This is a genomic window from Serratia sp. 22278, from assembly GCF_052045405.1.
Taxonomy (GTDB): Bacteria; Pseudomonadota; Gammaproteobacteria; order Enterobacterales; family Enterobacteriaceae; genus Serratia; species Serratia marcescens.
Map to the genome: position 1 here is coordinate 450793 of NZ_JBQEOW010000003.1, position 55041 is coordinate 505833.

At 61.0% G+C, this 55041-nt stretch carries 53 protein-coding genes and 1 riboswitch (1 of these 54 only partly in view); of the genes, 23 read left to right on the forward strand and 30 right to left on the reverse strand.

Annotated features, from left to right (window positions below; all coding sequences use genetic code 11):
- From ACTJJ6_RS09535 to ACTJJ6_RS09545, 3 genes are all read right to left on the reverse strand, one after another.
- On the reverse strand, positions 1 to 491 hold the 5' portion of the coding sequence (locus ACTJJ6_RS09535; protein ID WP_049299359.1) for a carbohydrate ABC transporter permease. It extends 328 nt beyond the left edge of the window; the window shows 491 of its 819 coding nt (coding positions 1–491); its start codon is at positions 489 to 491; the stop codon falls past the left edge of the window.
- Positions 492 to 501: 10 nt separating this feature from the next.
- Positions 502 to 1443: a carbohydrate ABC transporter permease gene (locus tag ACTJJ6_RS09540; protein WP_015377976.1), complete on the reverse strand. Its 942-nt coding sequence runs from the start codon at positions 1441 to 1443 to the stop codon at positions 502 to 504.
- A 78-nt stretch (positions 1444 to 1521) separates the two neighbouring features.
- On the reverse strand, positions 1522 to 2775 hold the full coding sequence (locus ACTJJ6_RS09545) for an ABC transporter substrate-binding protein (RefSeq protein WP_049191746.1): 1254 nt from the start codon (positions 2773 to 2775) through the stop codon (positions 1522 to 1524).
- 34 nt (positions 2776 to 2809) lie between these two features.
- Here ACTJJ6_RS09545 and ACTJJ6_RS09550 point away from each other — a divergent pair, with 34 nt between their 5' ends.
- From ACTJJ6_RS09550 to ACTJJ6_RS09570, 5 genes are all read left to right on the forward strand, one after another.
- Positions 2810 to 3181, forward strand: coding sequence for a hypothetical protein (locus ACTJJ6_RS09550; RefSeq protein WP_193842813.1), 372 nt, complete (start codon positions 2810 to 2812; stop codon positions 3179 to 3181).
- Positions 3182 to 3240: 59 nt separating this feature from the next.
- The gene (locus tag ACTJJ6_RS09555; protein ID WP_016927603.1) at positions 3241 to 4911 is read left to right on the forward strand and encodes a DUF4091 domain-containing protein; all 1671 of its coding nucleotides are present in this window, start codon (positions 3241 to 3243) and stop codon (positions 4909 to 4911) included.
- 155 nt (positions 4912 to 5066) lie between these two features.
- Positions 5067 to 6788: an ornithine lipid synthase OlsF gene (gene olsF, locus ACTJJ6_RS09560; RefSeq protein ID WP_016927604.1), complete on the forward strand. Its 1722-nt coding sequence runs from the start codon at positions 5067 to 5069 to the stop codon at positions 6786 to 6788.
- Positions 6789 to 6889: 101 nt separating this feature from the next.
- On the forward strand, positions 6890 to 7672 hold the full coding sequence (locus tag ACTJJ6_RS09565) for an N-formylglutamate amidohydrolase (RefSeq protein ID WP_079449766.1): 783 nt from the start codon (positions 6890 to 6892) through the stop codon (positions 7670 to 7672).
- Positions 7673 to 7748: 76 nt separating this feature from the next.
- A complete protein-coding gene (locus ACTJJ6_RS09570) occupies positions 7749 to 8462 on the forward strand; it encodes a flagellar brake protein (protein WP_004938226.1) in 714 nt (237 codons plus the stop codon).
- A 43-nt stretch (positions 8463 to 8505) separates the two neighbouring features.
- Here the strand turns inward: ACTJJ6_RS09570 and ACTJJ6_RS09575 are convergent, their stop codons facing one another.
- Genes ACTJJ6_RS09575 through ACTJJ6_RS09585 form a run of 3 tightly spaced genes read right to left on the reverse strand, consistent with a single transcriptional unit; the run spans position 8506 to position 10319 of the window.
- Positions 8506 to 9348: a PfkB family carbohydrate kinase gene (locus ACTJJ6_RS09575; protein WP_440802430.1), complete on the reverse strand. Its 843-nt coding sequence runs from the start codon at positions 9346 to 9348 to the stop codon at positions 8506 to 8508.
- 3 nt (positions 9349 to 9351) lie between these two features.
- Positions 9352 to 10068, reverse strand: coding sequence for a glutamine amidotransferase (locus ACTJJ6_RS09580; protein WP_016927607.1), 717 nt, complete (start codon positions 10066 to 10068; stop codon positions 9352 to 9354).
- A complete protein-coding gene (locus ACTJJ6_RS09585) occupies positions 10065 to 10319 on the reverse strand; it encodes a hypothetical protein (protein WP_016927608.1) in 255 nt (84 codons plus the stop codon). The genes ACTJJ6_RS09580 and ACTJJ6_RS09585 overlap by 4 nt, the downstream gene beginning before the upstream one ends.
- Positions 10320 to 10385: 66 nt before the next feature.
- Here ACTJJ6_RS09585 and ACTJJ6_RS09590 point away from each other — a divergent pair, with 66 nt between their 5' ends.
- Positions 10386 to 11690 (forward strand): aminotransferase class I/II-fold pyridoxal phosphate-dependent enzyme, encoded by a 1305-nt coding sequence (locus tag ACTJJ6_RS09590; protein WP_193842808.1) that lies wholly within the window; start codon positions 10386 to 10388, stop codon positions 11688 to 11690.
- Here the strand turns inward: ACTJJ6_RS09590 and ACTJJ6_RS09595 are convergent.
- From ACTJJ6_RS09595 to ACTJJ6_RS09615, 5 genes are all read right to left on the reverse strand, one after another.
- A complete protein-coding gene (locus ACTJJ6_RS09595; protein ID WP_016927610.1) occupies positions 11687 to 12673 on the reverse strand; it encodes an LLM class flavin-dependent oxidoreductase in 987 nt (328 codons plus the stop codon). The genes ACTJJ6_RS09590 and ACTJJ6_RS09595 overlap by 4 nt on opposite strands.
- Positions 12674 to 12811: 138 nt before the next feature.
- On the reverse strand, positions 12812 to 13648 hold the full coding sequence (gene pbpG, locus ACTJJ6_RS09600; RefSeq protein WP_176063095.1) for a D-alanyl-D-alanine endopeptidase: 837 nt from the start codon (positions 13646 to 13648) through the stop codon (positions 12812 to 12814).
- A gap of 93 nt (positions 13649 to 13741) precedes the next feature.
- Complete coding sequence (gene nudI / locus ACTJJ6_RS09605) at positions 13742 to 14167, reverse strand: nucleoside triphosphatase NudI (protein WP_004938207.1); 426 nt, start codon at positions 14165 to 14167, stop codon at positions 13742 to 13744.
- 120 nt (positions 14168 to 14287) lie between these two features.
- The gene (ppk2, locus tag ACTJJ6_RS09610) at positions 14288 to 15202 is read right to left on the reverse strand and encodes a polyphosphate kinase 2 (protein WP_016927613.1); all 915 of its coding nucleotides are present in this window, start codon (positions 15200 to 15202) and stop codon (positions 14288 to 14290) included.
- Positions 15203 to 15228: 26 nt separating this feature from the next.
- Entirely contained in the window at positions 15229 to 16839 is a 1611-nt protein-coding gene (locus tag ACTJJ6_RS09615; RefSeq protein WP_440802424.1) for an inorganic phosphate transporter, read from the reverse strand.
- A gap of 186 nt (positions 16840 to 17025) precedes the next feature.
- Here ACTJJ6_RS09615 and ACTJJ6_RS09620 point away from each other — a divergent pair, with 186 nt between their 5' ends.
- Entirely contained in the window at positions 17026 to 18054 is a 1029-nt protein-coding gene (locus ACTJJ6_RS09620) for a transporter (RefSeq protein ID WP_016927615.1), read from the forward strand.
- On the opposite strand, the gene ACTJJ6_RS09625 is transcribed toward ACTJJ6_RS09620, so the two are convergent.
- The 9 genes from ACTJJ6_RS09625 to ACTJJ6_RS09665 form a co-directional block, all read right to left on the reverse strand.
- Complete coding sequence (locus tag ACTJJ6_RS09625) at positions 18055 to 18588, reverse strand: SRPBCC family protein (protein WP_016927616.1); 534 nt, start codon at positions 18586 to 18588, stop codon at positions 18055 to 18057.
- A gap of 3 nt (positions 18589 to 18591) precedes the next feature.
- A complete protein-coding gene (locus ACTJJ6_RS09630; RefSeq protein WP_004938187.1) occupies positions 18592 to 18939 on the reverse strand; it encodes an ArsR/SmtB family transcription factor in 348 nt (115 codons plus the stop codon).
- Positions 18940 to 19021: 82 nt separating this feature from the next.
- A complete protein-coding gene (locus ACTJJ6_RS09635; protein ID WP_440802417.1) occupies positions 19022 to 20248 on the reverse strand; it encodes a Zn-dependent hydrolase in 1227 nt (408 codons plus the stop codon).
- The gene (locus ACTJJ6_RS09640; protein ID WP_016927618.1) at positions 20245 to 20736 is read right to left on the reverse strand and encodes an L-2-amino-thiazoline-4-carboxylic acid hydrolase; all 492 of its coding nucleotides are present in this window, start codon (positions 20734 to 20736) and stop codon (positions 20245 to 20247) included. Before ACTJJ6_RS09640 ends, ACTJJ6_RS09635 begins: the two co-directional genes overlap by 4 nt.
- Before the next feature lie 18 nt (positions 20737 to 20754).
- Positions 20755 to 21906 carry a branched-chain amino acid ABC transporter substrate-binding protein gene (locus ACTJJ6_RS09645; protein ID WP_049299344.1) on the reverse strand — a complete coding sequence of 384 codons (1152 nt, stop codon included), beginning with the start codon at positions 21904 to 21906 and terminating at the stop codon, positions 20755 to 20757.
- 34 nt (positions 21907 to 21940) lie between these two features.
- Entirely contained in the window at positions 21941 to 22654 is a 714-nt protein-coding gene (locus ACTJJ6_RS09650; protein WP_016927620.1) for an ABC transporter ATP-binding protein, read from the reverse strand.
- Positions 22647 to 23417 (reverse strand): ABC transporter ATP-binding protein, encoded by a 771-nt coding sequence (locus tag ACTJJ6_RS09655; RefSeq protein WP_044031171.1) that lies wholly within the window; start codon positions 23415 to 23417, stop codon positions 22647 to 22649. Before ACTJJ6_RS09655 ends, ACTJJ6_RS09650 begins: the two co-directional genes overlap by 8 nt.
- On the reverse strand, positions 23414 to 24526 hold the full coding sequence (locus ACTJJ6_RS09660; protein ID WP_049299342.1) for a branched-chain amino acid ABC transporter permease: 1113 nt from the start codon (positions 24524 to 24526) through the stop codon (positions 23414 to 23416). The genes ACTJJ6_RS09655 and ACTJJ6_RS09660 overlap by 4 nt, the downstream gene beginning before the upstream one ends.
- Positions 24527 to 24536: 10 nt before the next feature.
- Entirely contained in the window at positions 24537 to 25487 is a 951-nt protein-coding gene (locus tag ACTJJ6_RS09665; RefSeq protein WP_049299340.1) for a branched-chain amino acid ABC transporter permease, read from the reverse strand.
- Positions 25488 to 25656: 169 nt separating this feature from the next.
- Here ACTJJ6_RS09665 and ACTJJ6_RS09670 point away from each other — a divergent pair, with 169 nt between their 5' ends.
- A complete protein-coding gene (locus ACTJJ6_RS09670) occupies positions 25657 to 26589 on the forward strand; it encodes a LysR substrate-binding domain-containing protein (RefSeq protein ID WP_049188959.1) in 933 nt (310 codons plus the stop codon).
- Positions 26590 to 26667: 78 nt separating this feature from the next.
- Positions 26668 to 26970 (forward strand): cupin domain-containing protein, encoded by a 303-nt coding sequence (locus tag ACTJJ6_RS09675; RefSeq protein ID WP_028127440.1) that lies wholly within the window; start codon positions 26668 to 26670, stop codon positions 26968 to 26970.
- Here ACTJJ6_RS09675 and ACTJJ6_RS09680 read toward each other — a convergent pair.
- Complete coding sequence (locus ACTJJ6_RS09680; RefSeq protein ID WP_197817645.1) at positions 26967 to 28094, reverse strand: alpha/beta fold hydrolase; 1128 nt, start codon at positions 28092 to 28094, stop codon at positions 26967 to 26969. The genes ACTJJ6_RS09675 and ACTJJ6_RS09680 overlap by 4 nt on opposite strands.
- A gap of 106 nt (positions 28095 to 28200) precedes the next feature.
- On the opposite strand from ACTJJ6_RS09680, the gene ACTJJ6_RS09685 reads away from it, so the two are divergent.
- Entirely contained in the window at positions 28201 to 29094 is an 894-nt protein-coding gene (locus ACTJJ6_RS09685) for a LysR family transcriptional regulator (RefSeq protein WP_440802411.1), read from the forward strand.
- A 39-nt stretch (positions 29095 to 29133) separates the two neighbouring features.
- Here the strand turns inward: ACTJJ6_RS09685 and ACTJJ6_RS09690 are convergent, their stop codons facing one another.
- Positions 29134 to 29727, reverse strand: a complete 594-nt coding sequence (locus ACTJJ6_RS09690) for a TetR/AcrR family transcriptional regulator (RefSeq protein ID WP_193842806.1) — start codon at positions 29725 to 29727, stop codon at positions 29134 to 29136.
- Between the two features lie 140 nt (positions 29728 to 29867).
- On the opposite strand from ACTJJ6_RS09690, the gene ACTJJ6_RS09695 reads away from it, so the two are divergent.
- From ACTJJ6_RS09695 to ACTJJ6_RS09705, 3 genes are read left to right on the forward strand one after another with little or no spacing between them, the layout of a single operon-like run.
- Positions 29868 to 30923, forward strand: a complete 1056-nt coding sequence (locus ACTJJ6_RS09695) for a sugar phosphate isomerase/epimerase family protein (RefSeq protein WP_337060730.1) — start codon at positions 29868 to 29870, stop codon at positions 30921 to 30923.
- A 26-nt stretch (positions 30924 to 30949) separates the two neighbouring features.
- The gene (locus ACTJJ6_RS09700) at positions 30950 to 31843 is read left to right on the forward strand and encodes an alpha/beta fold hydrolase (RefSeq protein ID WP_193842804.1); all 894 of its coding nucleotides are present in this window, start codon (positions 30950 to 30952) and stop codon (positions 31841 to 31843) included.
- Positions 31833 to 32735, forward strand: a complete 903-nt coding sequence (locus ACTJJ6_RS09705; protein ID WP_193842803.1) for an alpha/beta hydrolase — start codon at positions 31833 to 31835, stop codon at positions 32733 to 32735. Before ACTJJ6_RS09700 ends, ACTJJ6_RS09705 begins: the two co-directional genes overlap by 11 nt.
- Positions 32736 to 32783: 48 nt before the next feature.
- On the opposite strand, the gene ACTJJ6_RS09710 is transcribed toward ACTJJ6_RS09705, so the two are convergent.
- Positions 32784 to 34217 carry an NAD-dependent succinate-semialdehyde dehydrogenase gene (locus ACTJJ6_RS09710; RefSeq protein WP_193842802.1) on the reverse strand — a complete coding sequence of 478 codons (1434 nt, stop codon included), beginning with the start codon at positions 34215 to 34217 and terminating at the stop codon, positions 32784 to 32786.
- 197 nt (positions 34218 to 34414) lie between these two features.
- Between ACTJJ6_RS09710 and ACTJJ6_RS09715 the strand changes: the two genes are divergently transcribed.
- Positions 34415 to 35242 (forward strand): AraC family transcriptional regulator, encoded by an 828-nt coding sequence (locus ACTJJ6_RS09715; protein WP_164052375.1) that lies wholly within the window; start codon positions 34415 to 34417, stop codon positions 35240 to 35242.
- A 98-nt stretch (positions 35243 to 35340) separates the two neighbouring features.
- Positions 35341 to 36309 carry a DMT family transporter gene (locus ACTJJ6_RS09720; protein ID WP_079449753.1) on the forward strand — a complete coding sequence of 323 codons (969 nt, stop codon included), beginning with the start codon at positions 35341 to 35343 and terminating at the stop codon, positions 36307 to 36309.
- A 27-nt stretch (positions 36310 to 36336) separates the two neighbouring features.
- On the opposite strand, the gene fusA is transcribed toward ACTJJ6_RS09720, so the two are convergent.
- Entirely contained in the window at positions 36337 to 38442 is a 2106-nt protein-coding gene (fusA, locus tag ACTJJ6_RS09725) for an elongation factor G (protein WP_016927633.1), read from the reverse strand.
- A 237-nt stretch (positions 38443 to 38679) separates the two neighbouring features.
- A complete protein-coding gene (locus ACTJJ6_RS09730) occupies positions 38680 to 38928 on the reverse strand; it encodes a CsbD family protein (protein WP_016927634.1) in 249 nt (82 codons plus the stop codon).
- Between the two features lie 221 nt (positions 38929 to 39149).
- On the opposite strand from ACTJJ6_RS09730, the gene ACTJJ6_RS09735 reads away from it, so the two are divergent.
- Positions 39150 to 40646 (forward strand): alpha/beta hydrolase, encoded by a 1497-nt coding sequence (locus tag ACTJJ6_RS09735; RefSeq protein WP_049299326.1) that lies wholly within the window; start codon positions 39150 to 39152, stop codon positions 40644 to 40646.
- Positions 40647 to 40691: 45 nt separating this feature from the next.
- Here ACTJJ6_RS09735 and ACTJJ6_RS09740 read toward each other — a convergent pair whose 3' ends face one another.
- The 4 genes from ACTJJ6_RS09740 to ACTJJ6_RS09755 form a co-directional block, all read right to left on the reverse strand.
- Positions 40692 to 41237: a cysteine hydrolase family protein gene (locus tag ACTJJ6_RS09740; protein ID WP_049299325.1), complete on the reverse strand. Its 546-nt coding sequence runs from the start codon at positions 41235 to 41237 to the stop codon at positions 40692 to 40694.
- 219 nt (positions 41238 to 41456) lie between these two features.
- A complete protein-coding gene (locus ACTJJ6_RS09745; RefSeq protein WP_049299323.1) occupies positions 41457 to 42494 on the reverse strand; it encodes an ABC transporter ATP-binding protein in 1038 nt (345 codons plus the stop codon).
- A complete protein-coding gene (locus tag ACTJJ6_RS09750) occupies positions 42491 to 44074 on the reverse strand; it encodes an ABC transporter permease (protein WP_031299659.1) in 1584 nt (527 codons plus the stop codon). Before ACTJJ6_RS09750 ends, ACTJJ6_RS09745 begins: the two co-directional genes overlap by 4 nt.
- A 33-nt stretch (positions 44075 to 44107) precedes the next feature.
- The gene (locus tag ACTJJ6_RS09755; protein WP_004938115.1) at positions 44108 to 45124 is read right to left on the reverse strand and encodes an iron ABC transporter substrate-binding protein; all 1017 of its coding nucleotides are present in this window, start codon (positions 45122 to 45124) and stop codon (positions 44108 to 44110) included.
- Positions 45125 to 45535: 411 nt separating this feature from the next.
- On the opposite strand from ACTJJ6_RS09755, the gene ACTJJ6_RS09760 reads away from it, so the two are divergent.
- The 5 genes from ACTJJ6_RS09760 to ACTJJ6_RS09780 all read left to right on the forward strand — a co-directional run bounded on the left by ACTJJ6_RS09760 (position 45536) and on the right by ACTJJ6_RS09780 (position 50481).
- Positions 45536 to 47155: an ABC transporter substrate-binding protein gene (locus ACTJJ6_RS09760; protein ID WP_206194735.1), complete on the forward strand. Its 1620-nt coding sequence runs from the start codon at positions 45536 to 45538 to the stop codon at positions 47153 to 47155.
- Positions 47156 to 47297: 142 nt separating this feature from the next.
- Positions 47298 to 47471, forward strand: a riboswitch (M-box (ykoK) riboswitch).
- Between the two features lie 75 nt (positions 47472 to 47546).
- A complete protein-coding gene (locus ACTJJ6_RS09765; protein WP_049299317.1) occupies positions 47547 to 48569 on the forward strand; it encodes a magnesium transporter in 1023 nt (340 codons plus the stop codon).
- Between the two features lie 129 nt (positions 48570 to 48698).
- Entirely contained in the window at positions 48699 to 48791 is a 93-nt protein-coding gene (mgtS, locus tag ACTJJ6_RS09770; RefSeq protein WP_004938109.1) for a protein MgtS, read from the forward strand.
- A gap of 107 nt (positions 48792 to 48898) precedes the next feature.
- Positions 48899 to 49078 carry a hypothetical protein gene (locus ACTJJ6_RS09775; RefSeq protein WP_004938106.1) on the forward strand — a complete coding sequence of 60 codons (180 nt, stop codon included), beginning with the start codon at positions 48899 to 48901 and terminating at the stop codon, positions 49076 to 49078.
- A gap of 26 nt (positions 49079 to 49104) precedes the next feature.
- On the forward strand, positions 49105 to 50481 hold the full coding sequence (locus ACTJJ6_RS09780; protein WP_049299315.1) for a cation diffusion facilitator family transporter: 1377 nt from the start codon (positions 49105 to 49107) through the stop codon (positions 50479 to 50481).
- Here ACTJJ6_RS09780 and ACTJJ6_RS09785 read toward each other — a convergent pair.
- On the reverse strand, positions 50424 to 51269 hold the full coding sequence (locus tag ACTJJ6_RS09785; RefSeq protein ID WP_440802400.1) for an inositol monophosphatase family protein: 846 nt from the start codon (positions 51267 to 51269) through the stop codon (positions 50424 to 50426). The two genes, ACTJJ6_RS09780 and ACTJJ6_RS09785, sit on opposite strands and share 58 nt — an antisense overlap.
- 179 nt (positions 51270 to 51448) lie before the next feature.
- Between ACTJJ6_RS09785 and ACTJJ6_RS09790 the strand changes: the two genes are divergently transcribed.
- Positions 51449 to 54553: an efflux RND transporter permease subunit gene (locus ACTJJ6_RS09790; RefSeq protein WP_016927644.1), complete on the forward strand. Its 3105-nt coding sequence runs from the start codon at positions 51449 to 51451 to the stop codon at positions 54551 to 54553.
- A gap of 22 nt (positions 54554 to 54575) precedes the next feature.
- On the forward strand, positions 54576 to 55041 hold a 466-nt coding region (locus ACTJJ6_RS09795; RefSeq protein WP_440827400.1), incomplete at its 3' end, for a TetR/AcrR family transcriptional regulator.

Genomic DNA, 55041 nt, shown 5'->3' on the forward strand with positions numbered 1-55041 from the left:
ATCTCCTTCGGCACCGCCAGGAAGAACTGGCGCAGCAGGAAGGTGGCGTAAACGCTGAAAATGCCCGGCAGCACCAACCCGGTGATGCTGTTGACCAGCCCCAGCTTCTGCACCACCAGGAATTGCGGGATCAGAAACGCCTGGCCGGGCACCATCAGGATCGACACGCACACCAGAAACACCGCGTCGCGGCCGCGAAAATGCAGGCGCGAGAAGCCATAGGCGGCCAGGGTGGCGATAGCCATCTGCAGGCTGACGGTGAAGAAGGTCGCCAGCAGCGAGTTGAGATAAAAACCGGCGAACGGGATTTCGTGCATCACCCGGCCGTAGGCCTGCAGGCTGGGATGCCCCGGCAGCAGCGTCAGCGGGATCTGGATGCTCTCGGCCTGGGTTTTCAGCGAGGTCACCAGCATCCAGATAAAGGGCACCACCGAGGCCAGCGCCGCCAGCCCCATAAACAGGTACACCAGCGTTTTCTTGCTTGCGTTCATGTGCAGCTCCTCAGCTGACTTTCAGGCGCTTGCCGATCGCCATTTGAATCAGGGTGATCACCAGCGTGACGGCGAACAGCACCACGGTGATGGCGGAGGCGTAACCTTTTTCCTGCAGGTAAAACGCGTACTTGTAGAACAGGTTGGTGACGGTCATCACGTCGTTTTCCACCAGCGCGCGGTCGAACATCAGGAACACCACGTCAAAGACTTGCAGGATCTCGATAAAGCTCATCACCGACACGAAGAACAGCGTCGGCACCATCATCGGCAGCGTGATGCAGAAGAAGCGCCGCAGGGTGCCGATGCCGTCGATATCCGCCGCTTCGTACAACTGGCGTGGAATGCTCTGCAGTCCGGCCAGCAAAATGATGATCTTCAGCGCCAGCGACGACCAGATGATGATGATGGATACGCTGATGCGCACCACGTCCGGATCGGACAGCCAGGCGACCGGCGCAATGTGCAGCAGGCCCAGCGCCTGGTTGATCAGGCCGAAGTCCTTGTTGAACAGCCATTGCCACACCATGGCCACCGCCGCGGGCATGGTGACCGCCGGCAGGAACAGCAGGGTGCGCAGCAGGCCTTTGCCGCGGATATTCTGGTTGAGGCCGATCGCCAGCAGCAGCGACAGGCTCAGGCTGATCGGCACGCAGACCACCACGTAGAACAGGGTGTTGGCGGCGGCGGTGTAAAAGTCGTCGTCTTCGAACAGGTTGAGATAGTTATCGACGCTGATGCTGCTCCAGCGCATGAATTGGTTGAGATCGGTAAAGCTGTAAAAGATGTTTTGCAAGAAGGGGATCAGGTAAAACACCGTCACCCCCAACAACAGCGGCAGGATCATCACCCAGCCCCAGAAGCGCTCGGCGCGTTCGAGCCGATTGAGCGCGGGACGGGCGGTGCGCCGGGGGTGTTTCAGGGTGACCGTAGCCGTTTCTGCCAGCGACATGTTGCCATTCCTCACCTATGACGTTCAGCGTGGTTCCCCCGCGGCGCGCGCTCGGGGCTGCGCGCCGCGGCGGGGTGATTACTGCTCCATGACGCGCGCGATCTTCTTGACCGATTTGTCCATTTCCTGCTTAGCGTCCGCGCCCATAAAGATCTTTTTCAGGCTGGCGATCCACATGTTTTGCCACTTCGGCGTATTGGTGCCGGCGGTGGGGTAAGCCTGGGTCACTTCAAGGGTCTGGATATAAGGCGTGACGTCAACCTTTTGGATTTGCTGCGCCCAGACCTTGGCCGCCGTCTTGTTGGCCGGGATCACCACCTTGGCCAGCTCCGCCTGCGAGGCTTCGCTGCTCATGAAGGCGATATATTTCCAGGCGGCCTGCTTGTGGGCGCTTTTCGCCGACATGGCGAAGGCCAGACTGTGCGCCACGCCGGACTGGCGTTCAATTTTGGGCATCATCACCACGCCGATGTGGTCGTTGATCAGCGGGTTATTGGCGAACGGCGCCGCCAGCCAGGAGCCGGCATAGACCATCGCGGCGCGGTTGGACTGGAAGATATTCTCGGTTTTGACTTCGCTCATTTGCTGGGCGCTTGGCATCAGGCCGTCTTTCATCATGCCCTGCAGCTGTTGGTAGACCCAGAGGGATCTGTCGTTGGCGATGTCGGTGGGCTGGCCGTCTTTCGGCACGATGTGGTTGCCGTTTTGGAACAGCAGGTTCATGTAACTGTCCTGACCGTCGATGCTGAGATCCATCACCAGCGGGAAGGCGGCGCCTTTCAGCCCGTTTTTCAGCGCGGCGGCCTTGCTCTTCAGATCGTCCCAGCTCCAGTCGTTGGTGGGGTAGCTGACGCCGGCCTGATCGAACAGCTTTTTGTTGTACCACACGGCGATGGAATCGACGTCGCGCGGGATGGCCATCTGCTGACCGTCATACTGATAGGCTTTCACCGAGCTGGCGACCACGTCGTCCAGCTTAAGGCCGCTGTCCTTAATATAGGGCGCCAACGGCTCCATAATGCCGTTTTTGGCGTACTGCACAAAATAAGGCATATTGATCCAGAATATATCTGGCGCTACGCCGCCGGCGGCGGCGGAATCTAATTTAACGAAATATTGCGCCGAGGGGGTTAATTCTATTTCTATTTTTATATCCGGATTGGCCTGTTCAAAGCGCTTGGCAATCTCCTGTTCGGCGGGTAATTGATTTCTGTCCCAAACGGCATAGCGCAAAGTTATTTTATCTGCGGCATGGAGCAGCGTGGGTAATAATAATGCGCTGGCAAGAATAGAATGCGCCAGCAAGCGGCCGGTATTTTTTATCGGTGACATTGCTTTCCCCTCGGTGAGCGACGAATAGCGTTTTTTGCAACGTAAATTCTTTCTATCCCTTAACTTTCAATGTGTCAATACACCCCCAAACGCCCAAAAATGGGGCGTCAATGTTTCGTTGTTGTTAAAATCGAAAGGCTTTCACGGTCAAGTGAAAGGTGCTCTTGTTCACATTTCATTAACCTTTATGCGGGGTTTTTCCCCGGTGGCGCGGCATTTAGCGGCCTTCGCAGGCATAGGAATAACTGATAACCCTTGCACCATAATGGGGATTAAAAATATTTTTATTGTGCAAGCTTCAGCTTCTTTCATTTTTGTGATGCAAATAAACAAAAAAATCTTGCTGAGGCTGTCCAGGGAGGGCGCGCAAACGTTTTTTATTGCCGGCTATTGTTTGTGTCGATAAAAGACGCTAGCCTGAATCTCACAACACTTATTCATCCATAATAAAGAGGGCGGAATATCATGCGCCTGTCTCTGGTATTTACGCATTGCCTGGAGAAAGTATTTCATCGCCAAAATATGCCGCCCATTGCCGTGGAAAATCGGTTGAGCGGATTAAATAACGAGGTGCTGTCCTGGCAGGCGGTGTACTGTTTGCAAACCCCGGGCAACGAGACTCGCCATGAGCTGTGTTATCAACTCGACGGGCCGCTGGCGGAGTATATCAGCGTGCGCCAGGTGCAATCGGTGCCGAGCGGTTTTCCCTGTTATCGCGAGACCGATGAGAATTACCTGACGACTGAGCCGGGCTTATTTCCCGATCCGCTGATACCGCTGCCGCAACGGCGTTTTTTTGCCGCCTGCCGCTATTATGGCAGCCTGTGGTTGACCCTGACGCCGCCGGCCGACACGCAACTGGCCGGCGACTTTCCGTTGACCCTGCGGCTGCGGGATGCCCAGAGCGGCGAGGCGCTGGCCGAGGCCACGCTGACGCTGCATCTGGTGCCGGCGGCGTTGCCGCCGCAAACGCTGTTGCACACCGAGTGGCTGCACACCGACTGCCTGGCGGATTACTACCGTCTGGCGGTGTTCAGCCCGGATTACTGGCGCGCGGTGCGCAACTTTGTGCGCTGCGCGGTGCATAGCGGGGTCAATATGCTGCTGACGCCGCTGTTTACGCCGCCGCTGGATACCGCCGTCGGCGGTGAACGCACCACAGTGCAGTTGGTGAGGGTGTCGCGTTCCGCGCAGGGGTATCGCTTCGATTTCAGCCGCTTGGCGCAGTGGGTGGCGTTGGCGCAGGAAGAGGGCATCGAGCACTTCGAAATCGCGCCGTTGTTTACCCAATGGGGCGCGGCGCATGCGCCGAAGATCGTGGTGGAGGAGCAGGGCGAGGCGCGACCGCTGTTCGGCTGGCACACCGATGCGCAGGGCGAACCGTATCAGCGTTTCCTGCAGGCGCTGCTGCCCGAATTGACCGCCTGGTTCCGCGAGCGGGGGTTGGAACGACAGGTGTGGTTCCATGTTTCCGATGAGCCGACGCTGGACAACCTGGCGGCCTACCGGCGCGCCAGCGCCGCGCTGCTGCCGCTACTGGATGGCTTTCGCACTTTCGATGCGCTGTCGGATTTCGCTTTCTATCAGCGAGGCCTGGTGGAAATCCCGGTCGCCGCCACCGATCATATTGAGCCCTTTATCGAACACCGGGTGCCTGGCCTGTGGGCCTATTACTGCTGCGTGCAGAAGACCGAGGTCGCCAACCGGTTCTTCGCCCAGCCTTCGGCGCGCAACCGCATATTGGGCGTGCAGCTCTATCTGTACCGCATCGCCGGCTTCCTGCATTGGGGATTCAACTTCTATAACAGCGCCCATTCGCTCGAACGTATCAATCCTTATGCCGTGACCGACAGCGGCCATGCGTTTCCCTCCGGCGATCCGTTCGTGGTCTATCCGGGCGATGATCTGCAGCCGGTGGAGTCGCTGCGCCTGCGGGTGCTGCATCAGGGGCTGCAGGACATGCGCGCGCTGCAACTGCTGGAGAGTCTGACCGACCGGCCGACGGTTGAGGCGCTGATCGAACGCGAGCTGGGCATGCGCATCACCTTCAAGCGTTATCCGCACCAGGCCGGGCCGCTGCTGCGCCTGCGCGACGCGGTAAACCGCCGCATCGAAGCGTTGCTGGCGCCGATGTGAAGGCAAGTGGGGGCGAAAATGCGTCTTTCGCTCCCAATTCGCCATTACTTTGCTATACCTGATAGTCGATGGATTCACTTTATTGTCATGTAACTGACACGTCAGAGTCACGGCTCTGGCTTAAGTTTGCAGCGACTACGTCAGGAGATAACGCGATGTTCAGCCTGGATTCTCTGTTGCAAGATGCATTTCCACACCGCAATACCCCTGCCTGGCAGCGCAGCCTGCTAAGAACCCTTCTCTTCGAAAAAGAATTCAAGCAGTTCGCCGCCGATTATCCCCACCTGAAAGGGCTCGATCTGATCGAGCAGGTGGTGGACTACTTTAACCTCAGCTGCGAACTGGTGGACGGCGATCTGGAAAACATCCCGAGCCAGGGGCCGGTGGTGCTCGTGGCCAATCACCCGATCGGTTCGCTCGACGGCCTGGTGCTGCTGCGCGCCGTTGCGGCGGTGCGCCCGGACGTGAAAGTGGTGGCCAGCCAACTGCTGACCTACATTGAACCGCTGCGCAGCCTGTTCGTGCCGGTGGATAACGTCGCTTATAAAACCAGCCGCAAACAGATTGAAGGCATGCAGCAACAACTGGACAATCAGGGCGCGCTAATCCTGTTCCCGGCCGGCGAAGTGTCGCGCATGAGCCCGAAAGGCATCCGCGACGGCCACTGGCATACCGGTTTTCTGCGCCTGGCCGCCAAAGCGCGCGCGCCGATCGTGCCAATCCACATCAGCGCACGCAACAGCAACCTGTTCTACTTTACCTCACTGGTCTACCGGCCGCTGTCGACGTTGCTGCTGGTGCGCGAAATGTTCCAGCAGCGGGGCGGGCGCATCAAGATCCGCGTGGGCGGCCGCGTGCCGTTCGCCAACTGGCACGACGGCCACACCAGCGCCAAGGATCTGGCGGAGCGTTTTCGCCGCCACGTCTATCGCCTGGGCCAGGGCAAGCCGGGGCTGTTCGCCAGCGAGTCGCCGATCGCGCTGCCGGAAGATCGTCTTGAGCTGAAAAAGGCGCTGGCGAACTGCGAACGGTTGGGGGTAACGCCGGACGGTAAAACCATCTATCTCTACCGTCGCCATGACGAAGCGCGTACGCCAATCCTGCGCGAGCTGGGGCGCCTGCGCGAGATCGCCTTCCGCGCGGTGGGGGAAGGATCCGGCCGCCGCCGCGATCTGGACAGCTACGACGACGATTACTACCACCTGGTGCTGTGGGATGAGGAGGAGTTGGAGATCGTCGGCGCCTATCGCTTTATCCCTACCGCCGAACAAATCGCGCGCAAAGGGCTGGAAAGCATCTACAGCAACAGCCTGTTCCATTATGACCGCGATATGGAACCGATCCTGGCGCAGGGCATTGAGCTGGGGCGCAGCTTTATTCAGCCGGCCTATTGGGGCAAGCGCGGGCTGGACTATTTGTGGCTGGGCATCGGCGCCTATCTGTCGAAATACCCGCAGTACCGCTATCTGTTCGGCCCGGTGTCGATCTCCGGCGGCATGCCGCTGGCAGCACGTGACTTGCTGATCGCCTTCTATCGGCTCTATTTCTCGCCGGATCACGCGTTCGGGCAGTCGCGGCGGCCTTATCCGGCGTCGCTGCCGCAGGTGCTGGCGCAGTTTGCCGGGGACAACTATCAGGAAGATCTGGTGCGGCTGAAGAGCCTGCTCAGCAATATCGGCTGCTCGATCCCAACGCTGTACAAGCAGTACACCGAGCTGTGCGAGCCGGGCGGGGTACAGTTTATCGATTTCGGCACCGATCCGGCGTTCAACAACTGTATCGACGGATTGGTGCTGGTGGATACCACGCGGCTCAAGCCGTCGCGGTATCAGCGTTATATCGCGGTGCACCAGCCGCAGCCGGCCGAGACGGCATGACTATAGTCTGACTCATGCCTTTTTGATCTAAGCACGACCTTGGGGCCGGCGACGGGATAGCGCTACGATAAACGTTTTGCTTTCCACCGCCGGAGCCTGTCATGCCCCATTCGTTTATCCCGCCGCTATTGTCCGACGATGAACCGCCCGCCGCTGCCGTTGAAATCCCGCGCGGCAAAGCGCCCTTTTTGCTGCTGTGCGATCACGCCGGCAAGGCGATACCGCAATCTCTTGGCGATCTCGGTTTGCCGCCGGGGGAGATTGAACGCCACATCGGCTGGGATATCGGCGCGCTGAGCGTGTCGCGCCATCTGAGCCGCCAACTGGACGCCACCCTGATCCACCAGCGTTACTCACGGCTGGTGATCGACTGCAACCGGGCGCCCGGCATCGCCAGCTCGATCCCGCATTTGTCCGAACTGACGCCGATACCCGGCAATATCGGTATCGACGCCGCGCACGCGCTGGCGCGCGAGCGTGAGGTGTTTTTGCCGTATCACCACGCCATCGACGATCATTTGGGGCAACGTCAGCTGCGCGAACTGCCGACGGCGGTGATCGCCATGCACAGCTTCACGCCGGTGTTCAAAGGGGAATCGCGCCCCTGGCAGGTGGGGCTGCTGTTTAATCGCTACCCGGAATTTGCGCTGCTGCTGGCCGAACTGCTGCGCGAAGAGGGGGATTTGCAGGTGGGGATCAACGAGCCCTATGCAATGACTGACGCCACCGACTACACGTTGCCGGTGCATGCGGAACGGCGCGGTTTGCCTTATGTCGGCATCGAAATCCGCCAGGATCTGATCGCCGATGAACGCGGGCAGCAGGCGTGGGCGAAACGTTTCGCACGCCTGCTGCCGCAGGCCTGGCAGCGCTGGCAAATTTGACTTTAGGAATATTCCCAGAGATGATAACCGTAAGGAATACGTAATACGTCATTAGAAAAAAAGTCAGGAGAGACGTGTGGAGCACAGCGATAACGGACTGTTTATCAAACGGGAGCGTTTTGAAGTTCTGGCGATTCTGCGTGAAATTTGCAAACAACGCACGCCGCTGCGCGTAGAAAATCAGCAGCACCGGTTTCAAAGTCTGTTATTGAGCGTCGGGCCGGACAATATCGTGTTTAGCGGTGAGGAAGCGGAAAACGCCATCGACGGCGCCTGCACCATCGTGATTGAAAGCCACGACGCCAAAATCGAGTTTTCCGTCGGCCAGGCGGAATTGACCGAACATCAGGGCGTCCAGGCCTGCTCGACCCGGCTGCCGCAGGAGTTGGTTTACATCCAGCGCCGCCGTCAGTTCCGCATCACCACGCCGCACTGGCGCCAATTCTTCTGTACCGGCGAATACCCGGACGGCACGCCGTACGAGCTGCGGATCCACGATCTGTCCGCCGGCGGCGTCGGTTTGCGCTTCGACGGCCCGCTGCCGGATTTCTTCCAGCCAGGCCTGCAGTTCAAGAAAGCGGAGTTGGATCTGGGCAGCTACGGCAGCTTCAAGGTCAACATGGAGCTGGTGGTGGTCAACGACGATCAGGAAACCGACGATAACGATCAGGTGGTGCACTTCTCGCGCCTGTCGTGCCGTTTCCTCAAGCTGGGGCTGGCGATGGAACGCAAAATTCAGAGCGCGGTGTTCGCCTTCGAGCTGGATTTCAACAAAAAGAAAAAACGCTGATAGGTATCAGGGGCGGCACGCTGCCCCTGACTCTCCACCGGCCTTACGGCTTTATCGCCCGCAGGCTGCCGATCTCTTCCCAACCGAAATGCGCCGCTTCGGCCAGCACGTCGCACACTTCGCCCCCGGCGGCGACCACGGCCGCGTCGAGCGCGGCGCCGCGCAGCAGATGGCTCACCAGCAGTGCGGTGAACAGATCGCCGGTGCCTTTGACCGCCGATTTAACCTTCGGATGGGTAAAGCACTGCGTTTCCTGCCGGGTGACCAGCATCAATCCCACCTCGTCTTCGCGCTGTGCCACGCCCGGCGCGCTGGTGACCAGCACCCATTCGGTGGTGTCGTTCAACAGCGCCTGCGCGGCGCGTTGCGTCTGCTCCCGACTGCTCAGAGAGCGGCCGCACAGCTGCTCCAGTTCGAAACCGTTCGGCGTCAGGCCGTTGGCCAGCCGCAGGAACGGCGAGCGATAGCAGTTGACGATGCGCTCATCCACGTAGATCCCTTCGCCGTAATCGCCCATCACCGGATCGATATAGATCCTTATCTGCGGATTGAGGGCGCGCACCCGCTGCAGCCAGTTGGCCAGAATATGGCACTGCATCACGTCGCCCAGGTAACCGACGATCACCGCCTGGGTGCGTTTCATCACGCCGCGGGCGATCAGATCGTCGAGAAAACCGCCGAACCACTCGCCGGAGATGACGCCGCCGTGCGGCTTGCCGTAATAGGGCGGGCAGCCGAACAGCACGCTGGGCACCTGCAGCGCTTCCAGCCCCTTTTTCAGCAGAGCGCGGTAGGCGATGCCGTTGCCGACGCTGCCGTAGACCACCTGAGATTGAATGCTGATCACGTCGATGGACGGTGACCGCAAGGGTGAAGCCTGTTGCATGAGTTACATCCTTGGTTCGTTATTATCCAGCCAGCGGGCGAACACCTGCCGCGCGCGCTGTTCCAGCTGCGCGCCGTGGCGCGCCGCCTGTTCGCGCAGGCTCTGGGGCGCGATGTCGGCCAGTTCCAGCTCGCAGGCATGGCCAATCAGCCAGCGTTCGATATCGCGGTGATCCGCCTCCAGATGGAACTGCAGGCCGAGCGCGAACCCCTGATAGTCGAAAGCCTGATGCGGGCAAATCGCCGTGCCGGCCAGGCAGCGGGCGCCGTCCGGGATCATGAACATATCGCCGTGCCAATGCAGCACCGGCGTATCGGCCAGCGGCGCCAGCACCGAGTCGTCTTGTGCCGCGAGCGTGGTCAGCGGGGCGAAGCCGATCTCTTTGACGCCGAGCGAGATCACGTCGGCGCCCAGCGCCTGGGCGATCACCTGCGCGCCGAGACACACCCCGAGGGTCGGTCGCCGCTGCGCCAGGCGCTGTTTGACCAACGCCAATTCATGGTCGAGAAAATCGTAGCGCTGCTCACCGGAAAAGTGCTGGGCGGCGCTGATCGGCCCGCCGAGCACCACCAACAGATCGGTCTCTTCATTATTGATAGCACGAATATCATCGCGGCCGGCATCGTAATAATCGATCTGATAGCCACGCAGCGAGAGCAGGGAACCGAGGATACCCAGGTTTTCAAAATTGACGTGTCGAATGGCGACGGCTTTTTTCATTGTTTAACCTCGCTAGCGTGGGTGAACGGCGTCAGCGCCAGCGACTCGCCCAGCACCGTGATGCCTTGCGCGCCGCTCTGGTAGACGATGCGGCGTTCGCTGACCTGGCTGAGCTGCACCTGATAACCCTGCGCGGCCGGGAACAGCGCGCACGCCTGTTCCAGCTGATCGGCTGCCCAGGGGGTGAACATCTGCAGGCGGGCAAAGGCTTTTCCTGCATACTGAATGTCGAGCACGTAATGTTTATCCATGGAACCCCTTACTTTTGGCCGCGGAAACGGGTAATCTTATTTGAACTAGTACAAAAGGATTTATGTATGACTTCATTGTATGCAAAAGGCGGCGGCGCTGTCCAGATTGCCGAGCAGATCGCCGCACGCATCAAAGACGGCGCGCTGCGGCCGGGCGAGCTGTTGCCGCCGGTACGCCAACTGGCGGCGGAGCTGGAGGTCAATCCGAATACCGTCGCCAGCGCTTACGCCCGATTGCGCGATGCCGGTCTGGTGGCGACGCGCGGGCGGGCGGGAACGGTGGTGCTGGAGCCGCCGCTGGCGGCGGTGAGTGCGGCCTATACGCCGCGTCAGGTGCCGGCGGGGATGTGCGATCTGGCCAGCGGCAATCTGGATGCCGCATTGTTGCCGGCGTTGGCGCTTGGCGCGGCGGAGGCGTTCCCGCAGCAAAATGGTTATGACATCAGCGGCGATCTGCCGGCATTGACCGATCTGGGGCGCGAGTGGCTCGGCCGCCAGGGCGTCGCGCTGGGGGAGCCGGCGGTGTTCTCCGGCGCGCTGGATGCGATGGAAAAGGCGCTGCGCTGCCATGTGCAGCCGGGCGCGGCGGTGTGGGTGGAAGATCCCTGCTGGCCGCCGCTATTGACGCTGTTGCGCCACCTGCGTCTGCGGCCGCTGCCGCTGGCGGTAGATGAACAGGGTTGTCGGTTGCCGGAAAGCGGGGCGGCCGGCGCGGTGATCCTGACGCCGCGCGCCCACAATCCGACCGGCGTCTCGCTCTCTGCGCAACGCGCGCAGCAGTGGCGGCGTTTTCTGCGCGACAATCCGCAGTGTCTGGCGATCGTCGACGATTTCTGGGGGCCGTTGTCGCAGCAGCCGCTGCATCTGCCGTTCGACGGCGATCGCGGCCTGTATGTGCTGTCGCTGAGCAAGTTTCTCAGCCCGGATCTGCGCATCGCGCTGGCCTGCGGTGACCCGACGTTGCTGCAGGCGATGCGCGCCGATCAGTACATCAGCGAACGCTGGGTCAGCCATATCTTGCAGCAGATCGCCGCCCGGCTGTGGAGACAGGCCTTGCAGGAAGGGCAACTGCAGCGGGCGCAACAGGCATATCAGGCCAGAAGGGATGAACTGGTGCAGCGGCTCAATGCATTGAATCACACGGCGCTGGCGGTGGGTGAAGGGCTGCATCTGTGGTTGCCGGTGCGGTCGGAAACCGCCGCCGCGCAGCTGATGGCGCAGCGGGGGTGGTTGGTGCAGGGCGGTGAACCTTTCCGCCTGAAGGGCGGCCCGGCGCTCCGCGTCAGCCTGGCTAACGTCACGCCGGCGCAGTTGGCGCCACTGGCGCAGGATCTGACCGACGCCATGCGGGCCGGGGCGGCGATCAACTAGGCCGGCGTCAAACTCTCCTCCGCCAGTAACTGCAGCGAAGCTAACCGGGCGGCCGGTTCGGCGATCGGCGTGTCGATGATGAACTCGTCCACGCCGTACTGCTGCTGCAGCTGCGCCAGTTGCTGATGCACCTGCGGCGCGGTGCCGAGCAGAACATGGCTTTCTCGCGGCTCGATGCGGTAGTCGGTGGCGCCGGCCTGTTGCACGAAACTCTCGGCCTGGGCCAGGCTGCCGACGGTCACGCTCTGCTCACCGGCGACGTGCACGCGGTATTGCTGAATATCCGCCGCCAGCGTCGCGGCCTGCTCCGGGCTCTGCGCCACGATCGCCGCCACCGCCAGCAGCCCCTTGCGGCCGCCGCTGTGTGCGGTGTAGTGCTCCAGCGCTTCTCTAATGTCTTGCGGATTGCCGTTCAGATGCGCGGCGAACACGAAGGCCCAGCCGGATTCAGCCGCCAGCGTCGCGCTCTCTTTACTGGCGCCGAGCAAAAAGCGCTGGGCGGCGTGAGGCGGCAACGGCGTGGCGCTCAGGCCCGGTTCGGCGTCGTCGTTCAGGTACGCGGTCAACTGCGACAGCTGCTGCGGGAAGGCCGGTTTGTTTTGCCGGTCATGGGCGGCCTGCAGCGCCTGGGTGGCGAGCGGCAGCCCGCCGGGCGCTTTGCCCACCCCGAGATCGACGCGCCCCGGCGCCAGCGCCGCCAGCAGGTTGAAGTTTTCGGCCACCTTGTAGGCGCTGTAGTGCTGCAGCATCACGCCGCCGGAGCCGATGCGAATGCGCGACGTTTGGCCGAGCAGATAACCGATCAACACCTCCGGCGACGGGCAGGCGAGCTGCGGCGTATTGTGGTGTTCCGCTAACCAGAAACGCCGATATCCCCAGCGTTCCGCCTGTTGCGCCAGATGCAGCGTGCGCGCCAGCGCCTGCGCGGCGCTTTCCCCTTCGGCGATCGGACTCTTTTCCAATATGCTCAAGGCATAAGCCATTTTCCCGCTCCTTTCCTCATCAGATATGCCAGACAAATACCATGTGGGCGGCGTGCGCCTTAATACTGATTGGCGATAGGATATTCCATTGATCCAAAACGGATTTGGATATGCGCAGAACGGTAAAGCGCCGCGGTGTTACCCCTCGAGCCAGGCCTTCAGACGAATGGCGTCACGGTAGTGGCCGTAACGCGGCTGTGCGCCGAGCAGGATCATCACCACCGGCTGCCCCTTGATGGTGGTGCGCATCACCAGGCAGTGACCGGCCTCGTCGGTAAAGCCGGTTTTCTGCAGCTGGATCTTCCAGGCGGGGTTGTTGATCAGGCCGTTGGAGCTGCGGTAGATCAACTGGCCGCGGCCGGGGCGCACGATCTGCTGCTTGTCGGTGCTGAAGCGGCGAATTGACTGATAGCGATAGGCGTGATTGACCATCTTCAGCAGATCGTTGGCGCTCGCCACGTTGCGCGGCGTCAGCCCGGTCGGATCGTAGAAGCGGGCGCGTTTCATGCCGATGGCGCGCGCTTTCTGATTCATTTTCGCCACGAAGGCCTTGCGTCCGCCGGGATAATTGCGGCTCAGCGCGGCGGCGGCGCGGTTCTCCGAAGACATCAGGGCGATGTGCAGCATGTCGCGGCGGCTGAGCACCGAACCGATGGTCAGGCGCGAATGGGTTTTCTTCAGCAGATCGCGATCGGCGGCGGTGACTTTGAGCTTGCTGGCCATCGGACGTTTGCTGTCCAGGGCGACCATGGCGGTCATCAGCTTGGTGAGCGAGGCGATCGGCAGCACGCGGTTCGGCTGCTTCTGATAGAGGGTCTTTCCGGTGCGTTGATTGACGACCAGCACCGATTTTGCATTCAGCACCAGCGGCGGCGCAGCCGCATGTGCGGGCGCCAACACAAACAGCAGGCTGAACAGGAGGGCGGCGCCGAAGCGCCGGACAGGCAGACGGAGAAAAGCGTGAGATAAAAGCATAACGGCGGCAATAGTGACCCTAAGTGATTAAAAAATATCAAAAGAGTCTGCCGGGCAAATGTGAAGGAAATAGGGCGATAATCGCTCAAACTGTTACAACAATCCCTTTTGCCGCAGAGTGAAGCGGGTGGCCTCGTTCAAATCGTAGTCCGCGAGACGCTCGCGCGGCACCCAGGCGTAGTCGTCGAACTCGTCGTTGATCGTCACGTCGCGGTTGGCGGCATGGCAGTCGAAAATCAGGTAAATCATGTAGATTTGCTCCCGGCTGCCGTCGGCGTAAGTTTTGATGCGCACGTCATCGCGGAAAGTCCAGGGCGTGATGTTGTCGAGGATCAGCGCGGCGCCCAACTCTTCGCGCACTTCGCGTCGCAGCGCCTGTTCTATTTGTTCACCCGGCTCGACGCCGCCGCCGGACAGCGCCCACTGGCCGGGAAATACGCCCTTGTGCGCCGCCATTTTGCACAGCAGGAAGGCGTTATCGTTTTCAATCAGCGGGCAGACAATGATGCGTTGGCGCATGGAGGACTCCTGTCAAAATGGAAAGCAACCACTTTAACATGGGGTCTGGCCCCTTAGCGTGAGAGAAATCAAAGCGTTGTATTTGCGCAGAGCTGCGGCAACCGCCTCTCTGCGCTACGGTCAGTAGATTTCTGGCACCACCATGTTGTCCGGCACCGGGTTACGGTGGTACTCCGGGCTGCGTTTGCGCTGCGGCAGCGTGATGACGTTGCCTTCGGCTTCCTCATAAGGCACCTGTTGCAGCAGGTGGGTGATGCAGTTCAAGCGGGCCTTTTTCTTGTCGACGCCCTGAACCACCCACCAGGGCGCCTCGGCAATGTTAGTGCGCGCTAACATGATTTCTTTGGCCTCGGTGTAGTCTTCCCAGCGGCGGCGGCTTTCCAGATCCATCGGGCTGAGCTTCCACTGCTTGAGCGGATCGTGAATGCGGCTGAGGAAACGCAGCTCCTGCTCCTCATCGGTGATCGAAAACCAGTATTTGACGATTTGGATGCCGCTGCGCGTCAGCATTTTTTCGAATTCCGGCACGCTGCGGAAAAACTCCTCGTACTCTTCGTCGTTGCAAAAGCCCATCACGCGTTCCACGCCGGCGCGGTTATACCAGCTGCGGTCGAACAGCACCATTTCGCCGGCGGCGGGCAGATGCGCGATATAGCGCTGAAAATACCACTGGGTGCGTTCGCGGTCGTTCGGCGCCGGCAGCGCCGCCACGCGACAGGTGCGCGGGTTGAGACGCTGGGTGATGCGTTTGATCACGCCGCCCTTGCCGGCGGCGTCGCGGCCTTCGAAGAGGATCACCAGCCGGTGGCCGGTGCGCATCACCCAATCCTGCAGCTTCACCAGTTCGCCCTGCAGGCGCAGCAGTTCGCGGAAGTATTGTTTGCGCCAGGCTTTCTTCGCGTCGCTGTCGACTTCTGCCGCGTCGAAGCGCAGGTCGTCCAGCTCCATTTCCAGCTCTTCATCGTAGCTGTCGTAAAATTCTTGCAGCAGGCGCTGGTTGAAACCGTCATCGCGGTTGAATTCATGCATGGTCATCAGATTTTCTCCGTGTCAGCCCGGTGTTAGAAATGGTTGAAGATCCAGTACAGCACCGCCGACAGCAGTACCGAGGCCGGCAGCGTCAGCACCCAGGCCATCAGCAGATTGCGCAGGGTGGCCATCTGCAGGCCGGAGCGGTTGGCGGCCATGGTGCCGGCGATGCCGGACGAAAGTACGTGCGTGGTCGAAACCGGCAAACCGAAGGCGTCGGCCGCGCCGATGGTGGTCATCGCCACCAGTTCGGCGCTGGCGCCCTGGGCGTAGGTCAGGTGCGATTTACCGATCTTTTCGCCCACCGTCACCACGATGCGGCGCCAGCCAACCATGGTGCCGAGCCCCAGCGCAATCGCCACCACCACTTTCACCCAAAAGGGAATGAAGCGGGTGGCGTTGTCGAGTTCGCCTTTCAACGCGTCGAGGTTGCGCTGTGCATCGGGATTGATCTGCAACTGACGCTCTGCCTTCAGGTGCTTGATGGTCTCGGACGCCAGGTACATGTCATTGCGGGTGTTCGACACCGCTTGTGCCGGGATCTTGTCGACCGAGCCGTACTGACGGATTTGATCGCCGATCGCGCCGGCCAGCTGCGCCAGCGCCGGCACCACCTCCGGCGTCAGTTCGCTGGTGCGCACATAGCCGGTCAGCACCTCGCGCGGCGGCGTTTGGCCGCCGGCCGGGAACTGGCGCAGCAGCTCGTTTTTGGTCACTTCCGCCAGCGCCGCCACCCGGGGGATCTGCTCCGGCGGCATCGAACGGTTCAGGGCGTAGGCGATCGGCATGGTGCCCACCAGGATCAGCATGATAAGGCCCATGCCTTTCTGCCCGTCGTTGGAGCCGTGGGCAAAGGAAACGCCGGTGCAGGTGAGGATCAGCAATCCGCGGATCCACAGCGGCGGCGGGCTATTGTCTTTAGGCGCGCTGTACAGCTGGCGGTTGTTGACGAACAGCTTCAGCGCCAGCAGCAGCAGGCCGGCGAACACGAAGCCGATCACCGGCGACAGCAGCAGCGCATAGCCCACCTTGATCGCCTGGCCCCAGTCCACGCCGCTGGTGCCGGTGCGGCCGTGGATCAGGGCGTTGGCCACGCCGACGCCGATAATCGAGCCGATCAGCGTATGCGACGACGAGGCGGGCAGCCCGAGCCACCAGGTGCCGAGGTTCCAGATGATGGCGGAGAACAGCAGGGCGTACACCATGGCGAAACCGTTGCCGGTGCCGGCCTGCAGGATCAGCTCAACCGGCAGCAGCGAAATGATGCCGAAGGCCACCACGCCGCTGGAGAGCAATACGCCGAGAAAGTTGAAGAAACCGGACCACACCACGGCGACCATCGGCGACAGCGAGTGGGTGTAAATCACCGTCGCGACCGCATTGGCGGTGTCGTGGAAGCCGTTGACGAATTCAAAGCCCAGCGCGATCAGCAGCGCCAGCCCCAATAATAAAAACGGAATGTAACTGGTATAGACGGCGCCGGCGTCGCTGACGTCGTTAAATAAGTTCACTCCGGCGAACGCGATCCCCAGAATTAATAAGAACACAAAAAAAAGAACAGTGAGTCGACTGTTCTTTTGATGCAGCTTGGGCAGGCTGGATGCGGCCGGCACACCCGTTTGAACGGCGCTGTTATCGCTCATAATGACCTTCCTGAGAGGATTGAATGCGGTAGCTGTCGCCTGAAAAGTATTCTGAATGAATGTGGCCTTTTTATGACGAAAATATTAATCATCGGGAACGGCGAAAATCATTAACGCCGATAAATAAAGATTGTTATAACAGCGGGGACGGTCTTGGGTTAACGGCAACAGGCAGGATAAGGCGTTATGGTGCAACGGTTAGCGGAAAAGATGCACAAGCTTGATTTCGATGATGAAGTGACCGGGCTGATCTACGGCCATGTGTTTCGTTCCGGTGAGCCGCCGGCGCGCCTGAACTCGCAACAGGTCTGCCAGGCTTACCAGGCTTTGCCGTCCGGCGACGGCTTTGTCTGGCTGCACCTCAATCTCAACCACGCGGCGGCGGAGAAGTGGCTGAAAAACCATTTCGCCATTTCCGATTTTTTCTTCCATGAAATTCGGCATGGTTCCCACACGACGCGCATCGAGCGCCAGGGCGACGATCTGTTCGCCGTGCTCAACGACGTGATTTTCCACCCTGAGGACAGCAACCCGGAAACGGCGACGCTGTGGCTCTATTGCTGCCGTGGGCTGGTGGTCACCGTGCGTCACAAACCGGTGCGATTGATTGAACGGCTGCTTGGCCGCCTGACGGCGTTGGAGCTGGCGTCGTCTACCGAGCTGCTGGCGCACCTGCTGGAAGAGCAGGAGGACGTGCTGGAACAGGTGGTGCGGCAGGCTAACCAGTATGTTGATGCCATCGAGGATCGCCTGCTGACCCGCCGCGTCAAACGCAACCGCGCCGAGCTGGGGCGCATGCGCCGCATGTTATTGCGCTTTCAGCGCCTGTTGGCGCCGGAACCGGCCGCGCTGTTTCGGCTGTTGAACCGGCCGCCGGCCTGGCTGAGCCGCGAGGTGGTGCAAGATCTGCGGCAGTTTACCGAAGAGTTCACCGTGGTGTTGAACGATCTCGCCAGCCTGACCGAACGCATCCGGCTATTGCAGGAAGAGCTGGGTGCCAAGCTGATGGAGCAGAATAACCGCACGCTCTACACCCTGACGGTGATCACCGTGCTGGCGTTGCCGATCAACATCGTCGCCGGTTTCTTCGGCATGAACGTCGGGGGGATACCGCTGGCCAGCAATCACCACGGTTTTATCCTGCTGGTGTTGCTGGTCGGCAGTTTTACGCTGATCGCCGGTTATCTGGCGTTCAGGCGCCGGGACGAGTCGTAATTACAGGCGGGCGCGGTACTCTTCTTCCAGCCGGGCATGGGTGCTCCAGAACGGCTGCGGCGCCCGATCGTGCAGACGATCCAGCAGGATATCCAGATGGGTGTGCCAGCCGCCGGCGACGCTGAGCATCTCGTCGCGGTTGGCCAGGCGCCGGTGGGTGACCGTCAGCAGCACCGCGTTTCCCTGTTCCGTCAGCTCGAAGGTCACTTCGGAAGGGCGCCCCTGATCCTGTTCGGCCCAGGTAAAGCTCAGCAGGCGCGGCGGGAACAGGCAGGTGATGTGGCCGCGGTTGCTGACGCAGCCGCCGTGCTGTTTGTACTTGGCCGGCGGTTGCTCGTGCTCGCCCGCCAGATCGGAGTTGCGAAACTCCAGCTCCAGCGGCGCGCCGTTTTCCAACTTCATGGCGCCAGCCGCCAGCCAGGTGGCGCGCTTGTCGGATTCGGTCAGGTAAGCCCACACCCGCTCGATGGGGCCGGGCAGCAGCCGCTGGATGCGCAGCGTGCCGGGTTCGATAATCATGCCGTAATCATTCATGGTTCACTCCTTGGGAGGAAGCTGTTCGGGCTGCAGCAGCGCCTGTTCGAGCGCATCCAGCCGTTCAGTCCAGAAATGTTCATAGGTTTGCAGCCAGTGCATGGCCTGCGCCATAGGCTCGGGTTCGAGCCGGCAGATATGGTTTCTTCCTTGCACGGTGCGTTGCACCAGGCCCGCATGTTCCAGTGCTTTCACGTGCTTGGAGGCGCCGGCGAACGACATCTGCAACGGCGCGGCCAGTTCGCCGATGCTGCGCTCACCGCCGGCCAGCGCGCGTAACATCGAACGGCGGGTCGGGTCGGCCAGCGCATGAAAAATGGCGTCCAGCTGTGAGGAAGATAATTCAACCATATGGTTGAATATAGAACAGACGGGCTAATATTCAACCGTTTTGTTGAATATTTTTTGCCCCGGCGAGAAACCGGGGCGACGATCAGGCGCCGGCGTGCGCCAGCAGCGCGTTCAGCAATACGTCAGCGCCGGCGGCGGCCCAGGCGGGGGTGATATCTTCCCGCTCGTTGTGGCTGATGCCGTCCACGCAGGGAATGAAAATCATTGCGGTCGGGGCGACGCGGTTAAGGTAACAGGCATCGTGGCCGGCGCCGGAAATCATGTCGCGATGGCGATAGCCCAACGCTTGCGCGGCTTGACGTACGCTGTCGATGCAGCCCCGATCAAAAGCGATCGGGGGATACTGGAAGATGCGCTCGGCGCGAGCGGTCAGGCCGCCGCCGTTGACGGCGTTCACCACCGCCAGCAGGCGCTGCTCCATCTGCTCCAGAATTGACTCCTCTGGATGGCGGAATTCGACGCTGAAAAAGACGCGCCCCGGCACCACGTTGCGTGAATTGGGGGTAATTTGCGCCATGCCCACCGTGGCGCGCGCGTCGGGCGCGAAATCCCAACCGATGCGGTTGACCGCCGTGACCAGCGCCGCAAAGCCCAGCAGGGCGTCGCGGCGGCGGTCCATCGGCGTGGTGCCGGCATGGGCGCTGAAGCCGACGACCTCCAGTTCATACCAGCGCTGCCCTTGTGCGGCGGTCACCACGCCGATGTCGAGATGCTCCGCTTCCAGAATCGGCCCCTGTTCGATGTGCAACTCGAAGGCGGCATGGATCGGCGTGCCGCCCACCGGATACTCGCCGGCGTAGCCGATTCGCTCCAGCGCCTCGCCGAGGCTGACGCCGTGCTCGTCGTGGCGCGTCAGGCCGTATTCCAGGTCGAATACCCCGGCGAACACGCCGGAGGCGATCATCGCCGGCGCAAAGCGTGCGCCTTCTTCGTTGGTCCAGTTGATCACTTCAATCGCGCGTTCGGTGACGATCTGCCGATCGTTAAGGCTGCGAATAACCTCCAATCCGGCCAGCACGCCGTAGATGCCGTCGAAACGGCCGCCGCGGGGTTGCGAGTCGCCGTGAGAACCGGTGACAACCGGCGCCAGCTCGGGCCGCGCGCCTTCACGGCGCAGGAACATGTTGCCCATCCGATCGACGCGCACGCTGCAACCGGCCTCCAGCGCCCACAGACGCAGCTGGTCGCGCGCCTGACGATCCTCTTCGCTGAGCGCCAGGCGGGTGACGCCGTTGTCAGCGATGGCGCCGAACTGCGCCATCGCCTGCAGGCTTTGCCACAGGCGCTCGCCGTTGACCCGATGCGTCATGGCTTTTCTCCCGGCGTTTTGGCGGCGTAACGGAAATCGCAGCAGGGAGCGCCGGACATGATGGTCTGGGTGCGCTGCAGTTCAACGTCAGGCGCATAGCCGACGATAAACTGGCTGTCGCGAGCGCAGGAGAGCAGGTGGCCGATGTCTCCCAGCCCCATCTCATGATACATCTCGGCGTAGCGGCAGCGGGTGACGTTATAGTCGAAGTGCTGTTCGTCCTGATTGATCACCTCGACGCGCAACGCATCGTCTTTTTCCCACAGGTACTGCAAGGCGGCGAAGCTGCGCAGATCCGCGCCGTTCGGTTCCTGAGCGGCGAACTGTTTGCCCGCCGCGATGGCGGCATTCTCGATGGCTTCGCCGATCACTGCCTGAGCGCGCGTCTTGCCGATTTCACGCACCAGAATCTGGTAGATCGGTTTGATGATTTCCGCCTCGATCTTTCTGCGGGCCAAAATGCCCAATTCATTATTTGCACAGCTCATCGCCTTGCTCCTCTTGATTTATTGTGGTTTGGCGCCGCCCAACACGGTTTGCGGCTGCCATTTGCCGTCGACTACCCGGTACAGGGTGAAACTCGGCTGTTGCAGGTTGCCCTGCGCATCGAAGGCAATGGCGCCGGTCACGCCCTGATAATGTATGGCGCGCAGTTTCGGCAGATAATCGGCCGGGTTGGCCGAGCCGGCCTGTTCGATGGCGGCGATCAGCACCCGGGTGGCGTCGTAGGCGAAGGGCGCATGCAGTTCGATGTGGGTGTGGTAACGATCGCGGTAGGCTTGCTCAAACGCCTTGCCGCCCGGCATCTGTTCCAGCGGCAGCCCCGGCTCCAACGCGACGACGCCTTCGCCTTCTTGCTGCGCCAGCGTCAGGAAGGTTTGGCTGACAAAGCCGCCGGCGCCCATCAGCTGCGCGTTCATGCCCAGCTGCTTCAGTTTGCGCGCCAGCGGCGCCGCCTGGGAATCTACGCCGCCGAAGAAGATCAGATCGGCGTTTTTGCTGCGCACGGTGGTCAGTACGGCGCTGAAATCGACGGTCTTGTCATCCACATACTCGCGGGCGATCGGCTGCACGCCCTGGGCCTGCAGCGATTTGATGAACTCGTCCGCCAGCCCCTGGCCGAAAGCGGTGCGATCGTCGATCACCGCGATGCGCTGGGCTTTCAGCGTTTTCACCGCATATTGCCCGGCATAGTTGCCGCCGTCGTCGTCGTGGCCCATCACGCGAAAGCTGGTGTCAAAACCCTGTTGCGTATAGCCGTGACCGGTGGCGACCGGCGCCACCTGGGCGATGCCGGCATCGTGATAGATGCGCGCCGCCGGGATGCTGGTGCCGGTGTTCCAGTGGCCGACCACGCCGGCGACGCCTTCGTCGACCAAACGCTGCGCCACGGCCACGGCGGTGCGCGGGTCGGACTGGTCGTCCTCGGACACCAGTTTGAAGGTGACCGGTTTGCCGTTCAGCGTCGGTTTCTGCGCGTTAGCGTCGGCGATCGCCAGTTGCGCGCCGTTTTCGAGATCTTTGCCGATGCGCGCGGAAGGGCCGGTCAGCGGCCCGGCCAGGCCGATCAGCACGGTGTCGGCCGCCAGCGCCGGGAGGCTAAGAATCATTGTCATGGCGGCCAGCGCCAACGGTTTGATGCGAATGCTCTGTTGCATGTCATACTCCTGGTGCGGTTAAAAGAAACAACGGTTATTCACCCAAATAGATCTGTTTGATTTTTTCATCGTCCAGCATCTCGGCGGAACGGCCGCTGTGGCTCAGGCTGCCGCTGTCCAACACGTAGGCGCGATCGGTGGACTCCAGCGCCAGGCGCGCGTTCTGCTCGACCAATAGCAGCGTGACGCCGTCACGGGCTAACTGCTTGATGACCGTGAAAATGGCTTCCACCACAATCGGCGCCAGCCCCATCGAGGGTTCGTCCAATATCAGCAGCCGCGGGCGGCTGAGCAGCGCGCGGCCCATCGCCACCATCTGCTGTTCACCGCCCGAAAGCAGCCCGGCCGGTTGGTGCAGGCGCTCGCTCAGCCGCGGGAAGGTGGCGCACACCCGTTCGAAATCTTGCCGCACCGCCGATTTGTCACGCCGCGCATAGGCGCCGAGCTGCAGGTTTTCCCGCACCGTCAAACGGGTGAAAATGCCGCGTCCCTCCGGCACCATCACCAGCCCCCGTTGCAGCAACCGGTGCGGCGGCGCGCCGCGAATCGAGCAACCGTCGAACAGGATGTCGCCTTCGAACGGCTGCAGGCCGGTCAGCGCTCGCAGGCTGGAGGTCTTGCCCGCGCCATTGGCGCCGATCAGCGTCACCTGTTCGCCGGCGTTCACCGTGAAATCGATGCCTTTGACCGCATGAATGCCGCCGTAAGACACTTTGAGACGTTTAACGCTCAGCAGGGCTTCAGACATGCGCGCCGCCTCCCAGATAGGCCTGAATGACCGCCGGTTCGCGCCGCACCTGCGCCGGTTCGCCTTCGGCGATCGCTTTGCCGTAGTCCAGCACCGTCAGGCGATCGCACAGGCCCATCACCAGCTTGACGTCGTGTTCGATCAGCAGCAGCGTTTTGCCGCTGTCACGGATGCGCAGCAGCAGCTCGCGCAGCGCTACTTTTTCACCGGCGTTCATGCCGGCCGCCGGCTCGTCCAGCGCCAGCAACCGGGGTTCGGTCGCCAGCGCGCGGGCAATCTCCAGGCGGCGTTGGTGGCCATAGGCGAGATCGCCGGCGCGGTAATGGGCGAATTGGCTGATGCCGACGTACTCCAGCAGCGCATGGGATTTATCGCGCACCGCCTGTTCCTCCTCTTTCGCGCGCCGGTGCCGAGCGATCGCCGCCCACAGGCCGTTGCGGGTGCGCACATGGCAGCCGACCATCACGTTTTCCAGCACGCTCATTTCGTTGAACAACCGCAGGTTCTGGAAGGTGCGGGCGATGCCGGCCTGCGCCACTTTGTCGATGGCCTGCGGTTTATAGCGCTGGCCCAACAGGCTGAACTCGCCCTCGTCGGCGCGATACAGGCCGGTGATCAGGTTGAAGCAGGTGGTTTTGCCGGCGCCGTTCGGCCCGATCAGGCCGTAGATTTCCCCCTGGCGGATGCTCATGCTGACGTCATCCACCGCCGTCAGGCCGCCGAAACGTTTGCTGACGTGATTTAAAGCAAGCAGCGGCGTCATGCGGCGGTCCTCCCGGCATGGCGAGCCGGCCACAGGCCCGCCGGGCGATACAGCATCACCAGGATCAGCGCCAGGCCGTAAAACAGTTGGCGGATGATTTCCGGATCGATCAGCACCTGGCCGAACAGCGCCTGCTGCAGCGGCCCCATGCTGCTGCGCAGCAGCTCCGGCAGGGCGGCCAGCAGCAGCGCGCCCAGGATCACGCCGGGGATGTGCCCCATGCCGCCGAGCACCACCATCGCCAGTACGGCGATCGATTCCTGCAGGGTGAACGATTCCGGCGACACGAAGCCCTGAAACGCGGCGAACAACGCGCCGGCCACGCCGCCGAAGGTGGCGCCGATGGCGAAGGCCAGCAGCTTGAAGTTGCGGGTGTTGATGCCCATCGCCCGCGCGGCGTCCTCATCTTCACGGATCGCTGTCCACGCACGGCCGATGCGCGAGTTTTGCAGCCGCAGGCTGATGAACAGGATCGCCAGCAGCAGCGCGGCGAACAGGTAGTAATACAGGTACAGGCCGGAAAAACGCACGCCGAACCACTCGTGCATGCCGGAAAACCTCAGGCCGAACAGGCTGACCGGGTCAATGCCGGAAATGCCTTTGGGGCCGTTGGTGAGATTGACCGGGCGATCCAGATTGCGCATCAGAATGCGCACGATTTCGCCGAATCCCAACGTGACGATCGCCAGATAGTCGCCGCGCAGCCGCAGCGTCGGCGCGCCGAGCAGGATGCCGCATACCGCCGCCAACAGCGCCGCCAGCGGGATCAGCCACAGCATCGGCAGATGCAGCCCGTCGGGGAACCACTGCAGCAGCAGCGGGAACTGCTGCGTCAGATGCGGTGACGACAGCAGCGCGGCGAGATAGGCGCCGACCGCGTAAAAGGCGATAAAACCCATGTCCAGCAACCCGGTCATGCCCACCACGATGTTCAGCCCGAGCGCCAACATCAGATACAGCAGGGCGAAGTCGACGACCCGCACCCAGTAGTTGCCGCCGGCGGCGCCCGCCACCCAGGGCGCCAGCAGCAGGGCGAGAATGAACAGCGTCAGCCCCAGCCCGGCGCGACGCGGCGTGGCCAGAGGAACGGGGGGAGTCAAAACGGTCATCGTGATGTCCTTATGCGCGCGTGGCGATGCGTTCGCCCAACAGCCCGGAGGGGCGGAAGACCAGCACGGCGATCAGCACCAGAAACGCGAACACGTCCTGGTAGTTGCTGCCGAACACGCCGCCGGTCAGCTCGCCGAGATAGCCGGTGCCCAGTGATTCGAACAGACCCAGCAGCAAACCGCCAAGCATCGCGCCGCGCAGGTTGCCGATGCCGCCGAGCACGGCGGCGGTAAACGCCTTGATGCCCGGCAGAAAGCCCATCGAGAAACCGGCGTTGCCGTAGTTGCTGGCCATCATGATGCCGGCCACCGCCGCCAACGCGCCGCCGAGCGCGAAGGTCAGAACGATGATGCGGTCAGGACTGATGCCCATCAGGCCGGCGACCTGCGGGTTTTCCGCCGTGGCGCGCATGGCGCGGCCGAAACGGCTGTGTTCGACCAGCAGCCAGAGGCCGGCCATCACCGCCACGGCTACCGCCAGCGTGACGATCGCCGTGCCGGTGATCACCGCCGGCGCATGTTCGGCGCTGCCTGCGGTCAGGGCGATGGGCGCCATCGGCAACAGCTGCGGAAACATCAGGGGATTGCGTGACCAGATCAGCATCGCCAGGGTTTGCAGCAGCAGTGACACGCCGATGCCGCTGATCAGCGGGGCCAGGCGCGGCGCATTACGCAGCCGGCGATAGGCCAGGCGCTCGATCGCCATCGAGGTGATGGCGCAGATAGCCATGGCGAACAGGGCCGCCAGCAGCAGCGTGGCGTAGGGCGGTAACGCGGGAAAGTGGTGCTGTAACACCCCGATCGCCGACAGCGCGCTCAGCGCCCCGACCATCAGCACGTCGCCGTGCGCGAAGTTGATGATGCGCAGGATGCCGTACACCATGGTGTAGCCGAGCGCGATCAGCGCATAAATGCTGCCGAGCATCAAACCGTTGACGGTTTGCTGTACCAGCGTATCCATAAGGAGAGTCCGGAGATAATGAGTCAGAGGCTCACAGTAGAGAATTTAAAAAAATTGTAAAATACGGAAAAATACTTTCTTATATAAAAAACGAGTGTTTTTAATGCATTGATTTTTATGTATATTAAACCCACTCCTTCAGTGTTCATTTCCCAAAAACAGTCAATATATGAAAAAAACAGAACAGTATGATGAGCCGTTGCCGATGCTGCCGAACGATCCGCCGCTGCGCGCCGTACGGGCGTTCGAGGCCATCGCGCGCCTGGGGGGGATCAGCGCGGCGGCTAACGAGCTGATGATTTCGCCTTCGGCGGTCAGTCATCAACTCAAAACGCTGGAGGCATTTTTGCAGATGCCGTTGACCGAACGGCAGGGGCGTAACCTGGTGTTGCGCAGCGAGGGGCGGGAGTACTACCGTTCGATTCGCTCGGCGTTCAACGTGCTGCGCCAGGCGACCGAACACGTGCGCGAGCAATCCGCGTCGCGGCAGGTGACCATCAGTCTGATCCCGCTGTTCGGCATGGGGTGGTTCATTCCGCGGCTGCGCGGTTTCCTGCGCGAAAATCCGGATATCGACATCAATGTGGTCTACGCCAACCACCGCAATTACCTGAGCGACGCCGCCGATCTGTCGATCCGCTTCGGGGTCGGGCAGTGGACCGGCTATCGCAGCGAGAAGCTGATGTCCGGCAAAATGGTGCCGGTGTGCAGCCGGGCATTCAGTAAACTGCACGGTTTGCTCGATACGCCGGATCAACTGGCGACGCTGCCGCTGCTGCACGACGAGGAACGCAATACCTGGATGCAATGGTTTCAGCAGGCCGGCGTCAAGCGCCCGCTGCGCAGTATCGGCCCGATGTTTGAGGACGGATTGTTGACGTTGGCGGCGGTGCAGGCGGGGCTAGGGTGCGCGTTGATGCGTGAACCGTTAATCGCCCAGTACCTTGAAAGCGGTGAGTTGATCAAAATGTTCGATCTGCCGATCGACGACGGCCGCGATTATTACCTGTGCGCTCGGCTGGATAGCGAGCTGTCGCAGGAAGGCGAAAATCTGCGGCAGTGGCTGCGCCGTGAGGCGGCGGCTCAGAACGCCGGGGCATAATCTACAACCAACGCGTCTTTCAGCAGGTGACGGCTTTGCAGTAGAGTGCCGGTTCCTCTGTAGCGATAAGGTATGACGATGCTGTTCGATTTAAACCAGCAGGCGGCCGAACTGCCCGAGGCTTGGCGTTCCTCCGTGCTGGGCCGCGTCGGTGCGGCCAACATCAAAGTGCTGCGTATGGATGCGCGCAGCATTGCGGATGAAGTGCATGATTACAGCGAAGGGTTGCTGGTGATCAGCGGCCACCTGCGGCTGCAGGTGGCGGGGGAAGAAGTGGTGGTGCGAGCCGGTCAGCTGTATCAGGCCGCGGCCGGCGTGCCGCACCGCGTGTTGCCGGGTAGCGAAGGCACGCTGGTGATTGTCGACCTGCCGGAGGATTAAGCTCCGTGTTTGGGCTGGGGTTGCGCCAGAAATCTGACGACGCCCTGGAGAAAGCGTTGTCTGCCGGCGTTATCTCTATCGAGATGGACAAAATGTGTCGCATCAGGAATGACCAGCTTTTCGGCTGTAGGGGCATCTTTCATGATGGCGTCAACATCCTCTGGCCGGCTCCAGAAATCCCGCTCCGAGCGAACAACCAATACGGGAACGGTGGTTAAGGCTGTTGCGGACCACTGTTTTCTGCCCATCGCCAGTTCAAAGCTGTCAGCCATTGCACCGGTCGGTGCGCGGAAGCTGTGTGGCGTTCTGTGCTGCGAGGTGTTGTCCGATGCCAGTGCGGCATCACCGTAAGCGCGTTTCACTGTTTCATCACGCCACTGTGTTTTATCCGCCACGGGAATGCTGTTATCCCAGACGACAAACAGACTGTCCCGCGTGCTCAGGTTCCAGCCGCCAAATTTGGCTGCGTTGAAATGTCCCGGGTTTTGGGGATCGTCCAGGGGTGATCCCTGTCCCAGCAGCGGATGATGGTCGGTTCCGCCATATAACGTGTTATAGAGCACCAGTCGTTCCACATTCTGTGGGTATTGGGCCGCATAAGCGCCCGCCCAGTGTCCTCCTGTCGCCCATCCCAAGAGACTAACGCGAGGGGAGCCGCTCCACGCCTGAATAGCCTGCACGGCGTGAGCGATATCGGTCACGGCATCCGCCGTGCGGATCAAAGGCGCCGACTGGTCAGGGGGGCTATCCATCGCGGCCGGCCGGCTGGATAACCCATATCCCCGCAGATCGAGGATGTACACTCGAAAGCCTGCTAATGCCAGATCTGCCGCCAGAGAGCCGCCCTTGACGGGCAAATCAAAAGAGGCGAGGCCGGGAACCCGGGCGCCATGAATCAGCAATACAGACGGTTGCGGTATCTTGCCGTCAGGTTTCTGCCTGACCTCCCTGACGTGGAGTTGCTCTCCGTTCGCAAGCAAAATGTGCCTGTCCGTGCGCTCTATCGGCGCGGGGATTTCATTTTCTTTCGATGCAGCCAGCGTGGGTGATGCCGACATCACAAGGAGGGCCAGCAACATATTTAGGTTTCGGTAAGTCAGTGACAACGATCTGAGTATGTTCATTGTTATTTCTGCTCCGCCAATATATACAGGAAGCATCTTCAGGTTACCTGGCTAGTGTGTCTAATACTATCGAGGGGCTTTCTTAATACGTTGAAGGTATCGCGATATGCTCACCCTGCGTCAGCTCCGCCAATTTCTTGTGGTTGCGGAAACAATGAATGTCCGTAAAGCGGCTGAGCGTTTGCATATGGCTCAACCCCCGCTGACAAACGCGATCCGTCAAATGGAAGAGGCGTTGGGCACCCGGCTTTTTGAACGAACCAATCGTATAACGGCACTGACCCCGGCAGGCAAAGTGTTGCAGAAGGAAGCGGTTGCGACGCTGATGCAGATGGAAAGGTCGATGTTGCTGACCCAACGCGCCGGCCAGGGAATGACGGGGGCTTTGCGCATCGGTTTTGTCGCTTCTGCCGTCAGACATCTGCTTCCGGAAACGCTCACGCGGTTTCACTTTTCCAGTCCGCAGGTGGTGCTTGAACTGAAAGAAATGACCACCGCGCGACAGGTTGAAAGCCTTTTGGAAGACTCGCTTGACGTTGGCATTGCGGTTTTACCTGTTCCTGAATACGCCATACCGAAACTGTCCTGCCATCGATTTTTTAGCTGCCCGCTGATTGCCGTTTTGCCGAGTAAACATCCTGGCGGAACACGCGGCGCGATGCCGCTTTCTACCCTGGCCAGGGAGCCGTGGGTATTGTTCCCAGAGCAGGAAGGGCCTGGTCTTTATCGCTCTATTATTGAAGCCTGCGAAAAGGCAGGATTTGCTCCTGAGGTTGTTCAGCGAGCCGTGCAGATGGAAACGATCGTCGGCCTTGTTGCTTCGGGATTAGGAGTCAGTCTGGTCCCTGAATTCATGCAAAAAAGCGGCTGGGTAAACGTTTCTTTTTGCCGGCTTAGTGGAGAACAGATCCCGTATCAGGTTGCTTTGATTCACAAGCGGGAAAATACTAATCCTCACGTCGCAGATTTTGTCAGAAACGCGGTTCCTCCACAGCCATAGGTAAAACGCGCCTGAGTTTGAACCGCATTCAAGAATCGATTAGGCGCGGTTGCCCAGGACCGTCAGCGCCACGTTTACCGCCGCCAATAACCGCGCTTCGGTGACGCCGTCACGCGCCTGAATCGACAGGCCGTGCAGGAAGACGGCGAAATAGTCCCCCAGGCTGTCGGCGTCGGTGTCGGCCGGCAGTTCGCCGGTTTGCACCGCCTGCCGCAGCCGTTCGACGATCTGCTGCGTGCGCTGCAGCCGATGCTCTGCCAGCCAGGCTTTGAGCCCGTCGTTTTCTGCGCTGACGCTGGCGGCGGAGGAAACCACCATGCAGCCCTGCGGCAGATCCGGCCGGCTATAGAGCCGCACGGCATCTTCCAGCAGGCGTTTGATCGCCGGGCGAATACCGCTTTCCTGCGCGAAGGCGCGATCGGCGAAGCCGCCTTCGGCGGTTTCGTAACTGGCGATCGCCTCGCGGAACAGCTGCTCTTTGGAGCCGAACGCTTTGTAGATGCGCGCGGAAGCAATACCCAATTCCGCCACCAGATCCGACATCGAAGTGCCTTCGTAACCCTGCCGCCAGAATAAGTTTCGCGCCTTCAAGAGCGCCTGTTCGCGATCGAACTCGCGCGGTCTGCCTGCCATTCGCTGCTCCAATTTACCTGTCATTCAGCGACATAGGATCGCTTAAATCGACGGGAATACCAATGTCTTTATAAATTTCGCTTGCGGTCAATTCGCTTTGCTCCTATTGTTTGTCAATCGACAACCAATAGGAGTTTACGATGAAAACCCTCAAAGGTCCAAGCCTGCATCTCGCGCAGTTCAGCGATGAGACAGCGCCGTTCAACAGCCTGCCGGCCATCGCCGAGTGGGCGGCGCAAACCGGGTTTACCGCCTTGCAGATCCCGGCCTGGGATCTGCGTTTATTCGACGTGGCCACCGCCGCGGAAAGCCAAACCTACTGTGACGATCTGACCGGCATGTTGGCGGAGCAGGGGTTGGTAGTCAGCGAATTGACCAGCCATATCTTCGGCCAGCTGATGGCGGTACACCCGGCTTACGATGCGCTGTTTGACAGTTTCGCGCCCCCGGCGCTGCAGGGCAATCCGCAGGCGCGCGGCGAGTGGGCGCGGCAGCAAATGTTGTTGGCGGTGAAAGCGTCGGCGCGGCTCGGGCTCAGCGAGCTGGGCACCTTTTCCGGTTCGCTGGCCTGGCCCTATCTGTTCCCGTTCCCACAGCGTCCGGAAGGATTGATCGATACCGCGTTCGACGAACTCGCCAAACGCTGGCTGCCGGTGCTCGACGCCTGCGAGGAGCAGGGCATCAACCTGTGTTATGAAATTCACCCGAGTGAGGATCTGCACGACGGCGTGACGTTCGAAATGTTTCTTGAGCGCGTGGGCAACCACCCGCGTTGCCGGGTGCTGTTCGATCCGAGCCATATGGTGCTGCAGCAGCTTAACTATCTGGAATTTATCGATATCTATAAGGATGTTATCGGCATGTTCCACGTCAAGGACGCCGAGTTCAATCCGACCGGTCGCCAGGGCATTTACGGCGGTTATCAGTCATGGGTCGATCGTGCCGGCCGTTTCCGCTCGTTGGGCGACGGCCAGGTCGATTTCAGCGGCATCTTTTCGCGCCTGACGCAGTACGGCTATTCGGGCTGGGCGACGCTGGAGTGGGAATGTTGCCTGAAAAATCCGCAGGACGGCGCGCGCGAAGGCGCGGCCTTCATTCGCGATCGCATTATCCGCGTCACCGACAAAGTGTTCGACGACTTCGCCGGCGCGCCGGTCAACCCACAACAGATCAATGCCTTGCTTGGCATTCGCTGAGCCTTAACCTTTCAGGGAGTCACCCCATGCAATATCGACAGAACGAGATCCCGTTAGCGGATCTCGCGGCGGAACACGTCTATACCCAGGTCAATGGCCAACGTATCCACTGCGTGATAGCCGGTGAAGGGCGGCCGGTGTTGCTGATCCCCGGCTGGCCGCAAACCTGGTACACCTGGCGCCATGTGATGCGCGCCCTGGCGGCGGCCGGTTTTCAGGCGATCGCCGTCGATCCGCCGGGCATCGGCGATTCGGACAAGCCCGTCGGCGGTTACGACACCGGCAGCATCGGTGCGGCGTTGCACGCGATGATGGCGCAACTGGGCCACGAACGTTACCAACTGGTCGGCCACGACATCGGCATGTGGATCGGTTACGCCATGGCGAGCGACTTCCCGCAGGCGGTGAAGCGCCTGGTGCTGACGGAGGCGGTGATCCCCGGTCTGGCGCCGCCGCCGCCGATTTTCGTCGCGCCGGAGGAGAACATCTTCCTGTGGCATTTCATGTTCAACCAGTTGGCGGATTTGCCGGAGACCCTGACCCAGGGGCGCGAGCGGGAGTATCTTGGCTATATCTTCAACCGCTGGTCTTATCGGCGCGATCGGGTGGCGGCTGAGGTCTATATCGCCGCCTATTCTGCGCCGGGCGGCCTGCGTGCCGGATTCGACTATTACCGGGCGATCCCGGAGACCGTTCGCCAGAACCGAGTGCGCGCCGCCACGCCATTGACGATGCCGGTGCTGACCGTGGGGGCGGAACACGCCACCGGCGACGCGCCGCTGACGACGCTGCAGGGCAATGCGCGCGATCTGCGGGGCGAAACGGTCGCCGGCTGCGGCCATTTCATCACCGAGGAGTGTCATGAGGCGTTTATCGCACTGATTACGCCGTTCCTGGCGGGAGAACAACATGCCGCTTGATGAACGCATCGCCGCCTTTTTGACGGCATCGGTCGACGCACTGCCACCCGCGTCGCTGGCGGAAATGCGCACGGCCACGGAAACCGGTTTGCGCTTGCTGCAGGGCGAAGCGGCACCGAGCGGCGGCGTCAGGGACTATACGGTGGTCGCCGCCGATGGGCACCGGATTGCGCTGCGCGCTTATCTACCGGCGGGGGAAAGGCGCGCTGCCGCACAACCGGCGATGCTGTTCGCCCACGGCGGCGGCTGGTGCCTCGGTTCGCTGTCGCTGTATGACCAGCCCTGCCAGGCGCTGGCTAACGCCACCGGCCGGGTGATCCTGTCGGTCGACTATCGTCTGGCGCCAGAGTATCCGTTTCCGCAGCCGCTGGAAGATGTCTATCAGGCGCTCTGCTGGGTGGTGCAACAGGCGCCGCAGTTGGGGATCGACGCGCAGCGCTTGGCGGTGGGGGGCGACAGCGCCGGGGGCAATCTGGCGGCGGCGGTCGCGCTGCTGGCGCGGGATCGCGGCGGCCCGCATATCGAGCGTCAGCTGCTGCTGTATCCGGCGCTCAGCCGCGAAATGGCGACGAGGAGCTATCGCGAGTTTGCCGAGGGGCACTTTCTGACGCGCGACGCGATGGTATTTTGTTGGCAGCAGTATCTGGCTCAGCGGCGCGAACCCTACGGCGAACCGCTGCACGCCGCCACGCTGCGCGGGTTACCGCCGGCCACCATTCTGAGCTGCGAATATGATCCGCTGCGCGATGAGGCCGAGGAGTATGCGCAGCGGCTGCGCGAGGCGGGCGTGGCGGTACGCTGCGAACGGTTGCCGGGCATGGTGCATGCCTGCATACACATGCTGGGGCTGACCCCGGCGGCGCGGCGCATGTTCGAGCTGGCCGGCGAGTAAAAAAAAGCCCCGCATTGCGGGGCGTTTGGCTATTCATCAGACACGCGATTAACGGCCGGCGACGGTGACGAAGCGGGTTTCCAGATAGGATTCGATCGCTTCGCTGCCGCCTTCGGTGCCGTGACCGGAGTCTTTCACGCCGCCAAATGGCGTTTCCGGCAGGCCGAAACCGATGTGGTTGATGCTCAGCATGCCGCTCTCCACGTCGCGCCCCAGCGCATTGACGGTGGCGATGTTACGGCTGTAGGCGTAGGCGGCCAGCCCGTACGGCAGGCGGTTGGCTTCGGCGATCGCCTCGTCGTAGGTGGCGAACGGGCGCAGCAGGGCGACCGGGCCAAACGGCTCTTCCGACATGGCGCGTGCGCTCAGCGGCACGTCGCGCAGCACCGTCGGCTCGAAGAAGTTGCCTTTGCCTGCCACGCGTTTGCCGCCGGTGCTGGCCTTCGCCCCGTGGGCGATGGCGTCCTGCACCAGCGCTTCGATATTGTCGACGCTGCGGCTCAGCACCATCGGCCCCATCGTCACGCCGTCTTCCAGCCCGTTGCCGAGCTTGAGCTCACGCACGGCGGCGGTGAATTTCTCCACGAAGGCTTCATAAACGCCTTGCTGGATCAGGAAGCGGGTCGGGGCGATACAGACCTGGCCGGCGTTGCGGAACTTCGACTGCGCCAGCTCTTTGGCTGCCGCGTCGAGATCGGCGTCGTCAAAGATCAGCACCGGCGCGTGGCCACCCAGCTCCATGGTGGCCTTTTTCATATGCTGGCCGGCCAGCGCCGCCAGATGTTTGCCCACGCGGGTGGAGCCGGTGAAGGAGATCTTGCGAATGGTCGGATGCGGGATCAGGTATTCCGAGATTTCCGCCGGGGTGCCGTACACCAGCGCGATCACCCCGGCTGGGATACCGGCGTCGGCGAAGGCTTTGATCAGCTCTGCCGGGGAGGCCGGGGTTTCTTCCGGGCCTTTGACGATGATGGAACAGCCCGCCGCCAGCGCGGCGGACAGCTTGCGCACGATCTGGTTAATCGGGAAGTTCCACGGCGTGAAGGCGGCTACCGGGCCGACCGGCAGTTTCAGGGTTTGCTGCTGCACGTCGCGAGCGCGGGACGGAATAATCTGCCCGTAGGTACGGGTGGCTTCGCCGGCGAACCAGTCGATAACGTCGGCGGCGTTGAGAATCTCGATTTTGGCCTGCGCCACCGGCTTACCCTGTTCCTGCGTCATGATGGCGGCGATGGCGTCGGCGCGTTCGCGCAGCAGCGCAGCGGCTTTGCGCATCAGGTTGGCGCGCTGGTGCGCGGCGGTGTCGCGCCAGACGTTAAACCCGCGCGCGGTGGCGGCCAACGCCAGATCGAGATCCTCTGTGACGGCGTGCGCCACCTGACCGATTACCTCGTCGCTGGCGGGGTTGGTGACAGGCAGGGTTTTCCCGGCCAGCGCATTGCGCCATTGTCCATCGATATACAGTTGAGTATCCGGATACATTGTTGCCTCTTGTTTGCGGAGTGGTCAGGGGCCGCTGAGTTTCGCGATGCGGCGCGCCTGAATGGGACAGGGATCTTAACCCTACGCCGAATGGCGGCGATCGTCCAGGCGAGGGGCACGAAAGGACCAGAGCGGCTACTCAATCGGCGATGTTTTGGCTATGCTGAGCAGATTGTCAGCACGGATGAGGAGGTCGGGTGCAAGGGGTACCACAACAGTTTCCGTTCGAAAAGGATTGCGCGCAGTTCCGGCATTTGTCGCATCTGCCCGGCGTCGAACTCTATCAGGCGCATATCGAACGCTATGCCTTCGAGCCGCATACCCATGACGCCTTCGCCATCGGCACCGTGGATGCCGGGGCGGAGCGTTTTCGCTATCGCGGGGCGCAGCACCTGGCGGCGCCGGGCGCGCTGGTACTGATGAATCCTGATGAGCTGCATACCGGCGAAGCCGAAACGCCGGGCGGTTGGTGTTACCGCATGCTCTATCTCGCGCCCGAGGCGCTGGAGCAGCTGTCCGGCGATCGGAGCCAGTGGTTTACCGAGGCGGTGCGCCACGATCCGCGGGCGGCGCAGCGCCTGTCCGCCATTCTCGCCACGCTGTGGCAAACCGACGATCGGCTCACGCTCGATGGCCTGCTGCTGGAGGCCGTCGAGCTGTTGCACCCGCACATCCGCACCGGGCAGCGGGAAAAAGCCGAGGCGGCGCACCGTTTCGAGGTGGTGAAAAGCTATCTGCGCGATAACTTCGCCGAGGCCGTGACCCTTAACCAACTGGCCGAGCTGGTGTCGCTCAGCCCGTACCATTTTCTGCGCAAGTTCAAGGCCGAATACCACGTCTCGCCGCAGCAGATGCTGATGGCGATCCGGCTGTCGCAGGCCAAACGTATGCTGGAGCGCGGCATGCCCGCCGCACAGGTGGCGGCGGCGGCGGGGTTGACCGATCAGGCGCACCTGACGCGCGCCTTCGCCAATCGTTACGGTGTCACGCCAGTGCGTTTCCAGAAACAGGTGAAATTGGGCTAAAACAGCAACCTGCTACAATAATTCCTCCCCGCGTTTTCGCTACTCTGCCGCTGTCTTGTCGGGCGGGTTGGCCGCGCCGGCCGTTTGTCGGAGTCGTTATGTTCATTGGCGTTGTTTTTGCCCTGGCCGCCGGGCTGATGTGGGGACTGATTTTCGTCGGCCCGCTGCTGGTGCCGGACTATCCCGCCGCGCTGCAGTCCACCGGGCGCTATCTGGCCTTTGGGCTGATTACCTTGCCGCTGGCGTGGTTTGATCGTCGCCGTCTGCGCAAGCTGCGGCGTCAGGATTGGCTGGAAGCACTCAAGCTGACGGCCATCGGCAATCTGCTGTACTACCTGTGCCTGGCCAGCGCCATTCAGCGCACCGGCGCACCGGTGTCGACCATGATCATCGGCACCTTGCCGGTGGTGATCGCCATTTGCGCCAATCTGTTTTACGGCCGGCATGACGGGCGCCTGGCCTGGGGCCAGCTGGCGCCGGCGCTGCTGCTGATCGTCTGCGGGTTAGCGTGCGTGAACGTCGCCGAGCTGCGCGGCAATGCGGTGCCGATCGACGGCTGGCGCTATCTCAGCGGTCTTGGGCTGGCCGTGTTGGCGGTGGCGTGCTGGACCTGGTTCCCGCTGCGCAATTCACGCTGGCTGCGGGAGAATCCGACGCAGCGGCCGGCCACCTGGGCCACGGCACAAGGGCTGGTGACGCTGCCGCTGGCGCTGCTGGGCTATCTGGCGGTCTGCGGCCAATTGGCGCTGAGCGAACCGGCGTTCGCCTTGCCGTTCGGCCCGCGCCCTGAGGTGTTTATCCCGCTGATGCTGGTTATTGGCGTGTTCTGCTCCTGGCTGGGGGCGCTGTGCTGGAACGAAGCCAGCCAGCGGCTGCCGACGGTGTTGGTGGGGCCGCTCATCGTGTTCGAAATTCTGGCGGGGTTGGCCTATACCTTTCTGCTGCGCCAGGCCTGGCCGCCGCTGCTGACGCTGGCCGGCATCGTTTGCCTGATCGTCGGCGTGGTGTACGCCATGCGCATCAAGCCGCAGCCGGTGGTGGTGGCGCTGGAAGACAAACCGAGATGACGCCCGCCGTGGCGGCGGGCGTGAGGGTTAACGCTTGCTGTGGTGAATGATCTCTTCGGCCACGTTGCGCGGCGCTTCGGCGTAGTGACTGAATTCCATGGTGTAGGTGGCGCGGCCCTGCGACATCGAACGCAGGGTGGTCGAGTAACCGAACATCTCGGACAGCGGCACCTTGGCGCGAATCTCCTTGCCGCCGCCGCCCGGGATCTCTTCCATGCCCTGCACCAGACCGCGGCGTGAGGAGAGGTCGCCCATCACGTTGCCGGCGTAATCCTCCGGCGTTTCCACTTCCACCGACATGATCGGCTCAAGGATCACCGGATCCGCCAGACGGCAGGCGTCCTTGAAGCCGAAGATCGCCGCCATGCGGAACGCCTGTTCCGACGAGTCGACGTCATGGTAAGAACCGAAGGTCAGGTGCACTTTGACGTCCACCACCTGATAACCGGCCAGCACGCCGTTGTTCAGCGCCTCGGCCACGCCTTTTTTCACCGCCGGAATAAACTCGCCGGGAATGACGCCGCCCTTGATTTCATCGAAGAACTCGAAGCCTTTGCCGGGTTCGTTCGGCTCGACGGTCAGCACCACGTGGCCGTATTGCCCTTTACCGCCGGACTGGCGCACGAACTTGCCTTCCACGTCGGCCACCCGTTTGCGGATGGTTTCGCGGTACGACACCTGCGGCTTGCCGGTGGTGGTCTCCACCCCGAACTCGCGGCGCATGCGATCGACGATGATCTCCAGATGCAGCTCGCCCATGCCGTAGATGATGGTTTGGCCGGATTCTTCATCGGTGCGCACGCGGAACGACGGATCTTCCGAAGAGAGGCGCTGCAGCGCGATGCCCATTTTCTCCTGATCGCCCTTGGTTTTCGGCTCGATCGCCTGGGCGATCACCGGTTCGGGGAAGGTCATGCGCTCCAGCGTAATGATGGCGCCAGGGTCGCACAGCGTATCGCCGGTGGTGACGTCCTTCAGGCCGACGCAGGCGGCGATGTCGCCGGCGTGCAACTCGTCGATGTCCTTACGATCGTTGGCATGCATTTGCACGATGCGGCCGATGCGTTCCTTTTTGCCCTTGATCGGGTTGTAAACGCTGCTGCCTTTGGCCAGCACCCCGGAGTAGACGCGCACGAAGGTGAGTTGGCCGACGAACGGATCGGTCATCAGCTTGAACGCCAGCGCCGAGAATTTTTCATTATCGTCGGCTTTGCGGGTGATGATTTCATCGTGTTCGCCGTGGCCTTCCATCGGCGGCACGTCGAGCGGCGAGGGCATCAGCTCGATCACCGCGTCCAGCATGCGCTGCACCCCCTTGTTGCGGAACGCCGACCCGCACAGCATCGGCTGAATTTCGCCGGCGACGGTGCGCACCCGCAGCCCGTGAACGATCTCCTCTTCGCTCAGCGGCACCTGGTTAAGGTATTTCTCCATCAGTTCTTCCGAGGCTTCGGCGGCGGCCTCAATCATATTTTCACGCCACTCCTGCGCCGAGTCGCGCAGCTCTGCCGGGATCTCTTCGAAGCTGAAGTTCATGCCCTGCGAGGCTTCGTCCCACAGAATGGCTTTCATCCGCACCAGATCCACCACGCCGCTGAAGTGGTCTTCGGCGCCGATAGGAATAACGATCGGCACCGGATTGGCTTTGAGGCGCTCGATCATCATTTTGCGTACGCGGAAAAAGTCCGCGCCGATGCGGTCCATCTTGTTGACGAACGCCAGCCGCGGCACCTTGTACTTGTTGGCCTGCCGCCAGACGGTTTCCGACTGCGGCTGCACGCCGCCCACCGAGTCATAGACCATCACGGCGCCGTCCAGCACGCGCATCGAGCGCTCCACTTCAATGGTGAAATCGACGTGCCCGGGGGTGTCGATGATATTGATGCGGTGCTGCGGATAATTATGCTGCATGCCGTTCCAGAAGCAGGTGGTGGCCGCCGAGGTGATGGTGATGCCGCGCTCCTGTTCCTGCGCCATCCAGTCCATGGTCGCCGCGCCGTCATGCACTTCACCCAGCTTGTGGCTGACCCCGGTGTAAAACAGAATCCGCTCGGTGGTGGTGGTCTTGCCGGCATCGATATGCGCGGAGATGCCGATATTGCGGTAACGTTCGATAGGGGTGGTGCGAGCCATAATCAACCTTTCTTAGCCGCGTGAAGGAGAGCGGCTTAAACAGCATGGATAATGGTGATAATCCTCATAGGGTTATCCGCCGGATCGCAGAGCCTCGCTCTGGTCACAAACTAATCGTAGTTGAAGGCGTTGGTTTTTTTAAGCGATGGCTGTGATAGATGAAAGTTTGCACGCAGGCGAAGAAAGGGCGAAAAAAAGGCCCGTAACGGGCCTGTTGTCGAGCGGCGCGTTCGCCGCTTATTTGCGTCCCAGCAAGAAGCCGAAAACGATGCCGACCGCCGCCGCAACGGCTACGCCGGCCAGCGGGTTGGCTTCCACCTGGGTTCTTACGCTATCCGCCGCGTCTCGGGCGGCATAGCTGGCCTGGGAGGCGTATTTGCGCGCCGCGCCGCGCACCTGATGCTCCGGAGAATCAACGGCTTTGCCGAACGCTTCTTGTACCGCGCCTGCGGCTTCATTGGCTTTGTCTTCCGCTTTTCCAAACATGCTGCTCTCCTGTTCCTTGTGGGTTAACGAACCCTAAGCCTAGCAGGTGAATGGCATTTTTTGCAGCATTCTGTGCGTTATAAGATCAATCTGAGCAAAGAAAAGTCTTTCCATACGCGCGGCGTCGGCTTCACCCGCGCGTTTTTTTATGTTCTATTGGCTAGCGGTTTAACCGAGAATCTTTACCCTTTGACCGATTCGTTGAGTTGAAAGGACTCCCCATGTCAGTACTGCGTATTCTGGCGCTGCTCGCCGCGACCGCCGCCGCGTTGCCCGCTCAGGCCAAGCCTGCGCTCCACGGGGCGGCGGCCGGGAACGGCATTCGTTGGCAATCTTGTCTCAACAGCGGCTTTCAGCGCTGGTTCGATGAGGCGCCGCCGCCGGGGCTGCGCTGCGGCTATCTCGAGGTGCCGCTGGCGTACGCCACGCCGCCCGCCCAGACGGTGCCGGCGGGTGAACAGACCGTGCGCCTGGCGCTGACCCTGCTGCCCGCCACCGGGCCGAAAAAGGGCAGCGTGGTGACGATCAGCGGCGGCCCGGGCCTGCCGGGCATCAACCCCTATTTAGGCAACGACGCCCACGTCGCCAGATTGCGTAAATCCTACGACATCATCGGTTACGATCCGCGCGGCGTCGGCCAATCGACGCCGAAAATCTCCTGTCAGGTGGCCGAAGGTGACGAACTCCCTGAACCGGACGACAACGACGTGGCCGGTGCGGAGAATCAGACGCGCGCCCTGATTGCCGCCTGCATCAAACAGACCGGCGCGGACGTGCTGCAACACATCGGCACCGACGAGGCGGTCAACGATCTGAACGCGATCCGCCATGCGCTGGGTGAACCGGGGCTGACGGCGGTGGCATACTCTTACGGCACCAAGGTGGCGGCGCTGTATGCCGAACGTTTTCCGAAGAAAACGCGCGCGCTGGTGCTGGACGGGGTGGTGGATCTGGCGGAGGACGATTTCACCCAGCGCATGAACCAGGAGCGGGGCTTCCAGCAAAGCTTCCTGCGCTTCGCCGCCTACTGCGGCAAAACCGACAGCTGCCAGCTGGGCGGCGGCGCTAATCAGGCGCTGCAGCGCTATCATGCCTTACTGCGCAAGCTGCACGATCAACCGTTCGTTACCGCCGCGGGCTATGAAATCTCCGCCGACGACGTGCTGACGGTCACGCGTTCGCTGCTGCTGTGGCCGGAACGCTGGCATGAGCTGGCGACCGTGCTGCGTCAACTCGATGCCGGCATCGCCGGGCAGCAGGTTTCCGATCTGATTGACGAAAGCTATTCGCCGGACGCCGATGACGCCCTGAACGTCATCACCTGCGCCGACGTCGCCAACCCGACGGCCGATCCGCAGCAGTTGCGCAGGCAGCGGCAGGAGATCAATACCGCCGCTTTGTACGCTCACTACCTGCCGTTGCACGAGTATCCGCTGGAAATGTGCGATCTGTGGCCGTACCGCGGCAAAGATCGGCCGCACACCCCGGTGGCGTCCGCCGCGCTGCCGCCGCTGCTGTTCGTCGCGCAGCGCTACGATCCGACCACGCCGTACCGCAATGCCCAAGCGATGGCCGCCGCCTTTAAAAGCCCGCTGATCACCCGCGAACGCGACGGGCATACGCTGGCGCTGAACGGTATCGACAGCTGCGTTGACGAAAGCGTGGTGGATTATCTGCTGGCGCCGAAAAAGCCGCGCCGCGACAAGATTTGCCGCTGAGGAGGCCGGGCGTTGGCCCGGCCTGACAGCCAAGTCGCGCGTGTTTTAGAATTTCACATCTTCCGCCAGCGCCAGCGTCACGAACGGCCCCGACAGGGTCTGGTTATGGTGACGGATAATGGCGTCGGCGCCGAGCGCCGCCGTGTCCGAACAGCTATGGGCATCGGCGGCCAACACCAGGTCAAATCCCAACTCCGCGCCGCGCCGACACGCGGTGTCTACGCAGTATTGCGTTTTCATTCCCGAAATCACCAACCGACCGATGCCGGCTTGCTTAAGCCGCTCCGCCAGGCCAGTCCGGTAAAAACAGCTGGGATGGGTTTTATCGATGAACCAGTCGGCTTGCGCATCGGTGTCGAGATCGGGGTGAACTTGCCACAGCGGACTGTTTACGGCGATAGGCGAACCTGCCGGGCCGGTGTGGCGAATAAACACCACGAGCGCATTCGCCACGCGTGCGGCGCGTATCAACGCATGGGTCTTCGCCAGAAGGGTTTCGGCGGCGAACGGCGGATCGTCCGGCGAGGCGAACAGGCCGACTTGCATGTCGATAACCAGCAGGGCGCTGCGCGGTGCGGGGATAGTTGGCATAGGTCTTCTCCGTAATGAAATTGCCGGCGGGCACGGAGAAATAAAAAACCCCGGCCATGGCTGGCGGGGCTTGGGGATACGTCGTTAGCTGTTGCGCACCCGTGCAGCCCGCCATTGCGTGGCGGTTGCGGTGGTGGTGGTGAGGGCGTGCGCGATGCGATTCATGCCATTGATAATGCGCGGTGGCGAGGGGAACGTCAAGGGTCGCTCCCCACACTCTCAGCCGGTGAAAATATGCGCTTGCCCCATCACGTTGAGACTGACCTGCGCCCCGGGCCGCAGGCCTTCGCGGCTGACGGTTTTGATCTCGAGCTGCGCGCCGTCGGCGGCCATTTGCAGATTGAGGGTGGAGACGAAGCCGGCGAAATCGATGCTGGTGATCACCGCCTGGCCGCGCTGCGCCGGATCGGACAAACCGATTTGAATCTGCTCCGGGCGCAACATGATGCGCGCCGGGCCGCTGCGTTGGCGATCGTCGACGGCGATGCGCCCCAGTGCGCAGTCGGCCCAGCCGTGCGCCAGTTCGGCGGTCAACACCAGCGTTTCGCCAAGGAAGCTGGCGGTCGGTTCATCGACCGGGCGCAGATAAAGATCCTGCGGCGCGCCCACCTGCGCCAGCCGGCCATTGCGCATCACCGCCACCTGATCGGCGAACGACAGCGCCTCGCTCTGATCGTGGGTGACCAGGATCGACGCTACTTTGGCCTCCGTCAGCAGTTCGGCCACCGCTTTTCGGGTGGCGGCGCGCAGGCCGGTATCCAGCGCCGAGAACGGCTCGTCCAGCAGCATCAGCCGGGGTTGCTGCGACAGAGCGCGCGCCAGCGCGACCCGCTGCTGCTGCCCGCCGGACAGTTCATGCGGCCACAGGGCCGCCAGACGGCGATCCAGCGCCACCATCTCCATTAACGCCTCGATGCGATGCTGTTTCTCGCGTTTGCTGCCCTTGAGGCCAAAACCGATGTTGCCGGCGACGGTAAAGTGCGGGAACAGCGCGCCATCCTGCGGAACGAAGCCGATGCCGCGCAGATGCGCAGGCACCCAGCCGCCGCCGTTGCCCATGGCTTGCCCCTGCAGCAGGATCTGGCCGCCGTCGGGGATTTCAAAGCCGGCGATGATGCGCAGCAGAGTGGTTTTGCCGGAGCCGGAAGGGCCGACGATCGCCGTGCGGCTGCCGGCGGTAACCTGCAGGTCAATGTGTTCCAGCACTCTGATGGCGTTGTAAGATTTTCCGATACCGTGCAGTTCGAGCGTGCTCATAGTCCCGCCGTGCGTTTAGATTGAGAATAAAGAAGCCAGGTGAGCGGCAGCGACAGCGCCACCATAATCAGCGCATAAGGCGCGGCGGCGACGTAGTCGATCTCGCTGGTCAGCGCCCAGAAGCCGGTGGCCAGCGTGCGGGTGCCGTTCGGCGCCAGCAGCAGCGTGGCGGTCAGTTCATTGGCGATCGCCAGGAATACCAGCGCCGCGCCCGCAGCGGCGCCCGGCGCCGCCAGCCGCAGCGTGGTGCTCCACAACGCCTGCGCCGGCGATTTGCCCAGGCTGCGCGCCACGTTTTCCAATTCCACCGGCGCCTGCGCGATACCGGCGCGCAGATTGATCAGCGCACGCGGCATAAACATCAGCAGATACGCCAGCAGCAGGGTGATTTCGGTCTGGTAAATCGGCCGGAAGCTGTGAATGGTGATGGTCACCAGCGCCAGCGCCACCACGATGCCGGGCAGCGAGCTGGTCACGTAGTTGCAGCCTTCCAGCACCCGATACAGCCGGGCCGGATAGCGTACCGACAGCCAGGCCATCGGAATGGCGCACAGGGTGATCAGCAGCGCGCCGGCGGCGGACAGCGACAGCGTTTGCCACAGCGCGGGCCACAGATCGGCGTTGCGCCATACGTCGAGGCCGCCCAGCCACAGCCAGCGGGCCAGGGTAATGAAAGGCACGCCCAACGCCAGCGCAGTCAGCGCGATCGGCAGCAGCAGCGCCAGCGCGGCGAGCGGCGGCGAAAGGCGGCGCGGCGTTTGGCTGCGGGCGCTGCCGGAACCGACGCGGGCATAGCGTGCGCGGCCACGGCTTATCGCCTCAAGCAACAGCAGCCCCAGGCAGCACAGCACCAACACGCCGGCCAGCATGTTGGCCGCCGGGCCGTTGAAGGTCGACTGGAACTGATCGAAGATCGCGGTGGTGAAGGTATCGAAACGGATCATGGCGTACAGGCCATACTCCGCCAGCAGGTGCAGCGCGATCAGCAGCGAGCCGCCCCAGACCGCCAGTTTCAGCTGCGGCAGCACCACGCGGAAAAACACCGCCGGCGGCCGGGAGCCGAGTGAGGTGGCGACGTCCTCGATACCGGGATCCAGGCGGCGCAGCACGGCGGCGGCCGGCAGGTAGATAAACGGAAAGTAAGCGAGCACCGAGATGAAAACGCCGGCGCCCAGGCCGTGCATCGACGGCACCAGGCTGATCCAGGCATAGCTTTGCACGAAGGCCGGCACCGCCAGCGGCGCGGTCGCCAATACCGCCCAGAGACGGCGGCCCGGCAGCGTGGTGCGTTCGGTCAACCAGGCCAGGGCCACGCCCAGCACGGCGCAGATCGGCAGCGTCAGCACCACCAACAGCAGGGTATTCAACAGCAGCTCCGCCACGCGTGGGCGGAAAACCAGTGCTTTGACCGTTTGCCAGCCGGTTTCAACCGCCACGCCGATAACGAATCCCAACGGCAGCAGCGCCAGCAACGACAGCAACACGGCGCTGACCACCACGATCGCCCCTGGCCGCGGGTGACGGGGGACAACAGAATAACGCCGCGCGGTCTGCGCGGCGTGGGTACTCAGGTTTGACATAACGATCAAAAACTCTCGGTTTGCCAGCGGGCCTTACAGCAGGCCGGCCTCGGTCATCAGTTCGACAACTTTCTTACTGTTCAACTGCGCGGCGTCTACCTTCGGCGCGTCCAGATCTTTCAGCGGCACCAGTTTCGGGTTGGAGGCCGCGCCGACGCCGACGGCGTATTCGAAGGCGTTGTTGGTGCGCAGGATCTCCTGGCCCTGTTTGCCGGTGATCCACTTGATGAACGCCTGCGCCTGCTGCTGATGCTTGCTGGAAGCCAGCACGCCGCCGCCGGAGATGCTGACGAAGGCGCCCGGATCCTGATGTTTGAAGTAATACAGCTTGATGTTGTTGCTGTTCTCGCCGGTTTTCGCGCCGTCCACGAACGGGTAGTAGTGATAGATCACGCCGCTGTCGATCTGGCCGGCATTGACCGCTTTCATCACCGTGCTGTTGCCTTTATAGGCGGTAAAGTTGGTTTTCATCGCTTTCAGCCAGTCCAGCGTGGCTTTCTCGCCTTTCAGCTCCAGCAGCGCGCTGACGATCGCCTGGAAATCGGCGCCCGACGGCGAAGCGGCCCAGCGGCCTTTCCATTCCGGCTTGGCCAGATCCAGCAGTGACTTCGGCAGCTGCGCGTCGCTCAGTTTGGCCGGGTTATAAACAAACACGGTAGAGCGGGCGGCGATGCCGATCCAGCGGCCGTGGCTTGGGCGATATTGTGGTTCCACCTGGGCCAGCGTGGCGGCGTCCAGCGGGGCGAACAGCTTGGCGTTATCCACCAACACCATCGCCGGGGAGTTTTCCGTCAGAAACACGTCGGCAGGTGAAGCGCTGCCTTCCTGTACCAGTTGGTTGCCCAGTTCGCTGTCGCCGCCGTTGCGCAGCGTCACCTTGATGCCGGTGTCTTTGGTAAATCCGTCGACCCAGGATTTCACCAGATTCTCATGCTGGGCGTTATAAATAACGATGCCCTGGTCGGCGGAGGCCGCCTGAGCGCCAAAGGCCAGCATCATCGAGGAGGCGAGCAGGGCGACGGGGCCGAGAGATGAAATACGCAGCTTCATGCAGTTATCCTTTTTAGCGTTCGAATGAAGAAAACGAATATCGCCTGGCGAGCGCAAGCAGGCCGATTTTAGCCAAGAACATCAATAATGATAGTGAAAACGATTCGTATTAAATTATTTTTGACGATCGCTCACAAAATGAATTGCCCTAAGGATAAGTTAAGCTTCGGCTGGAATAATCTGTATTGATTGCCTGAATTTATGTCACCGCCGGTTCACGGCGTTCCTGACGGCAATGCCGGTCTCCGCGTTTATCCTCGTGTTTTTCATCGTTCTGTCGCCAGTACTTCTTTGATAATGAAAGAAATTCAACACCGCTTTTGGTTATGACTCATAGCGATTAATGATTTAATTTATTCCACTGCCTCATTGCATATTAAACGCGATAAAACACTAATCAGGGATATCGACGTGAAATATTCATTTAATGGCAAGAAACTGGCTGGTTTAATCCTCCTGGCTTTTAACGCTACGGCTGCCCAAGCCGCCGAGGTGCCGGCAGGCGTTAAACTGGCGGCGGTGCAAGAACTGGTGCGCGCCAACGGGTATGAACCGGCGACGCTGGATCCAAACCTGGCCGAAAGCAATGTGGAGTTCTACATCTTCAACGATCTGTTCGAAGGCTTGCTGCGCGTCGGAAAAGACGGTGAAGTGATCCCGGCACTGGCGCAGACGTGGGAGCATCAGGGCAACGTCTGGACTTTCCATCTGCGGCCGCAGGCCAAATGGTCGAACGGCGATCCGGTGACCGCCGACGATTTTGTATACAGCTGGCGGCGCCTCACCGATCCGAAAACCGCCTCGCCGTACGGCAGCTATCTGGCTTCGGCCTACGTGCTGAATGCGGCGGCGATCAACGCCGGCAGCAAACCGCCGAGCGAGCTGGGCGTCAAGGCGCTGGATGCGCACACTCTGCAGGTGACGCTGTCGGAGCCTAATTCCTATCTGCTCAAGCAACTGGTGCATTTCCCGGTTTTGCCGGTTAACCGCAAGGTGGTGGAGCAGTACGGCAAAAACTGGACGCAGCCGGCGCACTTTGTCGGCAACGGGGCGTTCCGCCTCAGCCAGTGGGTGGTGAACGAAAAGGTGGTGGTGGAACGTAACCCGCAGTATTGGGATAACGCCAATACCGTGCTCAACAAGGTCATCTTCTTGCCGATCCAGGGCTTCCCTGAAGTGGCGCGTTTTCGCGCCGGTGAGGTTGAATTGGGGTATACCACGCCGCCGGAGCTGTATCAGCAGCTGAAAAAAACGCTCGGCGAGCAACAGCTGGTGACCTATCCGCTGCTCTCCACCAGCTATTTCGCCTTCAACAACCGCCAGGCGCCGTTTAACGACGTGCGGGTGCGCCAGGCGCTGAACCTGGCGCTGGACAAAGAGATTATCGCCGGCAAAGTGTTGGGATACGGCCAGCAGCCGGCCTGGACCTTTACCCCAACCGGGGCGGGCGGTTATAGCCTGCAGCCCGGCGCCGCGGCCGGTTTGACGCCGGAACAACGCCACGCCCAGGCGAAGCAACTGCTGGCGCAGGCCGGTTTCAACGCCGAGCATCCGCTGCGCTTTACCGTGCTGTACAGCAATGACGCCACCATTAAGAAGATCGTCATCGCCGCCGCCGCCATGTGGAAAAAGAACCTCGGCGCAGAGGCCACCTTGCAAAGCCAGGAGCGCAAAGTCACGCTGGACAATATCAACCGCGGGCAGTACGGCGTGGCCTTTACCCGCTGGTTGGCGGATTACAACGATCCGTCTACTTTCCTGAACGTGTTCCGTTCCGACAGCAGCGAGAACAGCCCCAAATACCGCAATCCGGAGTACGATCGCATTCTGCATCAGGCGACGGCGGCGCCGACACCGCAGCAGGTGCAGCAATATTTCCAGCAGGCCGAGGCGGTGCTGGCCGTCGATACGCCGGTCGCGCCGGTGTACTACGAAGCCAACGCCACGCTCATCAAACCTTACGTGAAGGGGATCGACTTTACTCGTCAGGGCGCCTTATACGATAAAAACGTCTACATTCTCGAACACTGAAAAATAAAAAACGGCTGATTTATATCAGCCGTTTTTATAAATGGCCGTTTAATTAACATTATCCTAAATACTCCATAAACGACGGGCAATCTTTTCTTCCCGCCGGATAAAACAACGCCTATACTGCGCCGGTAGTTTATATGCAGTATCTCGTTTGGCGAGGCTCCTATACAAACACAGGTTACTGATCTGACGACATCGAGAGATGCCCAAGGTTAAGACAGGCTTTATCGGATTAAGGTTCAGCCCAAAGTAACTTCCGAGCAACAACTCGGATACGTTGTATAGTGCTAAAACCTGGACGCGGAGATAGGCAGTCTGCACTCCCTCTGTGGTTACGCCCCTATGCGATTCGCTGTTGAAGTTCACAACAGAAATAGGGACTGACAAAATGATCAAGTCACATCAATACTCTTCTTCTCCGGCGCTGAACGCGACTGAAACTCTCGACGAGACTTCGGTCGCCGGTTATATGAACGCCGATTTTATTACCGTTCCCGCAACGATGACGGTCAATCATGCCCGGGAATATTTACTTTCACAGCTCAAAACGGACGAAATTCCCAGCCGGGTATTTATTACCGCGGACGATTATCATCTGCGCGGCACACTGTCGGTGAAAAAACTGTTGCAGTGCGAAGAACAGGATAAAGCCGTCGGCGTAATGATGGATTACAGCTATTTCCAGGTTTCACCCGACGATGACCGTAACGACGTGGCGCATCTGCTGGGCAAAGGGGGGCTGGACGTGGTGCCGGTGGTGGCCAATAACACGCTGGTCGGCGTGCTGGGCGAGCGTGAGATCGCCCGGCTGGTCGAGGATGAAAACACCGAGGATGCACAACGCCAGGGCGCGAGCCTGCCGCTGGACAAGCCTTATCTGGAGACCAGCCCGTGGGCGCTGTGGCGCAAACGCTCGGTGTGGCTGCTGATGTTGTTCGTCGCTGAAGCCTACACCGGCAACGTGCTGAAAGCGTTTGAAGATCAGCTCGAAGCGGCGATTGCGCTGGCGTTCTTCATCCCGTTGCTGATCGGCACCGGCGGCAACAGCGGCACCCAGATCACCTCGACGCTGGTGCGCGCCATGGCGCTGGGCGAGGTCAGCCTGCGCAACCTGGGCGCGGTGATCCGCAAGGAGGTCACGACCTCGCTGCTGATCGCCGTCACCATCGGTCTGGCGGCCTGGGTGCGCGCCTGGATCATGGGCGTCGGCATGGAGGTGACGCTGGTGGTCAGCCTGTCGCTGGTGGCGATCACCGTGTGGAGCGCCATTGTTTCGTCGATCATCCCGATGCTGCTGAAACGTCTCGGCATCGATCCTGCCGTGGTGTCGGCGCCGTTTATCGCCACCTTTATCGATGGCACCGGCCTGATTATTTATTTCAAAATCGCCCAACACGTTTTGGGTATTTAAACCGCTCCGCCCGTAAAGGGCGGAAATGTGACAAACCTGAGGAGGACGTTAAAAACCATGGACGCCGACCAACCCCGATATTTAACGCAAGGGGATTTTATCGATAACATTTAACCTGAGGACAAAATAATGGGAAACATGACTATTTTTATGGGATTCCTGGCAATGATCAGCTCGCTGGGCCTGTTGGCGGCCTATATGAGCACCAAATGGGATGATTAATGAACGCTAAAGATCCGCCTAGATGCATCCTCCCCGTTATCGCTATTTATTATGGGGAGGATTTAGCGGCGCGCTGAACGCGCAGCCTAAAACGGGAGTTGATAATAATGACGATTCTTATTCTGGGATTGCTCTACGCCATTTTAATGATTTCGGTGGGGGTGAATGAGATTTATTTTTATTCCACCGGAAAATCCAATTTTCTTACTAGCCTCATGCTGACTTTCTCTGGCAGTATGCTGCTGATCGCCTTTGTCTGGCAATTATCCTCTAAAGTAAAAAAATAAATCACCGTCCGAATGTGAGCTGCATCATGCAAAATGAAAAACAGGCCGTGGCCAGAAACTCGATGATCGCCAGCGGGTTGCTGGCCACGGGCAAATTCGTCGCCGGCATTTTTACCGGCAGTATTGGCCTGATATCCGAAGGGATCCACTCTTTCACCGATTTTATCGCCACCAGCATCACCTGGCTGGCGGTGCGCATCAGCGATAAACCCGCCGATGACGATCACCACTTCGGCCACGGCAAGGTGGAAAACCTGGCGGCGCTGTTCGAGGTGTTGCTGTTGCTCGGTGCCGCCGGTTGGATCGTCTACGAGGCGGGCAGCAGCCTGCTTGGGCAGCCGCATGAGATCGTCGCGGCGCCGGTGGTGATCGCGGTGCTGCTGATTTCCATCTGCGTCGATTTTTTCCGCGTGCGGGCGCTCAACCGCGTCGCCAGGGCGACCGACAGCGCGGCGCTGGAGGCGGATGCGCTGCATTTCTTCTCCGACATGCTTTCGTCCGGCGTGGTGCTGCTGGGCATGGTGTTTGTGCTGCTGGGCTTTGGCCGTGCGGACGCCATCGCCGCGCTGATCGTCGCCGGTTTTATCTTTGTCGCGGCAATCAAACTGGGTAAACGCTCCTTCGACTCGCTGATGGATGCCGCGCCGGCCGGAGCCACCGAGGCGATTCGCGCCACGCTGGACAGCTTCCCGGCGGTGCTGGCCTGCGACAGCGTGCGTATTCGCAACGCCGGCGCCGTACTGTTTGTCGAGATCACGGTGGCGGTGTGCCGCACCTTGCCGCTGGAGCGCATCGATGCGCTCAAGCGAGAAATCGTCGAACGACTGCGGGAGCAGTATGCCAAGGCGGAGTTTACCGTCATCGCGGTGCCGCAGACCCGCAGCGACGAAGACATGGCGACGCGCATTCGGGCGATCGCCGCCAATCACGGCGCGCAGGTGCAGAACGTCACCTTGCAGCAGTTGCCGACGCGCATGGCGATCGGCATGGATCTGGCGGTGCCGGCCAACGCCAGCGTGGCGCAGGCGCATGATATCGCCACGGAGATAGAAGGGATCCTGCGTCAGGCGATCGGCGAGGACACCGAGATAGAGACCCATCTGGAGCCGCAGACGCCGCACTGGCTGGCCAGCGAGGATGTTTCCGCCGCCGAGCTGGCCGATATCCGGCTGATTTTGCAGTCGGCGCTGGAGCAGGGGGATAAGGTGCAAGACGTGCACAACATCCGGGCGCGCAGAACCGACGGCGGCATCATCGTCAACTTCCACTGCCGGGTGTCGCCGGCGGTAACCATCGCCGCCGCGCACGATGCGGTCGATCGGGTCGAGCGGCGGCTGCGCGCGCTTTATCCGGCCATCTCACGCGCGATAGGGCACGTCGAGCCGATCAAGCCCGGCGTCTGAATCAGCTCGGCCAACTGCGGATAGAGCGCCGCGTTGGCCAGCAGCAGCGGGTTGCCGCGTCGCAGCCCGTTGTGGTGCATAAAGTCATTCGTCACGCCGCCGGCTTCGCGCGTCAGCACCAGCCCAGGCAGGCTGTCCCAGGCGTTCATGTGCGGTTCGTAATAGCCCAGCAGCCGTCCGGCGGCCACCTGGGCGGTCATCAACGCGCCGGAGCCGCTGCGCACAAACATCCCTCCCGTCTGCAGCAGGCGACAGAGAAAGCCGCTGAATTCCGCCGCCGAAGCGCGCGGTGAAATCCCGACGCCCATCACGCCATCCGCGACGCTGCGCCCGGCATGCACGGCGATCGGTTCCCCGTTCAGGAAAGCGCCTTGGCCGCGACAGACGCGGAACATCTCGCGGTGGTTGGGATCGTAGACCACGCCGATCGTCGGCTCACCGTCGATCACCACGCTTATCGCGATACACCAGGTATGCAGCCCGTTCAGGAAGCAGGCGGTGCCGTCGATCGGATCGACGACCCATACGCAGGAGGCGTTATCGTCGGTGCCGCCGCTTTCCTCGCCGAGAAAACCGTCCTGGGGAAACCGGCGATTGATCATGCGGCGGATCAGCGCTTTGACGCGGCGGTCGGCTTCGCTGACCACGTCCTGCAGGCCCTGTTTAAACTCGACGGCCAGACTTTGCCGCCGTTGATAAAAGCTGAAGGCGAGATCGGCGGCGGCGCGGGCGATCTCGCGTGCAAAGCGGTAGCGCGCCTCGATGTCCCGTGGGGAAAGTGAAGTCATGGCAGGCAGTATTCCAAACAAAGTTTAGTGTGCAGGGTGCCATAGTCAGATGACAATACGGTGTCTATTCCTGCTTGATTTCAGGCTTGATTTGATTTATTTACTTTACTGTAAAGTAAATTTAATTGTTAAACGTACCATCAAAGCATCCGTCAGCAAGATAATCAGAGGGGTCAGGCATGCTAGCGCATTTTTTCATCTTTCGACCGGTGTTTGCGGCCGTGCTGGCCATCTGCATTATGGCTGCGGGTGCTCTGGCGCTCTGGACATTGCCGATTGAGCAATATCCCGACATCGCGCCACCTGGTGTCACGGTGACAGCCAATTACCCCGGTGCTTCGGCCAAAACGGTAGAGGACAGCGTGACTCAGATTATCGAACAACAAATTAAAGGCATCGATGGCCTGTTGTATTTCTCATCAACCAGCAGTTCGGCGGGCCAGGCTCGCATCAGCCTTAGCTTCGAACAACAAACCGATCCGGACATTGCTCAGGTTCAAGTGCAAAATGCGGTCAATCAAGCAACGTCGCGATTGCCGCAAGAAGTGCAGCAGCAAGGCATCACTGTGACTAAATCGCAGGGTGATAGCCTAATGGTGGTTGCCCTGTACGACACGCAAGGCCGTATGGACAGCGTTGATATCAATGATTTTCTGGTCAGTTCGCTGCAAGATCCGCTGAGCCGGGTGGATGGCGTCGGGGAGACGACGGTGTTTGGTGCCCAATATGCTATGCGCATTTGGCTCAATCCGATCAAACTGAGCGGCTATGGTTTGATGCCGTCTGACGTGCAGGTCGCCATCGAAGCGCAAAATGCCCAGGTCACCAGCGGTGAGATCGGAGCCTTGCCTACGATGGAAGGCCAGTCGTTGAACGCGACCGTGACCGCACAATCGCGGCTGGAAACGCCGGAACAGTTTGAGGATATTATTCTGCGTACCAATACCGACGGTTCGGCGGTGTATTTGCGCGATGTTGCTCGTGTTGAAATCGGGGCGGAAAACTATCAAAACCAAACGCGCCTCAATGGTCACCCGGCGGCGGGTATTTCGATTCAGTTGGCTTCCGGCGCCAATGCGCTGGAGGTGGCAGAGCGGGTACGGGCCGAAGTGAATCGCAGGGCCCCGCAGTTTCCACCGGGGTTGCAGGTGGCTTATCCACGAGACAGCACGCCGTTCGTACTGGTTTCCATTGAAGGCGTCGTACAAACGCTGTTGGAAGCGATCGCGCTAGTGATTGTGGTGATGTATCTGTTTTTGCAAAATTGGCGCGCCACGTTGATCCCCGCCATTACGGTACCCGTAGTGTTGCTCGGCACCTTCGGTGTTTTGGCGCTGTTGGATTACAGCGTAAACACCTTGACACTGTTCGCCATGGTGCTCGCGATCGGCCTGTTGGTAGATGACGCGATTGTGGTGGTTGAAAACGTTGAGCGCGTGATGGAGGAGGCGCAATTGCCACCGCGCGAGGCGACGTTGCTTTCGATGCGGGAGATCAATGGCGCTCTGATCGGCATCGCGCTGGTACTTTCGGCGGTATTTATTCCAATGGCATTTTTCGGCGGTTCAACCGGGATGATCTACCGACAGTTTTCCATCACGCTGGTCGCGGCTATGGTGCTGTCGGTTTTAGTTGCGTTGACCTTGACGCCGGCACTGTGTGCCGGTTTGCTGAAACCGCCGGTGCACCGGCCGCGCAGCCGTTTTTTTCGCGGCTTTAACCGCCTGGTGGAATACGGGCAGCGGCGTTATGGACTGGGATTGAACCATGTGATGGCGCGCAAGGGGCGTTTTTGCCTGTTGGCGCTGCTGCTGGTTAGTTTCATGATCTGGCAATATCTGCGTATGCCTACCGGTTTTCTTCCGGTTGAGGATCAGGGCTCGGTAATGGTCCAGTTTTCTCTGCCGCCAGGTGCCCCGATGGCCAGAACGCAACAGACTGCTGACGCTATCGCCGACTATTTCATGACCGCCGAGCGGGACAACCTGAATGTAATCTTCATGGTTGTCGGGCGCAATAACGCCGGCAGTGGTCAGAATGTCGGTATGGCGTTTGCCGAACTGAAACATTGGTCGCTACGCAGCGGTGATGAAAATAACGCGCAGGCGATTATTAGCCGCGCCAATCGCCATTTCAAAAGCTATCGTGACGCGCAGATCAATGTGTTGTCGCCGCCGGCGGTGCGCGGGTTGGGGCAGTCCAGTGGATTTGAATTGTGGTTACAAGATCAAAACGGCGTCGGGCATGACGCGCTGCAAGCTGCTCAGAGGCAGGTGATCGCCGCCGCCACCGAAGATCCGTTGTTAACGGCGGTGCGCATAAACGGCCTCGAAGATAAAGCGCAATTGCAGGTCGATATCGATCAGCAAAAAGCTAGCGCACAAGGGCTGCAGCAGGCTGACATCACTAACACGCTTTCTGCCGCATGGGGAGGTGCTTATATTAACGATTTTATCGATCGCGGCCGCGTGAAGCGGGTCTACATGCAGGGGGATGCGGCCTGGCGCTCGGCGCCGGATGATATCGATAGTTGGTTTGTACGTGGTGAAAGCGGCAGCATGGCGTCCTTTGCCAGCTTCGCGACTACGCGTTGGCTCTCAGGCCCACAAATGCTTCAGCGCTTTAACGGGCTGTCGGCCACGCAGTTACAGGGGACGGCAGCCGAGGGAGAAAGCTCCGGCACCGCGATGGCGCGTATGCAGAGTATCATCGGCGATATAGACGGCTACCGCCTTGAGTGGAGTGGGCTCTCATATCAGGAGCAATTGGCCGCCGGGCAAACACTGATGGTGTATCTAGCTTCGGTGTTGTTCATTTTCCTCTGTCTTGCCGCGCTGTATGAGAGTTGGTCTATTCCGTTGTCTGTGATGCTGATCATTCCCCTCGGGATTATCGGAGCCGTTGTTGCCGCACGCCTTGCGGGGTATGAAAACGATATTTACTTCCAGGTGGGAATGTTGACGACGATTGGTCTGGCGGCGAAAAACGCGATCCTGATCGTCGAGTTTGTTGAAACACAGCTAAAAACGGGATCCGCTTTGTTGCAGGCGACATTGGAAGGGGCGCGATTGCGTCTGCGGCCCATCGTGATGACTTCATTGGCGTTTGTCGCTGGTGTAATCCCGCTGGCGCTTTCTGTCGGTGCCGGGGCCGCCAGCCGGCGCGAAATCGGTATTGCTGTGATAGGAGGCATGATTTCTGGCACACTGCTGACATTATTGTTCGTACCGCTGTTTTTTGTTCTGACTAAACAAGGGTTGGCACGACTTAAAGCGCGAAAATGAGCCTCTGGGCAGGGGAGATAATATGATCAACCGTCAACCGGGAAGGCCGATGAAGGCCAGGCCACGGATACTGGAAACCGCCAGCGTTCTGTTTTTGCAGCAGGGCTTGGACATCTCTTTGGACGAGATAGCCAACGAGGCGGGAACCACCCGTCAAACCTTATATAACCATTTCCCGAGCAAGGATGCCTTGGTGTTGGAGACGTTCAACCATCTTATCGAAAAGATGCAGCCGCCAATTGCCAGCATTCTGGCACAGGAGAGTGTGGATTTACCGCAGGTGTTGGCACGTTTCGCCTCGGTGGTTCAGGCGCATTTTTTCAGCGTTGAGAACGTGCATTTTCAGCGGTTGCTGGTGCAACTACTATTGCAGAAACCTGAGTTGTACGCCACGTTGCGCGAACGCAATGCCGGGCGGGTGCTTCAGGCGTTAGTGAGGATATTGGAACAGGCGCGGCAGCATGGGCAAATCCAATTTGTCCATGCGC

Bases quoted from the DNA above. Each gene is read 5' to 3' on its own strand.
- ACTJJ6_RS09630 (WP_004938187.1), bottom strand. From the start codon at position 18,939: ATGGTTGAATTATCTTCCTCACAGCTGGACGCCATTTTTCATGCGCTG.
- ACTJJ6_RS09695 (WP_337060730.1), top strand. From the start codon at position 29,868: ATGAAAACCCTCAAAGGTCCAAGCCTGCATCTCGCGCAGTTCAGCGAT.
- ACTJJ6_RS09675 (WP_028127440.1), top strand. From the start codon at position 26,668: ATGCTGTTCGATTTAAACCAGCAGGCGGCCGAACTGCCCGAGGCTTGG.
- ACTJJ6_RS09730 (WP_016927634.1), bottom strand. From the start codon at position 38,928: ATGTTTGGAAAAGCGGAAGACAAAGCCAATGAAGCCGCAGGCGCGGTA.
- ACTJJ6_RS09635 (WP_440802417.1), bottom strand. From the start codon at position 20,248: ATGACGCATCGGGTCAACGGCGAGCGCCTGTGGCAAAGCCTGCAGGCG.
- ACTJJ6_RS09540 (WP_015377976.1), bottom strand. From the start codon at position 1,443: ATGTCGCTGGCAGAAACGGCTACGGTCACCCTGAAACACCCCCGGCGC.
- mgtS (WP_004938109.1), top strand. From the start codon at position 48,699: ATGGGAAACATGACTATTTTTATGGGATTCCTGGCAATGATCAGCTCG.
- ACTJJ6_RS09735 (WP_049299326.1), top strand. From the start codon at position 39,150: ATGTCAGTACTGCGTATTCTGGCGCTGCTCGCCGCGACCGCCGCCGCG.
- ACTJJ6_RS09590 (WP_193842808.1), top strand. From the start codon at position 10,386: ATGACTTCATTGTATGCAAAAGGCGGCGGCGCTGTCCAGATTGCCGAG.
- nudI (WP_004938207.1), bottom strand. From the start codon at position 14,167: ATGCGCCAACGCATCATTGTCTGCCCGCTGATTGAAAACGATAACGCC.
- ACTJJ6_RS09750 (WP_031299659.1), bottom strand. From the start codon at position 44,074: ATGTCAAACCTGAGTACCCACGCCGCGCAGACCGCGCGGCGTTATTCT.
- ACTJJ6_RS09580 (WP_016927607.1), bottom strand. From the start codon at position 10,068: ATGAAAAAAGCCGTCGCCATTCGACACGTCAATTTTGAAAACCTGGGT.
- pbpG (WP_176063095.1), bottom strand. From the start codon at position 13,648: ATGCTTTTATCTCACGCTTTTCTCCGTCTGCCTGTCCGGCGCTTCGGC.
- ACTJJ6_RS09585 (WP_016927608.1), bottom strand. From the start codon at position 10,319: ATGGATAAACATTACGTGCTCGACATTCAGTATGCAGGAAAAGCCTTT.
- fusA (WP_016927633.1), bottom strand. From the start codon at position 38,442: ATGGCTCGCACCACCCCTATCGAACGTTACCGCAATATCGGCATCTCC.
- ACTJJ6_RS09775 (WP_004938106.1), top strand. From the start codon at position 48,899: ATGACGATTCTTATTCTGGGATTGCTCTACGCCATTTTAATGATTTCG.
- ACTJJ6_RS09700 (WP_193842804.1), top strand. From the start codon at position 30,950: ATGCAATATCGACAGAACGAGATCCCGTTAGCGGATCTCGCGGCGGAA.
- ACTJJ6_RS09595 (WP_016927610.1), bottom strand. From the start codon at position 12,673: ATGGCTTATGCCTTGAGCATATTGGAAAAGAGTCCGATCGCCGAAGGG.
- ACTJJ6_RS09645 (WP_049299344.1), bottom strand. From the start codon at position 21,906: ATGCAACAGAGCATTCGCATCAAACCGTTGGCGCTGGCCGCCATGACA.
- ACTJJ6_RS09755 (WP_004938115.1), bottom strand. From the start codon at position 45,124: ATGAAGCTGCGTATTTCATCTCTCGGCCCCGTCGCCCTGCTCGCCTCC.
- ACTJJ6_RS09680 (WP_197817645.1), bottom strand. From the start codon at position 28,094: ATGAACATACTCAGATCGTTGTCACTGACTTACCGAAACCTAAATATG.
- ACTJJ6_RS09740 (WP_049299325.1), bottom strand. From the start codon at position 41,237: ATGCCAACTATCCCCGCACCGCGCAGCGCCCTGCTGGTTATCGACATG.
- ACTJJ6_RS09620 (WP_016927615.1), top strand. From the start codon at position 17,026: ATGGTGCAACGGTTAGCGGAAAAGATGCACAAGCTTGATTTCGATGAT.
- ACTJJ6_RS09705 (WP_193842803.1), top strand. From the start codon at position 31,833: ATGCCGCTTGATGAACGCATCGCCGCCTTTTTGACGGCATCGGTCGAC.
- ACTJJ6_RS09710 (WP_193842802.1), bottom strand. From the start codon at position 34,217: ATGTATCCGGATACTCAACTGTATATCGATGGACAATGGCGCAATGCG.
- ACTJJ6_RS09555 (WP_016927603.1), top strand. From the start codon at position 3,241: ATGCGCCTGTCTCTGGTATTTACGCATTGCCTGGAGAAAGTATTTCAT.
- ACTJJ6_RS09640 (WP_016927618.1), bottom strand. From the start codon at position 20,736: ATGAGCTGTGCAAATAATGAATTGGGCATTTTGGCCCGCAGAAAGATC.
- ACTJJ6_RS09690 (WP_193842806.1), bottom strand. From the start codon at position 29,727: ATGGCAGGCAGACCGCGCGAGTTCGATCGCGAACAGGCGCTCTTGAAG.
- ppk2 (WP_016927613.1), bottom strand. From the start codon at position 15,202: ATGACCATGCATGAATTCAACCGCGATGACGGTTTCAACCAGCGCCTG.
- ACTJJ6_RS09660 (WP_049299342.1), bottom strand. From the start codon at position 24,526: ATGACCGTTTTGACTCCCCCCGTTCCTCTGGCCACGCCGCGTCGCGCC.
- ACTJJ6_RS09790 (WP_016927644.1), top strand. From the start codon at position 51,449: ATGCTAGCGCATTTTTTCATCTTTCGACCGGTGTTTGCGGCCGTGCTG.
- ACTJJ6_RS09665 (WP_049299340.1), bottom strand. From the start codon at position 25,487: ATGGATACGCTGGTACAGCAAACCGTCAACGGTTTGATGCTCGGCAGC.
- ACTJJ6_RS09655 (WP_044031171.1), bottom strand. From the start codon at position 23,417: ATGACGCCGCTGCTTGCTTTAAATCACGTCAGCAAACGTTTCGGCGGC.
- ACTJJ6_RS09685 (WP_440802411.1), top strand. From the start codon at position 28,201: ATGCTCACCCTGCGTCAGCTCCGCCAATTTCTTGTGGTTGCGGAAACA.
- ACTJJ6_RS09765 (WP_049299317.1), top strand. From the start codon at position 47,547: ATGATCAAGTCACATCAATACTCTTCTTCTCCGGCGCTGAACGCGACT.
- ACTJJ6_RS09575 (WP_440802430.1), bottom strand. From the start codon at position 9,348: ATGCAACAGGCTTCACCCTTGCGGTCACCGTCCATCGACGTGATCAGC.
- ACTJJ6_RS09565 (WP_079449766.1), top strand. From the start codon at position 6,890: ATGCCCCATTCGTTTATCCCGCCGCTATTGTCCGACGATGAACCGCCC.
- olsF (WP_016927604.1), top strand. From the start codon at position 5,067: ATGTTCAGCCTGGATTCTCTGTTGCAAGATGCATTTCCACACCGCAAT.
- ACTJJ6_RS09545 (WP_049191746.1), bottom strand. From the start codon at position 2,775: ATGTCACCGATAAAAAATACCGGCCGCTTGCTGGCGCATTCTATTCTT.
- ACTJJ6_RS09785 (WP_440802400.1), bottom strand. From the start codon at position 51,269: ATGACTTCACTTTCCCCACGGGACATCGAGGCGCGCTACCGCTTTGCA.
- ACTJJ6_RS09615 (WP_440802424.1), bottom strand. From the start codon at position 16,839: ATGAGCGATAACAGCGCCGTTCAAACGGGTGTGCCGGCCGCATCCAGC.
- ACTJJ6_RS09625 (WP_016927616.1), bottom strand. From the start codon at position 18,588: ATGAATGATTACGGCATGATTATCGAACCCGGCACGCTGCGCATCCAG.
- ACTJJ6_RS09650 (WP_016927620.1), bottom strand. From the start codon at position 22,654: ATGTCTGAAGCCCTGCTGAGCGTTAAACGTCTCAAAGTGTCTTACGGC.
- ACTJJ6_RS09780 (WP_049299315.1), top strand. From the start codon at position 49,105: ATGCAAAATGAAAAACAGGCCGTGGCCAGAAACTCGATGATCGCCAGC.
- ACTJJ6_RS09670 (WP_049188959.1), top strand. From the start codon at position 25,657: ATGAAAAAAACAGAACAGTATGATGAGCCGTTGCCGATGCTGCCGAAC.
- ACTJJ6_RS09745 (WP_049299323.1), bottom strand. From the start codon at position 42,494: ATGAGCACGCTCGAACTGCACGGTATCGGAAAATCTTACAACGCCATC.
- ACTJJ6_RS09720 (WP_079449753.1), top strand. From the start codon at position 35,341: ATGTTCATTGGCGTTGTTTTTGCCCTGGCCGCCGGGCTGATGTGGGGA.